Genomic DNA, 57,297 nt, shown 5'->3' with positions numbered 1-57,297 from the left:
CTGGTGACCAACCTGGGCGTGCATTTCAAGCTTGGCCGCGAAAACGCCCTGGCCTGGGTGACCACGCTGGACAAGGGCCAGCCGGTGCAGGGCGCCACGGTGCGTGTGAGCGACTGCAAGGGCAATGAGCTGGCCAACGCGCTGACCGATGCCCAGGGCGTGGCCCGCATCGAAGGCCTGTCGTCCGACCCCACCCGCTGCGGCGATGGCGGCGACTACGGCGACGGCGGCAACGCCTACTTCGTGAGCGCGCGCCACAAGGACGAGGGCGGCGTGGAGGACATGGCTTTCACCTGGAGTGACTGGCAGCGCGGCATCGAACCCTGGCGCTTCAACGTGCCCACCAGCAGCGACCCGCGCCCCAGCGAACGCGCCCACACCATTTTTGACCGCACCTTGTTCCGCGCGGGCGAGACCGTGTCGATGAAACACGTGCTGCGCTCGGAAACCCGCCAGGGTTTTGCGCTGCCCAAGGAACGGCCCGAAACCCTGGTCATCACCCATGTGGGTAGTGGCCAGCAGTTCACCCAGCCCGTCGCCTGGCGCGACACGGCCACGGGTGGCCTCAGTGCGCTGAACAGCTTCGCCATCCCGCCCGCCGCCAAGCTGGGGGTGTACCAGGTGGAGCTGCGCAAGGATTCCGGTGATGAACGCAGCTTCGGCTCCGGCGAGTTCCGGGTGGAGGAGTTCCGCCTGCCCGTGCTGGAAGGGCGCATCACCCCGGTCGAGAAGAAGGCCCTGGTGCGCGTGCGCTCGGTGCCCACCGATGTGCAGATCAACTACGTGGCGGGCGGCGGGGCCGCCAACCTGCCGGTGCGCGTGTCGGCCATGGTGCGCGGCAAGGCGCTGCAGTACAGCGACTACGATGCCTTCCGCTTCACACCGCCCCGCAAGCGAGAGCAGGAAAGTGCGAACAGCGACGACGAAGAAGCTGCGGCCCGCCAGGATGCACGCGTGATTGCCGACAAGCTGCCGCTCACGCTGAACAAGGACGGTGCGGGCAAGGTCACCATCGACAACGTGCCCCAGGCCCGCCAACCGCAGGAGTTGCTGCTGGAAGCCACCTACGCCGACCCCAATGGCGAGGTGCAGACCATCCGCAGCACGCAAGCGCTGTGGCCCGCCGGTGTGGTGGCGGGCATCAAGACCGAGGGCTGGGTGTCTGCCCGACAGAAGATCCGCTACCAGGCGCTGGCCTTGCAGCACAACGGCAAACCCGCCGCCGACACCTCGCTGCAGGTGCAGGCCATTGCCCGCATCACCACCAGCACGCGCAAGCGCATGGTGGGCGGCTTCTACAGCTACGACAACCAGACCGAAACCAAAGACCTGGGCACGCTGTGCAGCGGCAAAAGCGATGCACGCGGCCTGCTGCTGTGCGAGTCCAAGCTCGACGAGCCCGGCGAGGTGGAGCTGGTGGTGACGGCCACCGACAAGGACGGCAACACCAGCGTGGCCGCATCCTCCGTATGGGTCACGCGCCAGGGCGAGCTGTGGTTTGGTGGCGAAGACCACGACCGCATCGACCTGCTGCCCGAAAAGAAAAGCTACCAGCCCGGCGAGATCGCCAAGTTCCAGGTGCGCATGCCGTTCCGTTTTGCCACGGCTCTGGTGGCCGTGGAGCGCGAAGGCATCATCGACACCCAGGTGGTGCAGCTCAACGGACAAGACCCGACCGTGAGCCTGAAGGTGCAGCCCGACTGGGGCCCCAATGTGTACGTGAGCGTGCTGGCCCTGCGTGGCCGCCTGCGCGAGGTGCCGTGGTACAGCTTCTTCACCTGGGGCTTCAAGGCGCCGCGCGAGTGGTGGACCTCGTTCTGGTACGAAGGCAAGGAGTACCAGGCGCCCACGGCGCTGGTGGACTTGTCCAAACCCGCGTTCCGTCTGGGCATGGCCGAGATTCGCGTGGGCACAGCGGCCCACCAGATCGACGTGAAAGTGACCACGGACAAGGAAAGCTACGCCGTGCGCGGCAAGGCCCAGGTCACCATCACCGCGACCCTGCCGGGCGGCAAGCCCGCTGCCAATGCAGAGGTGGCTTTGGCCGCCGTGGACCAGGCGCTGCTGGAGCTGATGCCCAACACCAGCTGGAACCTCCTCGAAGCCATGCTGCAGCGGCGCAGCTGGGGCGTGGAGACATCGACCGCGCAGATGGAAATCATCGGCCGCCGCCACTACGGCAAAAAGGCCGTGCCTGCAGGCGGTGGCGGGGGGCGCGCGCAGACGCGTGAGCTGCTCGACACGCTGCTGCTGTGGGAGCCCTCCATCCAGCTGGACGCCAACGGCCAGGCCAAGGTGACGGTGCCGCTGAACGACGCACTCACCACCTTCAAGATCGTGGCTGTGGCCGATGCCGCCACGGGCCTCTTCGGCACCGGCAGCACCAGCATCCGCGCCACGCAGGATTTGCAGATCATCAGCGGCCTGCCGCCACTGGTGCGCGAGGACGACCAGTTCCGCGCCCAGATCACGCTGCGCAACACCACCAAGACGGCGATGAAGGTGGAGGTGGCGCCGCGCGCCACGCTGCTCGACCTGAAGCCGCAGACCATCGACATCCCGCCGGAGGAAGCGCGTGAGGTCGCCTGGAACGTGACGGCGCCAGCGCAACTGGCGCAGACCCGCGCCGAGTCCATACTGTGGGAGATCGAGGCGAAGGACACCGTGGGCGGCGCCCGCGATGCGCTCAAGGCGCGCCAGCGCATCATCCCGGCTGTGCCACTCACGGTGCAGCAGGCCACGCTGGTGCAGGTGGACGGCAGTTTCAACCTGGACGTGAACCCGCCTGCGGATGCCATCCCTGGCCGGGGTGGCCTCAAGATGTCGCTGCAGCCCAAGCTGGCCGAAGGCCTGCCGGGCGTGCGCGACTGGTGGGCCCGCTACCCGTTTGCCTGCCTCGAGCAAAAGACCAGCAAGGCCGTGGGCCTGCGCGACGGCGCGCTGTGGCAGACCGTGGTGGCGCAGCTGCCCACCTACCTCGACAGCGACGGCCTGGCCAACTACTTCCCGCCGCGCGACGGCGATGGCAACCGGGGGAGCGACACGCTGACGGCCTACGTGCTGGCCGCTACGCACGAGGCCGCCAGCATCAACCCCGCGTTTGCATTGCCCGACGCCGCCCGCGCGCCCATGGAGCGTGGCCTGATCGCGTTTGTGGAAGGCCGCATCCAGCGCAGCTTCTGGAGCCCGCGCAAGGACCTGGACATGCGTAAGGTGGCCGCGCTCGAAGCGCTGTCGCGCTACGGTAAGGCCCAGGGCCGCATGGTCAGCAGCATCACCATCGCGCCCAACCAGTGGCCCACACACACGGTGATCGACTGGGTCAACGTCTTGAAGCGCGTGGCCGATGTGCCCCAGCGCGACCAGCGCCTGGCCGAGGCCATGCAGATCCTGCGCAGCCGACTGTCGTTCCAGGGCACCAAGCTCATCTTCAGCACCGAGCAGGACGACTACTGGTGGTGGCTGATGCAAAACGGCGACGTGAACACCGCGCGCCTGATGCTCGCGGTGATGGACGACCCGGCATGGAAGGACGACATGGGCCGCCTGGCCAATGGCTTCATCAGCCGCCAGCAGGCGGGCGCTTGGCACACCACCACCGCCAATCTGTGGGGCGGGCTGGCGCTGGAGAAATTCAGCGCCAAGTTCGAGGCCGTGCCAGTCTCGGGGACCACCAAAGCCGCGATGTCTGGCAACACCGCCAGCGTGGACTGGAGCAAGGTCGAACGCTTGAAGGCCAGTGACGCCACGGGCGCCGCGCACCAGACCACCTGGTTCGGCGCGCCCGCATCGCCCGGCAACCTCAAGAACAACGACATGTTCCTGGCCTGGGGCAAGGCCGGTGGCAAGGAGAACCTGGCGGTGACCCACCAAGGGCCCGGCAAGCCGTGGCTCACCCTGCAATCCGTCGCTGCCATCCAGCTCAAGGCGCCCTTTGCTGCGGGATATGCCATCACCAAGACCGTGACACCCGTGGAGCAGGCCAACAAGTCGCTGCCCGCAGGCCAGTACACGCGCGGCGACGTGCTGCGTGTGACGCTGGAGGTGAACGCCAGCGCCGACATGACCTGGGTGGCCATCACCGACCCGATTCCGGGCGGTGCCACCATCCTGGGCAGCGGCCTGGGCCGGGATTCGCAGATCGCCACCCAAGGCGAGAAGCGCAGCGGCGCGGGCTGGCCCGCGTTCGAGGAGCGCAGCTTCGAGGCCTTCCGCAGCTACTACGAGTACCTGCCCAAGGGCACGGTCAAGATGGAATACACCGTGCGCCTGAACAACGTGGGCGACTTTGCCTTGCCGCCCAGCCGGGTGGAGGCCATGTACGCCCCCGAGATGTTTGGCGAGGTGCCCAACGCGCGGGTAAAGGTGGAGGCGGCTCGGTAAACCGCAGCGCCATGCAGCCTTCCGTTTTGAGCCTGCCCTTCAGAACAACGCCATGAGCCTCAGTGTTTTTGTGGAACTGCGGTTCTGGGTGCTGGTGGCGTTTTCGCTGGTACTGCCTGCGGGCATTTACGGGTTGCTGCTGGCGACCCGGTCCATCTCCCGCGTGGCCGTACTCGGCTTTGGTGTGGCGCTGGTGCTGATAGCTGGGGTGGACGTGTACCTGCTGCAGTCGCTCGCGTCCCTGGCCAAAACCACGCCGTCGCTGGCCGACGACGCGGTGTTCATCTCCGAGCTGTCCATCGCGCTCTATGTATTGCCCGTGGTGTTTGGTGGCATTGGCGTCAATCTGATTTCGCACGTGCTGCTGCGCCACCTGAGCGAGGCCGAAACCCGGTTTGACCGGGAGCATCCCAATGGCTGAGCGCCGGGGGGGCGGCGTTCGCCGCTGGTACGCTGGCTGGACTCTCTGGATGGTCAGCGCATCGGCCGCCTGGGCTATTCCGGCGTTTGACGAGGTGCGAGCCGACTTCAAGCCCTCCGACACCCTCATCCTCTCCCGCGAAGGCGAGGTACTGCAGCGCCTGCGCACCGATGCCACCGTGCGGCGCGGCCAGTGGGTGCCTTTGGCGGAGGTGTCGCCCGCCCTGCGCACGGCCCTGGTGCTCAGCGAGGACAAGCGTTTTTTTGAGCACAGCGGCGTGGACTGGCGCGCCGCATCGGCCGCTGCCTGGGGCAACCTGTGGAACCAGCGCACGCGCGGGGCCAGCACCATCACCATGCAGCTGGCGGGTTTGCTGGACGGTGACTGGCGCCAGGGCCCTGGCGGGCGCACCGTGGTGCAAAAGCTGGGGCAGACGGTGGCCGCACAGGTGCTGGACCGGCGCTGGCGCAAAGACCAGATCCTGGAGGCCTACCTCAACCTCGTGCCGTTTCGCAGCGAGCTGGTGGGCATTGATGCCCTGAGCCGCACGCTGTTTGGCAAGGCCGCGCACGGGCTGGACGACCGCGAGGCGGCGGTGGCTGCTGCGCTGGTGCGCGCACCCAATGCCCGGCCCGCGCTGGTGGCGCAACGGGCGTGCGGGGTGCTGCGCGATATGCAGGCCACCAGCGGCGCGCGCCCCGCGCAGCGCGCCACCCCAGCCCTGGCCCGTGTGGATTGCGATGCGCTGGACCTCTTCACCACCGCCGCCCTGCAGCGCCGCGCATTTGATGCGAGCGAAGGCGTGGCGCCGCACTTCGCCCGCTACCTGCTTCGCCAGCGCTCTGGCAAAGACGGCGCAGTTCCCGAGCGTGTGCCCAGCACCCTGCGCGCGCCGCTGCAGCGTTTTGCCGTGCAGAGCCTGCAGCAGCACCTGCGCGAGCTGCGCGGGCGCAATGTGGAAGACGGCGCCGTGCTGGTGCTCGACAACGCCACGGGCGCGGTGCTGGCCTGGGTGGGATCTTCAGGGCAACTGAGCCAGGCCAGCGAGGTCGATGGTGTACTGGCGCTGCGCCAGCCGGGCTCCACGCTCAAGCCGTTTTTGTACGCGCAGGCGATTGCCGAGCGGCGCCTCACGGCGGCTTCGCTGGTAGAGGATTCGCCCGCGCAGATCACCACTGCCAGTGGCCTGTACATCCCGCAGAACTATGACCGGCAGTTCAAGGGCTGGGTGTCGGTGCGCACGGCGCTGGCCGCGTCGCTCAATGTGCCGGCCGTGCGCACGCTGGTGATGGTCACGCCCGACGCATTCCACCGCCAGCTTGGCGCCGTGGGCTTGCCGCTGCGCGAAAGCGGCGATTATTTTGGCTACAGCCTGGCGCTGGGCAGCCCCGAGGTGCCGTTGCTGCACCTGACCAACGCCTTTCGCACGCTCGCCAATGGCGGGCGGGCCAGTCCTGTTGCGGGCACGCTCGCCAACGGCGGGCGCGCAAGTCCTGTTTCGGGCACCCTGGCCAACGGCGGACGGTCGAGTGCTGTAGCGCTCTCGGATGTTGCAAAGCCGCGCTTTGCCCCTGCGCTGGACGCCCGTGCCGCCTTCATCGTGGGCGACATCCTCTCGGACGGCAACGCACGCGCCCGCACCTTTGGCACCGACAGCGTGCTGGCCACCCGCTTCTGGACGGCCGTGAAAACCGGCACCAGCAAGGACATGCGCGACAACTGGGCCGTGGGCTGGTCAGAGCGCTACACCGTGGGTGTGTGGGTGGGCAACGCCAGCGGCGCCGCCATGCACGATGTGAGCGGCACCAGCGGCGCGGCCCCCATCTGGTCGGCGGTGATGGGGTTTTTGCATGCCCGCGAGCCCAGCCGCGCCCCCAAGGCCCCCCTAGGCCTGGCCCGCACAGCGGTGCGATTTGGGCCCGTGGCGCCGCAGCCTGGCAGCCCGGACCCACGCGGCGGCGGCCAGCCGCTGGAGGCCGCGCGGGACGAATGGTTTGTGCAGGGCACCCAGCAGGCGTTTTTTGCTATTGATTCGGTAGCTATTAGCGCTTACCCATCAAGCGCTAGTGGCCAAAATGATGCTAAAAAATCTGCGCCCGATGCGGCCGTATCTCCTGCGGGTCTGCCCCCGCGCATCACCGCCCCCGCCCCGGGCACCATCATTGCGCTGGACCCGGACATCCCCCCGGCGCGCCAGCGCCTGCAGTTCACCGCCACGGGCAATGCGGTGCAGTGGCGGCTGGATGGCAAAACCCTGGGCCGAGGCCCTCGGGTGGCCTGGTTGCCCTGGCCCGGGCGCCATGTGGTGCAGCTCACCGACGCGCAGGGCAAGGTGCTGGACGAGGTCCGTTTGGAGGTGCGCGGCGCAGGTGTGGTGGCCCAGCCTCTCCGGGCAGGTGCGCATTGACGCTGACAAGTCCGAGGAATACGGTGTGACTTGGGGCCAAGTCCCTGTCAAGGCGGCTGTTTAAAATAGTTACAAACTATCCCTATGCCCTCCCTTCGCCAGTTTTTCTCTCACCGCCTCATATGGCTGGCTTTGCTGGTGGCTCTGGGCATTGGTGCCTTGTTTGCCCGCACCATCTGGACCATTCGCAACGACGAATGGAGCTACGCGGTGCAGACCAACTCCAACCTGGCCCGCACCATGGAGCAGGGCCTGGCCTGGTCGCTGGACTCGTTCGACAAATCCCTGGAGGGCGTGGCCCGCGAGGTGGCACGGCCCGAGGTATGGGCGCTGCCCCCCGACCTGCGTGCGCGGGTGGTGTTTGACAACTCGCTGCGCGCGCGCGGCGCGGGCGATGTGCTGGTGCTGGACGCTCAGGGCAACGTCATTCTGGACTCGGGCTCCCTGACCCCTCGCCGCACCAACTTGGGCGACCGCGACTACTTTCTGGCATTCAGTGAGCGGGGCGAGCGGGAGCTGTTCTTCGGCAAGCCCGTGCCTTCACGGGTGACGGGTCTGAACATCCTTCCCATTTCTCGTCCGTACTTCCATGCAGACGGCAGCTTTGCCGGGGTGGTGGTCGGCGCTATCCGCCTGAGCTATTTCAACGAACTGTTTGGTTCGCTGGACCTGGGCTCCAACAGCGGGGTCAACATGTTTCGGCGGGACGGGGTGGTGATCTCCCGCTTTCCGTATGGTGATGCTGATGTCGGCAAAACCATCGCTGGTACGCCTAACCTGCTGCGTTTTCAGGCCGAGGGCACAGGCTCTTTTGTCGGTAAGGCCGCGCTCGACGGCGTGGAGCGTCTGTACTCCTTCCGGCCTGTGGGCAACTACCCCCTGATTCTGAACGTGGCCCAGTCCACCGACACCATCTTGGCCAAGTGGAGGAGCAGTGCCTGGGTCCTGGGTGGTTTTGCTGCGCTCTTGATGGCTGGCTGCCTTGGGTTGGCGCTGCTGTTCGTGCGTGAGCTGGTGCTGCGCCAGCAGGTTTCGGCGCGTTTGGCCGAGGCTGAGCATGACCTGCGCACCATCCTCGACAACGTGCCTTCGATGATTGCCTACTGGGATGCCAGTATGCACAACCGCTTTGCCAACCGGGCGGCGCTCGAGGAGTTCGGCACCTACCCGGTGCCTGTGCGCGGCCGGCATATCAGCGAGCTGCTCAGCGAATCCCGCTACGCGGCCAGCAAGCCCTACTACGACCTGGCGTTGGCGGGTGCACCGCAGCGCTTTGAACGTACTGACCAGAACCCGAAAGGCCAGCCGCGGCACAGTATCGTCTCCTACCTGCCCGACGCAGACGCGCGCGGCGTGGTCACCGGGCTCTTCGTGCAAGTGACGGATATTACCGAGCGCAAGCACATGGAGAACGAGCTGTTCGACGAGAAAGAGCGCGTGCGCCTGATGCTGCAAGCCATTGGCGACGCAGTGGTCTGCTCGGACGCGAAGGGCATGGTGACCTACCTCAACCCCGTGGCAGAACGCCTGACGGGCTGGCAGGCGTTTGATGCGGCAGGCCACACCGTGGACGAGGTGGTGAGCCTGCGCAGCCCTGACAACGATGAGCCTTTGACCAACACGCTGCGTGCGGCCATCCAGTGCGGCATGGCGACTCCCCCCGTGCGGGGCGTGCTGTTGCACCGCACCAATGGTCAGCGCTTTCAGGTGGAGGAAACCGCCAGCCCCATCACCGACCGCCATGGCACGGTGACCGGCGCCGTGGCCGTACTGCGCGACGTGACCGAATCGGTGGTCATGGCCGAGCGCATGGCCCACCTGGCCCAGTACGACGCACTGACCGACCTGCCCAACCGCGTGCTGCTGCAAGACCGCGCCCAGCTGGCCATCTCGCAGGCCCGCCGCGAAGGCAAGTGCCTGGCCGTGATGTACCTGGACCTGGACGGCTTCAAGGACGTGAACGATACCCTGGGCCACGATGTGGGCGACCTGCTGCTGGTGCAGTTTGCGCAGCGCCTGAAGGCTGCCGTGCGCGCGTCCGACACCGTGTGCCGCCAGGGCGGGGATGAGTTTGTGGTGCTGCTGCCGGGGCTGGACGGCGCCGAGGCCGCCTGCCACGTGGCGCGCAAGATCCTTGCGTCGTGCGACGCGCCCTTCGCGCTGGCGGGGCGTTTTCTGCAGGTGGGGCTGAGCGGCGGCATCGCACTCTTCCCTCAGCACGGCGATACGTTCGATGCGCTCTCGCGCCATGCCGACAGCGCCATGTACGCCGCCAAACGCGGCGGGCGCATGCGCTTCATGCTCTACCGGGGCCCGGACGCCGAGCCCGAGGTGGTGCTGGCCGCTGTGGAGGCTGGGCAGGATCCATAAGTCGCCAGAGTTCTGGTGTGGTATTTTGCTATAACTTTTATAGCCATTAGCGCTTTCCAAATAAGCGCTAGCAGCCAATTTCTTTGAAATTCTTGCCCCTCCAAGGCCCCCGCTCTCCCACCGCCTTGGAAATTTGTTGCAGCCCGCACAAATAATTTTGATGGCCCACCCGCAGGCAAGTGCCTACCATTCGGCGCAGTCCTGTCTGCCCCCTGTGCAGCCCCCTGTGCAACCCCTTTCTGGAGTGTCCGCGTGCCCGATCTGTCCAAAATCACCTGCATTGAAGACCTGCGTGTCATTGCCCAGCGCCGTGTGCCGCGCATGTTTTATGACTACGCCGATTCGGGTTCGTACACCGAGGGCACCTACCGCGCCAACGAAAGCGACTTTCAGCGCATCAAGCTGCGCCAGCGCGTGGCCGTGAACATGGAGGGCCGCAGCACCCGCACCACCATGGTCGGCCAGGACGTGGCCATGCCCGTGGCCATTGCGCCCACGGGTCTCACCGGCATGCAGCATGCCGACGGCGAGATCCTGGGTGCCAAGGCGGCCAAGGCGTTTGGCATCCCGTTCACGCTCTCGACCATGAGCATCTGCTCCATCGAAGACGTTGCCCAGCACACGGGCAACCACCCGTTCTGGTTCCAGGTGTACGTGATGCGTGACCGCGACTTCATCGAGCGCCTGATCGACCGCGCCAAAGCCGCCAACTGCTCAGCGCTGCAGCTCACGCTGGACCTGCAGATCCTGGGCCAGCGCCACAAGGACATCAAGAACGGCCTCTCGGCCCCGCCCCGCCCCACCGTCGCCAACCTCATCAACCTGGCCACCAAGCCGCGCTGGTGCCTCGGCATGCTGGGCACCCCGCGCCGCTCATTTGGCAACATCGTGGGCCATGCCAAGGGCGTGGGCGATTTGTCGTCGCTGTCGTCGTGGACGGCCGAACAGTTCGATCCGCAGCTCAACTGGGGCGATGTGGAGTGGATCAAGAAGCGCTGGGGCGGCAAGCTGATCTTGAAGGGCATCATGGACGCCGAAGACGCGCGCCTGGCCGTCAACAGCGGCGCCGATGCGCTCATCGTCAGCAACCACGGCGGCCGCCAGCTCGATGGCGCCCCATCCTCCATCGCCGCGCTGCCCGGCATTGCCGCTGCGGCGGGCAAGGACATCGAGGTGTGGATGGACGGCGGCATCCGCTGCGGGCAGGACGTGCTCAAGGCCCGTGCGCTGGGCGCGCAGGGCACGCTGATCGGCCGCAGCTTCCTGTATGGCCTGGGGGCCTTTGGTGAGGCAGGCGTGACCCGCGCGCTGCAGATCATCCAGAAGGAGCTGGACATCACCATGGCGTTCTGCGGCCACACCAACATCAACACAGTGGACCGCTCCATTCTGTTGCCAGGCACCTATCCGACCTGAGTCTTGCCGACTCGCCCTTGCAAAGGCCGCGCTGCGGCCTTTGTTGTTTCTGGCTTCCCGGTGAATCCATCCTCCCTTTTGTGGCGTATTCAGCTACAGCAAAGCCCCGCAAGTCCTTGAAACCCGATCCATCCCAGAGAATGGGCGCATGAGCACCCCCCAACCAGACCGTGAACTGATGGAACTCCTTGACCGCATCGCCGCGCAGGAAGACTCTGCGCTCAAAAGGCTGTACGAGCGCACCTCGTCGCCGCTTTTTGGCCTGGCCTTGCGCATTGTGCGCAACCGCGATGTGGCCGAGGACGTGCTGCAGGAGGCCTTCCTGAGCATCTGGCGCGGCGCCGGCAACTACCGCGCATCACTCAGCCCGCCCATGGCGTGGATGGGGCTTATCGTACGCAGCCGGGCGCTGGATGCGCTGCGCAAGCGCAGCAGCGACCGGGCCGACCTGATGAACGAGCTGGACGACGAGCTGGCCCAGACGCTGGAGGGCGATTCGCCCAACCCCATGGACACGGCCGATGCCAGCGAGCAGTCGTTTGCGCTGCACCACTGCCTGGGCAAGCTCGACCACAAACAACGCGAGGTGGTCAGCCTGGCCTATCTGCGTGGCCAGAGTCACGGCGAACTGGCCGAGCAGCTCAAGTTGCCGCTGGGCACTGTGAAGACCTGGATCCGCCGGGGGCTGGAGCAACTGCGCACCTGCATGGCGCGTTACGCCTGAGCACGGAAGGTCCACCATGAACATCACCCAACACCCCGACCTGCTCGACCGCCTGGCCGCCAGCTATGCCCTGGGCACGCTGCGCGGCGGCGCCCGCCGCCGCTTTGAAACACTGGCACGCGAACACGCCACCGTGCGCGCCGCCGCCCTGGTGTGGCAGACCCGCTGGTCGGGCCTGACCGAGCTGCAACCTGCCATCGACCCCGCCCCCGCCGTGTGGACCCGCATCGACAACCTCGTGCAGGCCGACAAGGCTGCGGCGGCCATGCAGGCTGCGCGTGTGCCCCCGGCGGCTGCGGCCCCCGGTGGCTGGTGGCGCAACCTGCTGGTGTGGCGCGGTGCTGCCGCTGCGGGGGCCATCGCCACACTGGCTGCCGTGGTGGTCGGCGTGCAGGTCAATGGTGGCCTGCGTGCCACCACCGGCGCGCAGATTGCCACGCTGCAGCAGCAACTGCAGGCCACACCCCAGATCCAGTACGTGGCCGTGCTGGCCGACGACAAGGCGGACGCGTCGATGCTGGTCACCTTCGACCCCAAGAACAACCAGCTGGTGCTGCAGCGCGTGGGCGGCTTTCAGGAGGGGGCGGACAAGTCGCTGCAACTGTGGGCGCTGCCACCCGGCCAGGGCCCACGCTCGCTCGGTGTGCTGGGGCACGACAAGCTGCTCAAGCTGGTGGCCCAGGAAGGTGATGTGAAGGAAGTGCCCACACTGGCCATCAGCCTGGAGCCGCTGGGCGGCGTACCCAGCGCCACAGGCCCGACCGGGCCGGTGCTGTTCAAGGGTGCACTGATCCGCAAGGCCACTTGAACGGCACGCAGCGGGCTGCTGCATGGGATTGCCGCGTGGGGCGGCGGGACGCCTCCCACAAAGAATCGTCGCAGCCGCTGAATCCAGAGGGTTCTCTTCGCCGTATAGGTGGTGGGGTGCTTGTCACCTCTCTATCCACCTACGAGGAGATCTCCATGCCATTGAGAAGAATCAGTCTGGCCGTGCTGGCTGCCCTGGCGGCCAGCGCAGCGGGCGTCAGCCTGGCGTCCAGCCACCGCGAAGCACCGTTCATCACGACCCAGCCCAAGGTTGACGGCGCCGATTTCTACCTGTTCAACAGCTACGAACCGGGCCGCGCGGGCTTTGTCACCATGATCGCCAACTACCTGCCGCTGCAGGATGCCTATGGCGGCCCCAACTACTTCAGCCTGGACCCGAATGCGCTGTATGAGATCCACATCGACAACAACGGCGACGCGGCGGAGGACATCACCTTCCAGTTCCGCTTCAAAAACACGCTGAACAACGGTGGCAACGGCATCACCCTCGACATCGGCCCTGACGGTGCCCGCAAGAAGGTAGCGATCCCGCTGCGCAACGCCGGTGGCATCAGCGGCGCGGCGGCCGACCCGCTGGCCTACCGCGAAGAGTACGAGATGTTCATCGTGCGCGGTGACCGCCGCACCGGCAAGCGCGAGCAGATCAGCATGGCTGGCGGGGGCACCACCTTCACCAAGCCCATCGATTACATCGGAGAAAAATCCCTGGGCAATGCCGCTGCCTACGACGCCTATGCCGGCAAATATGTGTATGGCATCAACATCCCCGGCTGCTCCACGCCCGGCAAGGTGTTTGTGGGCCAGCGGCAGGACCCGTTCCCCGTGTCGCTGGGCACCATCTTTGACCTGGTGAATGCGCCCGCTGCGGTCATCACCAGCGAGTCGAATGCAGCGGCCTTCGGTGCCGGCCAGATTGCCGACAAGAACGTGACCTCGCTGTCCGTGGAAGTGCCCACCAGTTGCCTCACGGCTGCATCGGGCGAGAAGGTCATTGGCGGCTGGACCACTGCCAGCCTGCGCCAGGCCCGCCTGCTCAACGGCAAGCCGGACTCGGGCCTGCAGGCCAGCGAGAAGGCCGGTGGCGCATGGACGCAGGTCTCGCGCCTGGGCATGCCGCTGGTCAATGAGGTGGTGATCGGCCTGAAAGACAAGGACAAGTTCAACGCGTCCAAGCCCAAGGACGATGCCGCCAACTTTGCGGACTATGTGACACACCCCACGCTGCCCGCGCTGGTAGAGACGCTGTTTGGCGCCAAGGCCCCCACCAACTTCCCGCGCACGGATTTGATGACGGCCTTCCTCACGGGCCTGCCCACGGTGAACCGCCCCGGAAACATCACCGGCCTGGGCGCAGGCGGGCCCCTGGCCGAAATGCTGCGCCTGAACACCAGCATTGCAGCCACGCCAGTGGCTGCACAAAGCTCCCTGGGCGTGGTCGCCGGCGATGCGGCAGGCTTCCCCAACGGGCGCCGCCTGGGCGACGATGTGGTGGACGTCTCCCTGCGTGTGGCCATGGGTGCGCTGTGCACGGTGACCGGTGCCTCGGACGCACTCAAGGTGGGCTGCAAGCCCGGTGACGCCCCGGCAGGAGGCGTTGCATTTGTCGATGGCTCGCGCACGAAAGCCACCGACTACCGCACAGCCTTCCCCTACGTGAACCCACCGCTGCCCGGTGCCAAGAACTTCTGATCCGAAGGAGCCACACCATGCAAAAGAACCTTCGGATTCAGCACCTGGCGCTCACCTCGGTGGCGGCATTGGCCATCACCGGTTGCGGCGGGGGCGGAGGCGGTGACAACACGGCAGACCCTGGCAATGGGGGCCCCGTGATGGTGAACGCGTTCGCATACGTGCAGCCGATTGTGGCCAGCGGCGCATCGGACAACACCGAGCCTCAGGCGGTGGACCAGTTGGTGCTGTCCAGCACCGAGACCGAAGAGCCCGATTCGCGGCTCTGACCTTCCGCGATGCCCCTGGCTGCGCCCTGAATGGGCGTAGCCAGGAGCGTCCGTGGGTGAGTTTGCCTCCTCCCATACCCCTTGTTATCACGAGCCCATGAAGAAACCTTCTCACCTTGTGTGCGCGGCCCTGCACCTGATGTTCTGGGCTGGCACGGCCCTGGCTGCCTTGCCGCAGGACTTGCCCCCCGGCCTGGATGCCGATGTGGTCGAGCGCCTGCCCGAGCGTGTGAGTGCAGCTCCCGCCACCCCCCAGGCCGCCGCCGCCATCGCCCGGCGCTGGATCAGCTTGTCACGCGAGACGGCGGACCCGCGTTACCTGGGCCGGGCTCAAGCGGCCCTGGCACGCTGGTGGGGCCAGGCCGATGCCCCCGCCGATCTGCTGGTGTTGCAGGCCACCGTGGAACAAGGGCGCCATGAATTTGCAGCAGCGCGCGCCACGCTGGAGCGTGCCTTGCAGGCCAACCCCGCGCAGGTGCAGGGCTGGCTCACGCTGGCCACGCTGGAGCGTGTGGCCGCGCGCTATGAGGCCGCCGAGGCCGCCTGTCGCAACGTGGCGCGCTACGGCGCCACGCTGTATGCCACCGCCTGCCTGCTTGAAACCCGTTCACTTCAAGGTCAGCACGATGCTGCGCGCAGCGGTCTCACCGCCCTGTGGCAGCAGGCTGCGGGGGATGCCTCCCAGCGGGCCTGGATCGGGTCGCTGCTGGCCGAAAGCGAAGAGCGCGCAGGGCGCGATGATGCCGCCGACGCTGCCTACCGCCGCAGCCTGGCCGATGCCCCCGACGGCTACACCGCGCTGGCCTATGCCGACCAGCTGCTGCGCCGCAACCGTGCGAGCGCCGCGCTGGAGGTACTCAGGCACCAGCCCGACAGCGATGCCGTGCTGCTGCGGCGCGCACAGGCCCTGCGGCTGATGGGGGACGCCGCGTGGCAGCCCCTGGCGCGCGACCTGGAAGCGCGGTTTGCCGCCATCGCGGCGCGCGGTGAGGGGCTGGATGCCCATGCCCGTGAGCGCGCCCTGTTGGCGTTGTGGTTGCACGGGCAACCCGCCGCCGCATGGATGGCGGCCCGCACCAACCTTGCCCTGCAAAAAGAGCCACTCGACTGGTGGCTTGCACTGCAGACCTCTGAACAATCGGGCGACGCTGCCGCCCACCAGGCGGTGCGGCAGGCCCTCCTGCAAACCGGGCTGCAGGACGTGCGCCTGGCGCGCTGGCAACCCCGGGGAGGCCAATGATGCGCTGCGAACACTGGATAACGGCCCCCCTGCGGGCCATGGTGGCGGTCGTGTTGCTTGCCGCGGCGCTGGTGCCCAGCGCACGGGCCCACAAGGCCAGCGACGCCTACCTGCGGGTGGCGGATGCCCCGGCGCCCGAGGGCGCTGCAGGGGCGGGCGTATCGGTGGGCCTGGTGCTGTCGGTGGCGTTGAAGGATGTGGACGCCGCGCTGGAGCAGCTCGATGCCGATGGCGACCGCCAGCTCACCTGGGGGGAGGTGCGGCAGTCCCTGCCCGCCATGGCCCAGTGGGTGGGCCAGGGCATGTTGTGGCAGTGCGATGGAACGGCGACGGCCCCCGCCTGGCGCTTTGAAGCACTGGAGCAGCGCACCGATGGCCGTTACGCGCAACTGGCTGCCACGCTCCCCTGTGCGCCCGCCCAGGCGGTCACCCTGCGCTACGGGCTGATGCAGGGCATCGACCCCACGCACCGCCTGCTGGTGGGCGGTGTGCTCAGCGGCCAGCCGCTGGCGGCCGTGCTGGCCCCCGATGGGCGCGCCAGCACCGACCTGCGGTCCGCAGGCAGCGGTGTCGCATCCCAAGGGGAGCCAGGTGCGCAAGGGGCTGGAGGTGCAGACGCCGAAGAGCTCGCATCCCCACGCAGTGGTATGGCAACACTGCTGCAATTTGTGGCCGAAGGGGTGCACCACATTCTGCAAGGCTATGACCACCTGGCCTTTTTGCTGGCGCTGTTGTTGCCCATTTCGCTGGTGCGACAGCCTCTGCTTCGCAGCCCGCAACCGATGACAAAGCAGCTGCCTGCGTCCCGCAAGACTGACGCTCTGGATCCCCGTACCGGGCTGAAGACGCTTTTGCTCACCGTCACGCTCTTTACCTTGGGCCACTCGGTCACGCTGGCACTGGCGGGCCTGGGCTGGGTGACGGTGTCGGGCAATTGGGTGGAACCTGCCATTGCGATCAGCATTGGTATCTCGGCGCTGCTGAATCTGTTCCCCGTCCGGGGCCTGCGGGGCCACTGGCTGGCGCTGGGCTTTGGCCTGATCCACGGCCTCGGCTTCTCGGGGGTGCTGGTGGAGGCAGGGATTTCAGGCAGCTCGCTGGTGTGGGCGTTGGCGGGGTTCAACCTGGGGGTCGAGGCGGGGCAACTCCTGGTGGTGGCCCTGTGGTGTGCCGCATCCTTGGTGCTGGCGCGTTGGGCGCTTTACCGCACGGTGGTGGTGCGGGGGGGCTCGGCGGCGCTGCTGGTGTTGTCGCTGTACTGGACGGTGCAGCGGATCGCTTTTTCGGGCTGAGCCACCGCGCCAGCGGCGGCGTGGTTCAAAGACCCTCGGCAGCGCTCTGGAATATGCATCCGCTGGAGGCGCCCTGACGTACCTCCATCGGTGTAGCATTTATTTACAACCCAGGAGCGACCCCATGAAGAATCCACGCTGGCTTGCGGTGTCCGCCACGCTTGCCTTGGCCGCCACCGTGGCCCATGCCGACACCGGCAAACTGCTGCTCACAGGGGGCGTCAGCACCATCGCCGGGTCGGCCGGTGGCGGGCTCACCCCCTGGGCGGTGATCGGCAGCAACGCCACCGAAGGCGAGGTGGGCTTTTCCGGCTACGCCACGCGCGCCGCCACGCAGGACTTCGGCCTCAATGGCTACGGTGTTGCGGTCGGTTTGCATGACCGGGTGGAGCTGTCGCTGGCGCGGCAGGACTTTGACGCATCACCCGCCATCGCGCTCAATGGCATTGCGCCGTTTGGCGTGACCCCCGGGCAGCACATCCAGATGGATATCGTGGGCATCAAGGTCAAGGTGGCAGGCGATGCTGTGCTGAACGCCGACAGCTGGATGCCGCAGATCGCCGTGGGGCTGGAGCACAAGCGCGTGCGCCCTGGCTCCATCGGGTCGGTGCTCGACTTTCTGGGCACCCAAACCAGCGGCACCGACGTGTATGTAAGCGCCACCAAGCTGCTGCTGGCGCAGAGCCTGCTGGTCAACGGCACGCTGCGCTCCACCAACGCCAACCAGAACGGCCTGCTGGGCTTTGGCGCTGCCGCACCCGGCAAGAACCGCCGCAGCCTGCAGCCCGAGTTCTCGGTGGCGTACCTCATCAACAAGAACCTGGCGGTGGGCGCCGAAGTCCGCTTCAAACCCAACAACCTGCAGGCGCTGGGCGCCGCCGCCGGCCTGGGCGCCGCGTTGCGCGAGGACGACTGGAAAGACATCTTCATCGCCTGGGCGCCCAGCAAGAACCTGTCACTGACGCTGGCCTATGTAGACCTAGGCCGCATCGTGCCGGGCATCACCAACCACCGCCGCCAGACGGGCTACTACCTGTCGGCCCAGGTCGCTTTCTGAAGAGACTTTTCCATGACCCACCCCAAAACCCTCATTGCCCTTGCACTCGCCCTGGCCGGCCTGCTGGCCCAGCCAGCGTTGGCCCAGACCGGCGCCGCCAAGGCCACGGCCCCGGCAGGCCTCTACCAGGCCCTGGGTGAAAAGCCCGGCATCACGCGCCTGATGGACGATTTTGTGAACCGTCTGGTGGTGGACCCACGCATCGGCGGCCACTTCAAGGACACCAAACCCGCCGCGCTCAAGGAAAGCCTGACCGACCAGATCTGCCAGCTCAGCGGTGGCCCTTGCAAATATGAAGGCGCTGACATGAAATCAGCCCATGCCGACATGGACATCACCAAGGGCCACTTCAACGCCCTGGTGGAGGTGCTGCAAAGCGCCATGGATGCCCAGGGCATACCGTTCGCACAGCAAAACCGCCTGCTGGCCTTGCTGGCGCCCATGCACCGCGATGTGATCACCATCCGCTGAGAATGTACCTATGAAAAATACTATGATTTTTGTAGCTGCTAGCGCTTTGTGGGCAAGCGCTAGCGCCGGAAATGTTCAGATCCAGGTGCTGGACCGCGACGGCAAGCCCGTGCCCGAAGCCGTGGTGGTGGTGTACCCCGGTGGCACGGGCGGCACATCGCCCAGCCTGCTGCAGGCCAACCCCACCATCGAGCAGGAAAAGATGCGTTTTGTGCCCGCCGTCACGGTGGTCGAGCCCGGTGCCACGGTGCGCTTTACCAACCAGGACCGCTGGGACCACCACGTGCGCGGTGCGGCGGCGGGCCTGGCGGCTGCGGCGGGCACAGCCAACAGCGGTTTTGAACTGCGCCTGGCGGGCAAGGCCGACGGCAAGCCTGCAAACTCCTTTGAGGTCAAGCTCGATACGCCGGGGGTGGTGCTGTTGTCATGCCACCTGCACGGCTCCATGCGCGGCCATGTGTTTGTGACGGATTCGGGCTGGACGCTGAAGACCGATGCCGATGGCATTGCCCGCTTTGCGGGCGTGCCGGATGGTGCCGCGCAGGTGCGGGTGTGGCATGCCGAGCAGTTGATTGATTTGCCGCGCAAGGCACTGAACGTGGTGCCGGGGCCGGTGCTGGACACCGTGCAGTTGAGCGTGGTGCCGCGCGTGCGGCGGGCGCCACCGGCTGCGCCTCCCACTGCGCCTGGAGGGCCGATGGGGGGATACAGCCAGGGGCCTGCCGGGCATCTGCAGCAGGTGGCGCATCGGCATTGATGGGCCGGTGGATCAGGCTCCGACCAGCTCAGCCCAACCGATAGAAATTAGCAATGCGATTTCGAAAATTGCTACCAATTTAATAGCTGCTTGCGCCTACTCAATAAGCGCCAGCACCAAATTTACCCACAACAGTCCTCACCCCAGGCCACGCAGCGCCGCACTCCCCGGCGCCAGCTGCTTCAGCTGCGGTCCCAAAGCAGCCGCCTGCTCGCGCCGCCCCGCATGGCACAAGGCCGACACCAGCATGCCCAGCGTGTCGCCCAGCTCGGGGTGCGTGGGGGCGGTTTTGTGCAAGGCGTTGAACAGCTTTTCGGCATCGCCCCATTGCTGCGCACGCGCAAAGCGGCGTGAGAGGCGGGCCATGTCGTCCGGCTGCAAACGAGCACCGGGCTTGGCCTTTTCAAAATACGTGCGGTAGCTGGCGTGCTGAAACTGCAGCGTCTGCTCGTCGTGGGCGTGCAAGCGAAAGATGCGGCGCGCGGCGCGGTGGAAGTCTTCGCCGTCGGGCCACAGCGATGCCGTTTTGAACCAGGCGCTGAGCACCGCCTGGTCTTGCGGGCGCAGCTTGGCCGCAGCGCGCCACTGGGCCAGGGCCTGTTCGAACTTCATGCCCTGCGCCAGGCGCTGGGCGTTGGCCACATGGGCGTCAAAGCCGTCGTCGGGCGCGGCGTCCTGCGTCACCGGCACTTCCATCGGTTTCTTGCGCAGCAGCATGGCCAGCGCCATCAGCGATGCGCCGGTCACCAGCCCGCCCAGGTGGGCCATGTAGGCCACGCCCTTTCCGCTCAGCCAGTGCTGCAGCAACTCGTTGGCAATCCACGCGGGCAACAGCAGCAACGCCGGTGCGGTCACGTAGTTGAAGTAGAAAAACAGCTGGTAGAAAAACCGCACGCGCCGCAGCCGGTACAGCACCGCGTACATGCCCATCAGGGCCGACACGGCGCCCGAAGCGCCCAGGCCGTAGCTGCCCATGCCCGCATAGGCCCAGCCCGCCAGCAGCGAGCCGCCCAGGCCACCCAGCAGGTAAAACGCCAGGTACCAGCCCCGGCCCAGTGCCAGCTCCACCGAAAAGCCGAACAGAAACAAAAACACCATGTTGCCGATGAGGTGCCCGGTGCTGCCGTGCAAGAAGGTGGCCGTGAGCCAGGTGACGGGGCGCAACTCCGCGTCTTTTTCAAAGTTCTGCGCCCACTTGCGGGTGAAGGGGGCTGGCATCCGGGCTTCGTACTGAGTGCGCGCGGCCTTCCAGTCGGTGTACTGCGGGTCTTCGGGTGGCACAAAGCGCGGGCTTTTCAGCCGCTGCTGAAAGCCGTCTTCCTGCTCCATCCAGCGCAACAGCATGCGATGGTCGCCCGCCTTTTGCAGGGCGCGGGCCTCTTTGAGGTGCTTGTCGCCGGTCTCTTCCAGCCAGGCCACAAAACGCGGGACTTCGATGGCGGGCAACGGGCTGGCCACGTAGAAGGCGGCCGCCCGGTCCTGCGCCTTTTCTTCCGAGCGCTGCGGGCCCCAGAACACGAGCATATTCACCAGGATCAGCAGCACCGTCATCCAGGGCGGGTTGCGCCAGGTGGGCCGGTTTTCGAGGGGGATGGCGTAGAACATGGATCAGTCTGGCAAGGGCAAAGGAGAGGGTCGCGCCACAAGGCAATGGGCCCTGCAGGATGGGCGCAAGCGTAGCAAACACCGAGAGGCTTTAGCGCACAGGCAACGGGCCATTGCCTGACGACGACGACGCCCGGATGGGGCGGCGTCCTACTCCTCGAAAAGCACGGGGGTCCAACGATGTTGGTTGGTCTTGTTTCATTACCCAGAACCCCCAGGAGCGCCCATGGCCCAAACCCCCACTTCGCGCGGCGCGGCAAAAAAATCGCCGTCTGCCCTGCCCTCTTCCACCCAGTCAGACACCTTTCGCGGCAACGCAGGCGAGTTGCAGCAGCAAGCCGGGGGCAAGCACCCGGTGCTGACCACGCAGCAGGGCATCCCGGTGGCAGACAACCAGAATTCCCTGCGCCCGTCGCCACGCGGCCCCACGCTGCTCGAAGACTTCATCCTGCGCGAGAAGATCACGCACTTTGACCACGAGCGCATCCCCGAGCGCATCGTGCATGCGCGCGGCTCGGCAGCCCACGGTTTCTTTGAACTCACGCATTCGCTCAAGCAATACACCACCGCCAAGGTGCTGACGGAAGTGGGCGTGCAGACGCCCGTGTTCACGCGCTTCTCGACCGTGGCAGGCGGCGCGGGATCTGTGGACACACCGCGTGACGTGCGCGGCTTTGCCGTCAAGTTCTACACGCCCGAAGGCAACTGGGACCTGGTAGGCAACAACATCCCCGTGTTCTTCATCCAGGATGCGATGAAGTTCCCGGACCTGGTGCACGCGGTGAAGATGGAACCCGACCGCGCGTTCCCCCAGGCGGCCAGTGCGCACGACACCTTCTGGGACTTTGTCTCGCTGATGCCCGAAACCATGCACATGATCATGTGGGCCATGAGCGACCGCACCATCCCGCGCAGCCTGCGCATGATGGAGGGGTTTGGCGTGCACAGCTTCCGGCTCGTCAATGCTGCGGGCGACAGCACGTTCGTGAAGTTCCACTGGCGTCCCAAGCTGGGCATCCAGTCCACGGTGTGGGACGAAGCCGTCAAGCTGCAATCGGCCGACAACGACTTCCACCGGCGCGACCTGTTCGAAGCCATCGAGGCGGGCGACTTCCCGGAATGGGAGCTGTCGGTGCAGCTCTTCACCGAAGAAGACGCCGAGCGCTTCCCGTTCGACCACCTGGACCCCACCAAGCTCATCCCCGAAGAACTGGTGCCCCTGCAGCCTGTTGGCCGCATGGTGCTCAACCGCTGGCCCGACAACTTCTTTGCAGAAACCGAGCAGGTGGCGTTTTGCCCCGCCAACGTGCCGCCTGGCATCGACTTCAGCAACGACCCGCTGCTGCAGGGCCGCCTGTTCTCGTACCTGGACACGCAGCTGTCCCGCCTGGGCGGGCCCAACTTCACGCAGATCCCCATCAATGCGCCCAAGTGCCCGTTCCACAACATGCAGCGCGACGGTCACATGCAGATGCAGGTGCCCAAGGGCCGCGTTGCCTACGAACCCAGCAGCCTGCAGGGTGACACGCCACGCGCCTCACTGGCACAAGGCTTCCGCCACTTCGCTCAGGCCGACGACGGCGATGGCCGAGGAAAAGGCCGTATCCGCCCCGAGAGTTTTGCCGACCACTACAGCCAGGCGCGCATGTTCTTTCGCAGCCAGAGCCCGCTGGAGCAGGCCCACATGGCGTCGGCCTTGGTATTCGAGCTGTCCAAGGTAGCCACCGTGCATGTGCGTGAAGCCGTGGTGGGCCACCTGCAGCATGTAGACACCGACCTCGCCCAGCGTGTAGCCGACGGCCTGGGCATGCAGGCGCTGCCCCCCGCCCCGACTGCCGCCGAGCCAGTGCAGGACCTGCCCCCTTCACCCGCGCTGCGCATCATCGACCGCATGAAGCCCACGCTGCAGGGGCGCTGCATCGGCATCCTGGTGGCCGACGGCTCCAACGGCAACACGGTGGCCAACCTGCGCAAGGCGCTGGAGAAGGTGGGCGCCACCGTCAAGATCGTGTCGCCCAAGGTGGGCGGAGCCGTGCTGAAAGACGGCACGCTGTTGCCCGCCGACGGACAGCTGCAAGGCACGCCATCGGTTGTGTTTGACGCTGTGGCCTCCATCCTGTCGCCCGACATGGGCGCACTGCTGGCCAAAGAGGCCGCCGCCGTGGACTGGTTCCGCGACGCGTTCGGCCACCTCAAGGCGATTGCCGCCTGCAAGGGCACCCAGGCCATCCTGCAAGCCGGTGGCATCGAGCCCGACGCAGGCGTGGTGGACCCCGCCGACGCGCAGGGCTTCATCGCCGCCGCACAGACCCGCCAGTGGGAGCGCGAACCCAAGGTCCGCACCCTCGCATGACGCATCCATCCCGTTCCCAACCCCACCACCCAAGGAGAAACCATGCCCAAAGCCCACTATGACAGCCACCAGCTTGATGATCTTGTGCTCCAGATGATGGAAACCGAACTCGGCGGCGAGCAGGTGTACCGCACCGCGCTCACCTGTGCCGTGAACCCCGATCTCAAGAAGGAATGGGAAAGCTATCTGGAAGAAACCTTGACCCACCAGGATGTGGTGCGCAGCCTGTGCGACACCCTGGGGCTGGACCCCGATGCGCAGTCGCCCAGTCGGGCGGTGGTCAAACACATCGGCGAATCCCTGGTCAAGGCCATGCTGCTGGCCAAACAGGGGGGCAACCCCGCCGCCGCCCAGTTGGTGGCCTGTGAATGCGTAGTGCACGCCGAGACGAAAGACCACGCCAATTGGGAGCTGCTGGGCAAGGTGGCCGAGGTGGCCACGGGCGACGTGGGCCAGACGTTGAAATCGGCCCACAAGGCGGTGGAAAAAGACGAGGACCACCACCTGTACCACACCAAGGGCTGGTGCCGCGAGCTGGCCCTGGAGGCGCTGGGCCTGCCTGCCGTGCTGCCCCCTCCCGAAGAGGTCAAGAACGTGGAAACCGCCATTGGCGCATCGCGCGCCGAGCAACAGCGCGAAACCATGCTCTGACCTCGGCGATGCCGCAAGGCGGTGGCACACCGCCCGGCATTCGCTATTAAAGATATAGCTGCTTGCGCTTTACTGATAAGCGCTGGCAGCTATTTTTCTTTGGCACTTGCCCCCCATTCCCTATTCCTGTTTGCCTCAACGGATCGTGGCTGGGGGCGCCGACGCCAGTTGGCCCAGTGCAGCCACCCCCACCGGCGGCGTAGCCAGCCAGGGCAGCACATAAGTGCGCTGCGCCAGGCCGTTGGCAATGCGCGCGGCCTGCTGTTGCTCGCCCACCAGGCGGGCCTGCAGCAGCGGGTCGCTGGTGCCCGTGGCCGCCACGCTTTTGTTGATGACCCAGGCCCAGGGCTCGATGTGGGCGCGGCGCAGGTCGTCCTGCAGCGCTGCCGCCTGGCTCACGGGGGTGACTTCGGGCAGCGTGACGATGACCACATGGGTCATGTCAGCGTCCTGCAGGCGCATGAGCGGGGTGATGATGTGTTTGGAGTTTGCGCTGCCTTCGTACTGCTGCGTCATCTGCCGGTGGTAGGCGCCGGTGGCATCCATCAGCAGCAGGCTGTGGCCGGTGGGCGCCGTGTCCAGCACCACAAAGGCGCTGCGCGCTTCGTTGACCACTCGGCTGAAGGCATGGAACACGGCCACCTCTTCGGTGCAGGGCGATTGCAGGTCTTCCAGCAGCAGGGCGCGGCCCGCGTCGTCCAGGGCCTTGCCGCGCGTGGCCATGATCTTGTCGATGTACGCCTGGGTTTCGGCCTGCGGGTCGATACGCCCCACTTTCAGACCCGGCAGGCTGCCGTCGAGCTGGCTTTGCACATGGGCTGCCGGGTCGGTGGTGGTGAGGTGGACGCTGTGCCCGCGCTGCACCAGGCCCACGGCCAGCGCGGCAGCGATGGTGGTCTTGCCCACGCCGCCCTTGCCCATCACCATGATGAGGCCGTGGCCCTTGGCGGCCAGTGCATCGGCCAGGGACGAGAGGGGTTCGGCCTGCAACGACGCGCCGACAACGGCAGAGGGCGCGCTCAATGGCACCGCGCCACCCGCCAGCAAGGCCCTCAGCGCAGGCAAACCCACGGTGTCGAAGGCGCGCAGCGGCACCTCGTCGCGGGGCAGGTGCGCCAGCGCATCCGGCATCTGGTCCATGGCCTGACGGCCCAGGGCCTCGATGGCATCGGCCACGGTGTCATGCCCCGGCTGGCTGGCATGGAAGACGCCGTTGATGGCCAGGCGCTGGTTGGCCAGGCCCAGGGCGCGCAGCTCCAGCGCGGTGCGCGCGGCCTCCTGCATGGGACGGGGGTCGGGGCGGGTGACGAGCACCACGGTGGTCAGGGCCGGGTCGCTCAGCGCGGCCAGGGCGGCGTTGAAGCGCGCCTCCTGCATCTTCAGGCCCGAGTGCGGCCCCAGGCAAGAGGCGCCCCGGTCATTGCCCGCCAGGAATCCGGTCCAGGCCTTGGGCAAGCTCAGCAGGCGCAGCGTGTGGCCGGTGGGGGCCGTGTCGAACACCACATGGTCGAACACGTGGCCGATGGCGCTGCCCTCGCTGGCCAGCAGCGCTGCAAATTCGTCGAACGCCGCGATCTCGGTGGTGCAGGCGCCCGAGAGTTGCTCGCGCACCGTCGCGCGTTCGTCGCTGGTGGCCGTCGACTCCAGCTGCGCCAGCACACGCTGGCGGTAGGCCTCGGCGGCCGTGTCGGGGTCGATGTTGAGCATGTGCAGCCCCGGCACCCCGGGCACGGCCACCGGCTGGTTGGACAGCGGCACGCCCAGCATTTCATCGAGGTTGGAGGCTGCATCGGTGCTGACCAGCAGCACCTGCCGACCAGCATCCGCCAGGGCAATGGCCGCAGCCGTGGACAGCGAGGTCTTGCCCACACCGCCCTTGCCCGTAAAAAACAGAAAACGCGTGGGCTGGGCGAGCAGGCCCAGGGTGGCGGGGGCGGCGTGTGTGGAGGTCATCTCACCAGAATGGCACAACCACCTGGCGCGGCCTTGAGCCAGGTCAAGGGCGTCAGTGTGCGTGCGCCGCCCCGCTCACCAGCGTCACGATCACCATGCCCGCAATCAGCCAGGCGATCTGCGCAATGGTTTCGCGCGCCGTGAGGCGCTTTTGCAGCTGGGGAATCAGGTCGGCCAGCGCCACATACACAAAACTGCTCGACGCCACGGCCAGGAAGTAGGGCAAGAAGTCCTGCAGCTGCCCCACCAGGAAGTAGCCCACCACGCCGCCCAGCGCCGTCACGGCGCCCGCCAGCGACACCTTGACCAGCGCCATGCGGCGGTTGGGGCTGGTCTGGCGCAGCACCACCAGGTCGCCCATGTGGTGCGGCACCTCGTGCGCCAACACGGACACGGCGGCAATCACGCCCAGGCGGATGTCGGCCATGAAGGCCGAGGCGATCAGGATGCCGTCGCCAAAACAATGCACGCTGTCGCCCGTGAGCACCGCCCATCCGCCAGAGCGCGGCCCGTGGTGATGGTGGTGCACATGGCCGTGGTCATGGGCGTGATCGTGGTCTGCATGGACGTGGCCGTGGGTGGAGGGCTGTGCGTGGCTGTGCTCATGCCCGTGGTGCCACAGCTCGGCCTTGTCCAGCAAGAAGAAAAACACCACGCCCACCAGCAAGGTGGCAAACAGGTCGTGAGCGCCCGCCTGGCTCTCGAACGCCTCGGGCAGCAGATGCATGAAGGCCGTGGCCAGCAGGGCGCCCGCCGCCAGGCTCAGCAGGTGCTGGGGGCCCACGCTGTCGGTGCGCCCGCCCAGGCCCAGCCGCATCAGCAGTGCGGCCAGCCACACGCTGCCAATGCCCGCAGCCAGCGTGGCCAAGATGATTGCTACTAAAGTCATAGCTTCTTACGCTTTATAGATAAGCCACAGAGCTTATTTTCGTTCAAATCCCACGCCCCGGACGCGAGATTAAAAAAGCCGCCCCGGTGAGGGGGCGGCTGCGGGCGGATTGCAGGGTACCGGCTCAGAGGCTGAGAGTTTTTTGCCCGAGCCCGAAAGGTGCGTCAAAACGCAGCTGATCGAGGCGCAAAGCGCAGCCATAGCTCGGGCTATGGCGAGCATTTGCAACGACGAGCAGCGGTGCTTTGGCGCGCAAGGCGGGCATAGGCAAAAGACTCTCAGCCTCTCAGACTACGCCGTGCGTCTTGAACCAGGCCAGCGCCCGCTTCCAGCCGTCTTCGGCGGCTTCCTTGCGGTAGCTCGCGCGGTAGTCGGCATGGAAGGCGTGGGGCGCGTCGGGGTACACCACAAATTCCGATGCCTTGGCCTGCGGCGAGCCACTGGCCAGGGCAGCTTTCATCTTATCAACCGTGTCAAGGGGTATTCCGGTATCTTTTTCGCCATACAGGCCCAGCACGGGGGCCTTGAGGATGGGGGCGATTTCCACAGGGTGCTTGGGCGTGAGCTCGCTGGCCTGGCCCACCAGCCTGCCGTACCAGGCCACGCCCGCTTTCACGGGGCCATGGGCTGCGTACAGCCAGGTGATGCGGCCGCCCCAGCAAAAGCCGGTGATGCCCATGCGCGCGGCATCGCCGCCGTTGGCAGTGGCCCATTGCACCGCACCATCGAGGTCGGCCATCACCTGGGCGTCAGGCACCTTGGAGACCACTTCGGCCATGAGCTTGGCAATGTCGGTGTACTGCGACGGGTCGCCCTGGCGCGCATACAGCTGGGGCGCAATGGCCAGGTAGCCTGCCTTGGCAAAGCGGCGGCAGGTGTCTGCGATGTACTCGTGCACGCCAAAAATCTCCTGGATCACCAGCACCACGGGCAGGCCCGTCTTGCCGGCCGGTGCCGCGCGGTAGGCGGGCACCTTGAAGCCGTTGACGGTAAAACTCACCTCCCCGGCCGTCAGGCCGTCGCTGGGCGTGGCGATGGCCGTCTGCGCCATGATGGGTGCGGCTGCCGCTGCATAGCCCAGGCCAAGGGCGGTCTGTAGCGCCGTGCGTCGGGTGGCGCCCGCCTCGGTGGTGCGGCCAGGCAAAAGCGCGCGTGCGTCGGAGTGGAGGTCTTCAGTGAGCATCGGTTTCTCCAGGGTGAAAGAAGAGGGGGCCAACAAGGGCGGTAACGGGCGGAAGCCGCAGTCTAGGCGGTTTGGAGCCTTGCCGCATTTGCCGGTACCGCAAACAGGGGCGCACTGCTAGACTTTCTGCGAACCTGGGACCTACCAACCATGCCCCCTGCTCCACCGCCAGCGCGCGAAGAACCTCCGGCTCTGCTGACGGCGGTCGTGTGTGGGGTCTGCGGCATCGGTGGGCTGGGGCTGCTGGCCTGGGCGCTGGCCAGCCATGTGCTGGAGGCGCCAGTGCGCGCGGCGCTGGTGGCTGCCGGGCTGGCGCTGTGGGCCATGGCCGGCCTGCACTGGCAGCTTGCACGGCGTGCGCAGCGCTGCCAGGTGGCGGCAGAGGCTGCGCAGCAGGCAGCCCAGCAGGCCAGCGCACAGCTGTCGGCCACGCTCGACATCCTGCCCGACGGCCTGGCCATCTACGACGCGGACGACCGCCTGGTGCTGTGCAACACACGCTACCGCGAGGTGGCCCCGGGCATCACGATGGCGGTGGACTATGGGACACGGTTTGAAGACGTACTGCGCCGGGCCGCCGCTTCGGGCGAGATCCGGGACGCGCGACCAGACCTGGAAACCTGGCTGGCGGGCCGCATGGAACGCCACCGATCACCGTGCGGCCCCGAAGTGCAGGAGGTTCGGGGCGACCGCTGGATGCAGCTGACCGAGCGCACGCTCGACGGTGGCGGCGTGGTGGTGCTGCGCACCGACATCACCGACACCGTGCACAAGGAACGCGCGCTGAAACAGGCGCTGGCCGACGCCGAACGCGCAGAGCGCCGCCTGCACGAGGCGGTGGACGCCATGCCCGCCGGCCTCGATATCTATGACGAGAACGACCGGCTGGTGCTGTGCAACAACTTCATGGCCAACCTGCGCCCGCACCTGCCCGTGCAGACATCGCTGGGCAAGACCTATGAAGAACTGCTGCGTGAAGGCCTCCAGCACGGCATTCCCGAAGAAGCGCGCGGCCAGGAAGAGCTGTGGCTGGCCCACGAACTGGCCCTGCGCGGCCACCGCCCTGGCCCCGAGGTGCGCCACTACCCCAATGGTGCATGGATGCACATGCACGAAAGCCGCACCCCCTCGGGCATGACCGTGGTGGTGCGGCTGGACATCAGCGACCTGATCGAGCAGCGCCAAAAGGCAGAGGAAGCCCGCCAGGAAAGCCAGCGCATGCGCCAGTTGCTGGAGCGCGCGGTGGAGGCCCTGCCCGTCAGCATCGAGATCTTTGACGAGCAGGACCGGCTGGTGCTATTTAACCAGCAGCTCTCGCGCATGTACCCCCACATGAACTACGCAGAGCATCTGGGCAAAAGCTTTGCCGACATCCTGCGGTATTCGGTGCAGCGGGGGCTGGTCCCCTCTGCCAACGGCCGCGAGGAAACCTGGATTGCCGAGCGCCTGTCAGAGCACGGCAGCCGCACGTCCAACCTGGTGCAGCGGCTGGCCGATGGGCGCTGGATCAACATTTACGAAACCCGCACCCCTGAAAACTATGTGGTGGCGGTGCGCCTGGACATCACCGACCTTATCGAGCAGCGCCAGGCACTCGAAGCGGCGCAGGACGAAGCCCAGCAGGCGCGGCAACTGCTGCAGGACGCCATCGAATCGCTGCCCGAGGGGTTTGCGCTGTTCGATGCCGACGACCGGCTGGTGGTGTGCAACGCGCAGTACCGACGGCTGTACCCCATCTCGGCACCCATGATCTTGCCCGGTAGCACCTTTGAGCAAATTGCCCGCTACGGCGTTGAGCGCGGGCAGTACCTGGACGCAGTGGGCAACGAAGAGGCCTGGCTGGCCCAACGTGTGGCCGACCACCAGGCCGCCATCCAGTCCGTTTTGCAGCACCTGACCGACGGCCGGTGGGTACAGGCCGACGAACGCCGCACCCCCCAGGGCGGCATTGCCGGTGTGCGCACCGACGTGACCCAGCTGGTGCGCAAGGAGCAGGAGCTGGCCGCCGCCAACGCCAAGCTGGCGCTGCTGTCCACCACCGACGGTGTCACCGGCATCGGCAACCGGCGCCGTTTTGACGACCGGCTGGCCACGGAATGGATGCGCTGCGGCAGGCACGGCCTGCCGCTGACCGTCATCCTGATCGACATCGACCACTTCAAGCTCTACAACGACCACTACGGCCACCTGGCCGGCGACGAATGCCTGCGCCGCGTGGCCCAGCTGCTGCAAGCCACCATCCGCCGTGCAGACGAAGTGGCCGCACGCTATGGCGGCGAAGAGTTTGTGCTGCTGCTGCCCGACGTGCCGTTGCCCGAGGCCGTGACCGTGGCACAGCGCTGCATGGACAGCCTGCGGGAGGCCGCCCTGGCCCACCCCCGCTCCCCCACGGCGCCCATCATCACGTTCAGCATGGGCATTGCGAGTGTGGTCCCACGCCCGGAGGCCGGGTCTGACACACTGGTGCAGGCGGCCGATGCAGCCCTGTACCGCGCCAAGTATGGGGGCCGCAACCGCTTTGAGGTGTTTGACCCGGGCGCATGAACAGGCCCGGCGCCGCTGGCAGCAGCGGAGCACTCAGCGTTTTTTTTCGTGCACCGCTCCAAGAACCCGCACCCGCCGATGACCTTCTTTTCCTTTCAAAGGCACTGTTGATGCACATCCTGCTGACCGGCTCCACCGGATTCATTGGCCACACCGTGGCAGCGGCACTGACCCGCGCAGGGCACACGGTGCACGGCGGGGTTTCGCCCCGCCAGCGCACCGCGCAGCCGCTGCAGATCCCCATAGACTTTGCCCGCGACACCACGCCCGATGCGTGGCTGCCACGCCTGGCGGGGATCGACGCCGTCGTCAACGCTGTGGGCGTGCTGCGCGACAGCAGCGCACGCCCTATCGACGCCGTCCACCAGCACACCCCCGTGGCCTTGTTCAACGCCTGTGCTCAGGCGGGTGTGAGGCGGGTGGTGCACATCTCGGCGCTGGGCATTGAGGGCAGCACCACGCGCTACGCCAGCACCAAGCGCGCGGCCGACGTGCATTTGCAGGCCCTGGCCGCGCGGGGCGCCCTGAACCCCGCCATCCTGCGGCCCAGCGTGGTGTTTGGCAAAGGCGGCGACAGCAGCGCCCTGTTCATGAATCTGGCCCGCCTGCCCGTGGCGCTGTTCCCCGGCCCGATGCTCACGGCGCGCGTGCAGCCCGTGTCGGTGCACGACCTGGCCGCTGCCATCGTTGCCCTGCTGGGCCCAGCCATGGCCACCCAGGGCCTCATTGAATGTCCGGGGCCGGAAGCGCTGACCATGGGAGATTTCGTCGCCAGCCTGCGGCAACAACAGGGCCACGGCCCCGCCCGCGTGCTGCGCCTGCCCGACGCGCTGACGCAGCTCAGCGCCCGCATGGGCGATGCGGTGCCCAGCGTGCCCTGGTGCACCGAAACCCTGAGCATGCTGGGCAGCGACAACGTGGGCAATCCGGCCGTGTTCGAGCAGTTGCTGGGGCGCAAAGGCGTGCATTACAGCCAGCTGGTGGCTACGGCCTGGCGTTGAAGGCCCACCCCGCGCGCCACCGTGCCTACTGCGGCACGTAGTCCGACGGGTACTTGAGCGAATCCACCAGCAGGTGCGGCATGCGCATGCCCAGGTTGATGCCTTGGGGGGGAATCGGCTGAGTGAACCACTTGTCATACAGGCGGTGCAGCTCGCGGGTCTGGATCAAACGGCGCAGCTCGGCATCCACCACGGCCTTGAGTTCGGGGTTGTTGCGCTCAAACGCCACGGCATAAGGCTCGATGGTCATGGGCTTGCCGATGACCTTCAGGTCCTGCGGCTTGGTGTGGCTGGCGCGCAGGCCGTAGAGCAGCACGTCGTCCATCGCAAAGCCTTCGACCTTGCCGCTCACCACCCAGCCGAAGCCTTCGGCGTGGTCCTTGGCGGGCTCGATGCGCACGCGCACCGACTTGGTGGCAGCCTCGCGCGCCAGCGAATCAATGTTGGTGGTGCCCGCTGTGGATGCGAGTGTCTTGCCATCCAGGTCTTCGATGCGGGAATAAGGCTTGTCGCTTTGCACCACGATGCGCGACGAGGCAATGAAATGCGCAATGGTGAATGCCACGCGCTCACGGCGCGCTGCCGTGTTGGTGGTGGAGCCACATTCCAGGTCCACCTCGCCTTTTTCGATGGCATCGAAGCGGCTGCTGGAAGTGACCAGGCGGTAGGCCACCTTGGTCTCGCGCAGCTTGAGATGGCGCCCCAGCGCCTGCGCAACTTGCAGACAAACATCCACGCTGTAACCCATGGGTGTTCCGTGGGCCACATAGGACATCGGCATGGACGATTCGCGGTGGCCGATGACCACCACGCCGCTGGACTGGATGCGTTGCAGCGTCTTCCCCAGGGATGGTGACGACGGCGCCGCCTGCGATGGTGCCGCCGCCTGTGCCAGCACCTTGCCGCCACCCGCCATGCCGAACGCAAGCGCAAGCACGGCCGCGCTCATGCTCCCGCCCAGCCTTTTTCCGACCGTCGCAACTGTCATGGTGTTCACCTTCAATCAAGAAGTCGCCACCCCAGGCAGACTGAGGACATGGCAAGAAAAAGGATTCGGCCGCTCACCAAGCCGACGGCAGTGCGCTGGGCTCAGCCCGCAGGATGGATGTGCCAGTAGGCATGCCGGGCCAGGGCCGAGGCCAGCACCACCGAGGGATTCACCAGCGAGAGCCCTTCGAGCCGGGGGTGCTCCGCCAGCGCCAGGGGAATCTCGGTGCAGCCCATGATCAGCGTGGACACGCCGTAGCGCTCCTGCAGCGCAATCGACACGGCCTCAAAGCGCTGTCGCGCCAGCGGATAGTTGCCCGCCTTCACGCCGTCGTAGATTCCCTGCATCAACTGCTCGCGCTCATGGTCGTCGGGTACAAAGCAGGCGATGCGCGCACGCTCCAGCTCACGCTGGTACAGGCCGGCGTCGTAGGCGCCGCGTGTGGCCAGTAGCCCCACGCCCTGCACCTTGCGCGCCGACAGCTCGGCTACCACCTCCTGCACGCCGTGCAAGACCACCATCTGTGGAAACCGCTGCTGCAGGATGCCGTGCCAGGCATGGGCCGTGTTGCAGGCAATCGCCACCACTCGCGCGCCCAGCGCAGCCAGCCGCCCGGTGGCCTGCAGCATGGGGTCTGCGGGCTGGTGCGCGCCGGGGCGCGTGTCGTTCAGCGCGGCCGTGCGGTCCGGTATGGGCACCTGCGCCAGCCAGTGCTCGGGGTAGGCCTGGTCGTGCACCGGAATGCCCAGCACCTCCATGCGGTCGGTGCAGGCCTGCACGAACAGGCGCACAAAGTCAGCCCCGGCGGCCGGGCCCATCCCGCCCAGAATCCCCACCACCTGCGGGGCGTGGGGGTGGCTTGCAGACACTAAAGACATGCGCGCTCCGGCTTACTGTGCGGGCTTGTCGCTTTGGGCCACCAGGTTCTCGCGCAGCTCCTTGCTCATGGCCAGGTTCAGGTTCTGGTTGCGCGGTGGCACGGGCGACATGAACCACTTGGTGTAGAGCTTTTCGAATTCGCCCGACTTCATCATCCCGCCGATCACGCCGTTGACCAGCGCCTGGAACTGCGGGTCATCCTTGCGCAGCATGCAGGCATAGGGCTCCACCTGCAGCGAATCACCCACCACCGTCCAATCGGCCGGGTTGCGCTGGTTGCCCATCAGGCCGAACAGCAGGATGTCATCCATCGCAAACGCTTCCGCCCGTCCCGTTTCCACCAGCAACACGGAGTCGTCATGGTCCTTGCCCAGCACGATGTCCATGTCGAGGTTGTTGTCGCGGTTGTACTTGCGAATCACCTGTGCATTGGTGGTGCCCGAGGTGCTGGCCACCTTCTTCTTGGCCAGGTCTGCGTAGTTCTTGACGCCCGATGTCTTCTTGGTCAGCAGGCGCGTGCCGGTGTAGAAGTAGTTGATGGCAAATTGCACATCCTTGCCCCGCGCCGTGTTGTTGGTGGTCGATCCGCACTCGAGGTCGATGGTGCCGTTGGTCAGCAGCGGAATACGGTTCTGCGATGTCACCGCCTGCAGTTCCACCTTGAGGGCGGGGTTGTTCACACGCTTCTTCACGGCATCGACCACCGCGTTCGAGATGTCCACCGCAAAGCCCACCGGGGCACCGGGGCCCGAGAGGTAGCTGAAGGGCACCGATGACTCGCGGTAGGCCAGCGTGATCTTGCCCGACTCGGCAACCTTCTTGAGGGTGTCGGCACTGGCCATGGTGCTGGCCAGCAGGCCGGTGAGCACGATGGCGGCGGAGGTGACGGCGGAGAGCTTCATGGGAATCCCTTTGCGAAAAATCAGGTGGACGGTTGAAAAATCGAAACGCAGGGGCACTGTAAAAATTCGCGCCACACTTGAACAATTCATTTGCACGGGTACGTCATGACCAAAAGTTATGCCGCCGATCTGGTGCACACCGCCGCACCATCCAAGTGCCATTTTTCCCATTCCGCGCGGCTGTTCCGTGATGTGTGCCTTCCATCGGTGCACACGCATAACTTCCCGGCATGGCTGCGCATGGCATTGGCATTGTTCAAAGGCCCGCCCTCACCCTACATTGACTTTCAGTCAACCAACAACATAGAACACACAAGATGCAGGTATGTGTCCTCGGCGCGGGCATCGTGGGCCTGGCCACCGCCTATGAGCTCCACCAGCGCGGCATGCAGGTGACCGTGATCGACCAGGCCCAGCCCGGTGCTGGCGCCAGCGGCGGCAATGGCGCGCAATTGAGCTACAGCTATGTGCAGCCCCTGGCCAATGCCGGCCTGTGGCACCAGTTGCCCGAACTGCTGCTGTCGCCCCGCTCGCCGCTCAAGATGCGCCCGCAGTGGGACGTGCACCAGTGGCGCTGGGGCCTGGAGTTTTTGCGGGCCTGCAACCGGCGCACGTCCGAGCGCAGCACCCAACACCTGCTGGCCCTGGCCGCACTCAGCCGCCAAGGTTTTGAAGCCATGCTGCAGGCCGAGCAGCTGGACTGCAATTTCTCCAACACTGGCAAGCTCGTGCTGTACAGCACCCCTGCGGGCCTCGCCGCAGCGCAGCAGCAGATGGAACTGCAGCGCGCCTGGGGCAGCGAGCAGGAAGCCGTCTCGCCCCAGCGCTGTGTGGAGATCGAGCCCGCGCTGCAGCACTACCACCGCAGCATTGCAGGCGCCATCTACACCCCCAGCGAATGCGCGGCCGATTGCCTGGCGGTGTGCCAGGGACTGCAGCGGCTGCTGGCGGCACGCGGGGTGCGCTTTGTGCTGGGCACGCGCGTGGAGGGCTTTGTGCACCATGCGCGGCGCATTGCAGCCGTCCAGACCAGCGCGGGCGCCATCGAGGCGCAGCAATTTGTGCTGGCTCTGGGGAGCGCCAGCCACCAGGCGGCAAAGACCATGGGCTTTCGCCTGCCCATCTACCCGCTCAAGGGCTACAGCGTCACACTGGATACAACGGACGCTGCCGGAGCAGCGCCCCGCGTGAACGTGACCGATGCTGCGCGCAAGGTGGTCTTTGCACGCATCGGCCAGCGCCTGCGCGTGGCCGGCATGGCCGAGCTTGTGGGGCACGACGACCACATCCCCCCCGCGCGCATCCAGAGCCTGTGCGAGGCCACCCGCGCGCTGTTCCCCGGCTGCAGCGACTTTAGCGAACTGCGCCCCTGGACCGGCATGCGCCCTGCCACCCCCACGGGCGTGCCGCTGGTGGGAAGGCACACCCACGCCCCAGACAACTTGCTGCTGAACACAGGCCACGGTGCACTGGGCTTTACGCTGGCGTTTGGGACGGCAGCGCAGGTGGCCGAGCTGGTGGTGCCGACAGCCTGAGCACCAGCGAGAGGGCGACAGCCCTCCCCACACGGCGCTATTCGGCCTCCCGCAGACCCACGGACTCCAGCGTCTCGGCCACCGCTTGGCGCATGCACTGCGTCATGGCGCTGGCCAGCAGCGAACTGGGCCGGTTCACAGTGCGCAATGACTTGATGGGCACGGCAATGTGCGGCGCCAGCGCCAGCACATCCACCTTGCTGCGGTCGGCCGAAGCAGCCGTGCAGGTGTCCACCACCGCCACCGCATGGCCGTGGTGCGCCAGGGCCAGCGCGGCGTGGTAGGTCTGCACCGTGATCGCCGTTTGCAGGCCTACACCAGCCTCACGGCAGGCATGGCTGACCACCGTGCCGATAGGGTCGCGCACATCCAGCCGCACCACGGGCGTGTCGGCCAGATCGGCCAGGTGCGCCACGCCCGCATCCACCAGCGCTGCACCCAGCATGCCCTTGGGCGCCACACACACCATGCGGCCATCGGCCAGGTGCTCCTGCGTGAGCGCAGGGTGGGCGATGGCGCTGAACACAAAGCCCACATCGGCCTCCTGCAGCACCAAGGCCGACACGATCTGCGGAGAATGGAGCGCGTCGATGGTGACCTTCACATCCGGATGCTTCTGCCGAAAGAACCGCAGCGCGCGCGGTAGCACCTCGTAGCTCAGTGCCAGCACGCTCAGGATGTGCAACTCGCCCTCGCGCTGGTCGCCCTTCAAGCTGTTGGCCAGGCGCTGCACATCATCGAGCTGGGTGAACAAACGCTCGATGTGCGGGTACAGCGTCTGCGCCTCGGTGGTGGGCACCAACTTGCCCTTGAGGCGATGGAACAGCGGAAAGCCCAGCTGCAGCTCGGCATGCGCCAGGATGCGGCTGACCGCTGGCTGGGTGACATTGATGAGGCGGGCCGCCGCACTCACGCTGCCGGTGAGCATGACGGCGTTGAAAACTTCTATGTGGCGAAGGCGCATGGGCTAACAATGCAAGGAACAGGCCCGATGCGCAATCCTTGCATCCACCCATTGCGACTCAAACGGGGACTGGAGCAGCGCGATAGTTAGAGCGACATCGACAGCCGCTGCGCCATGGCCGCACGCCAACGCAGCAAGTGCGGGTGCTGCTCGCCCGGCTTGTGCTTGACCACACGCGCAAAGTCCACCGCCACCACCGCCGTGATGTCGGCCACGCTGAAGCGGTCGGTGGCAATGAAGTCGCGGTCCGCCAAGCGCTCGTTGAGCAGGTTGAAGAACTGCCCCACGCGCACCAGCCCCCGCTCGGCCAGCGCCGGTATTTGCGGGTAGTCCACCGCGCCGGGCAATGCCCGGTTGGCCATGGCGGGCGCGCTGTTGCGCAGCGCCTCGGCAATGGCCAACAGGCCCTCGAACTCCATGCGCCAGTTCCAGCTGGCAATCTCGGCCTTTTCTGCAGGCGTTTCGCCCAGCAATGCAGGCTGCGGGTAGCGCGCCTCGACATACGCGGTGATGGCCGCGTTGTCGGTCAGCAGCAAACCCTCTTCGGTGCGCAGCGCGGGCACCGTGCACTGCGGGTTGATCTGGCGGTAGGCATCGCCCAGTTGCTCGCCATTGCGCAGGTCCACCTGCACGGTGTCGTGGGCCACACCCTTTTCTGCCAGCAGGATGCGCGCGCGGCGCGGGCTGGGCGCGGTGGCGCAGTCGTACAAAGTGATCATGGTGACGCCTTGCAAAAACACTCAGCGTGCGGGTGAAGAAGCTGCTGCCGCCGCCTCGATCTTGTCCTGCGTCTTGGTGTCAAAGTCGCTGGCCTCATGCCGCTCGCGCAACTGGCTGGCCAGGTCGCCCTGCACGCGGTTCACCTTGCGCCCACGCTGCACCGCCGGGCGCTTGGCAATCTGCTCGGCCCAGCGCACCACATGCGTGTATTCGTGCACCTGCAAAAACTCGCCCGCGTTATAGGCCTGCCCTTTCACCAGCAAGCCATACCAGGGCCAGATTGCAATATCCGCCACCGTGTACTCATTGCCCGCCACGTACTCGGTCACGGCCAGGCGCTGGTTCAGCACATCGAGCTGGCGCTTGGCCTCCATCGCATAGCGGTCGATCGCGTACTCGATCTTGACCGGCGCGTAAGCATAAAAATGCCCAAACCCGCCGCCCACAAATGGCGCACTTCCCATCTGCCAGAACAGCCACGACAGGCACTCCGCCCGCGCCGCGCCGTCTTTGGGCAAAAAGGCACTACCGAACTTTTCAGCCAGGTACATCAGGATGGCGCCGGACTCGAACACCCGCACCGGGTTGGCGGGGTCGGTGCGGTCCAGCAGGGCCGGGATCTTGGAGTTGGGGTTCACAGACACGAACCCGCTGCCAAACTGCTCGCCCTCGTTGATGCGGATCAGCCACGCATCGTACTCCGCCCCGCTGTGGCCAAGCGCCAGTAGCTCTTCGAGCATGACCGTGACTTTCACGCCATTGGGCGTGCCCAGCGAGTACAGCTGCAGTGGGTGCCGCCCCACGGGCAGCACCTTGTCGTGCGTCGCCCCGGCAATGGGCCGGTTGATGCTGGCGAACTGGCCGCCGTTTTCCTTGTTCCAATGCCAGATGGCGGGGGGGGTGTAGGGAGTGGGGTTGGACATGTGGTGACTCGTGGCAAATGGGAAATTGGCGGAATTGTCAAATGTTGCTGAATGAGTTTAGCCACTAGATGGATTCGCCGCTAGGAGTGCGAATGTTCGGTGAAACATTCTGACCCGGTACTTGGCCGGACCAGTCTCCATGTCACTTCCAAAAATGTGAAGTTGATTATCCGCTATAGCTTCATCTGGTACTGATCAATGTCCAGTGCAACTTGATCGGGAGACAAAGAGAATACATACTGCATACTCGTCATACGGTCTGCATTAGAGGAAGGCAACACAACTTCTATTCGACCCTTACCTTCGTTCTCGATCAGTGCCACCCTGTTTCCCACGAGTGTATTTAGGAGTTGACAAATACCCTTACCAATCGTCACTAGTTCATCAATATCGACAGAGTAAAGGGCCTCCAAATGAAGTAGATTGCGTTCATCAAACAATGTGCGGAAATTTTTCCGAATTGACTCCACCGAGATATCTGGCAGCATTAAACTACCTTTATCTGCCGCATCCATGGTTGTCCGGTTTTGCAGCATAAAAACTGAACCAGACGTTTCACTCTTTCGCCGCTGAAGCTCTTTTTCACTAAGCTTTCCACCCATGCCATTCAGACAAAGCTTCAAGCCATGCTTATATTGTGAATGAGCATCACGATACTGCTCATAGAAGCGCACAGCAGATTGATGTTTGGAAATCAGCCTCTCCACACCTTGTGAATACTGTTGTATTGATGAGTACGCAGTGTCAGAATCTTGATGATTAAAACCAGCTTCTACAACTGCCATGGATGGCAGAAAAAAAAGACGCTCAGTCTGTTCACGAGAGAGGCTTCGAAGACGACTCGCAATATTCACGACAGAGCCGGCAGAATAAGAAACAGTGTTTTTGACGAAGTAAAGCTTCTCTCTAATAAACTTCAAGAGTCCAAGATAGTCCTCGCAATACATGACAACTTCGGACAAGGCATCCGCCAATATTCCGTTCGTCACATTTTTGTAAATCACCGTTTCGTAGTCGAAGTAGTCCTCACCATACGAGTCACGCAGCACAGCCTTAAGTCGTTCGCGCTCTCGCAATGCCTCCCTCAATGTGAACAACTTGTGAAGGCGCCAGAAACGATCGTAGTAGGTAAAGTAGAGTCGTATCTGGTGATCATTGGCAATGCGCCTCTCCTCGATTTTCATGTCAAGCAATACTCCAATTGATCAAGGAATCGCGTGAGCGGTCATTGCTGGGCTCGGCAGACACAGCTTCCCGCGTTTTGGGCGCACTCAATGCGCCTTATCCCAATTCGCCCCCACCCCCACCTCCGCCAATAACGGCACCTTCAGCGCCGCCACCTCGGCCATCAGGCGCGGGATATGGGTCTTGAGCCAGTCCACCTCGCTCTCGGGCAGCTCGAACACCAGTTCGTCGTGCACCTGCATGATCATTTGGATGTCCGGCTTGTGGGCATCCAGTTCCTTCTGCACGGCCACCATGGCCAGCTTGATGAGGTCTGCCGCAGTGCCCTGCATGGGGGCGTTGATGGCGGCGCGTTCGGCCCCAGCGCGGCGGGGGCCGTTGGGGGAATTGATTTCGGGCAGGTACAGGCGGCGGCCAAACACGGTTTCGACATAGCCCATGGATTTGGCGGCGGCCTTGGTGTCGTCCATGTACTGCTTCACGCCGGGGTAGCGCTGGAAGTATTTGTCGATGTAGGCCGCAGCGGCCTTGGTCTCTATCCCTAAGTTCTTGGCCAGGCCAAAGCTGCTCATGCCGTAGATGAGTCCGAAGTTGATGACCTTGGCGTAGCGGCGTTGCTCGCTGGTGACCTGATCGACCTCCACACCAAACACTTCGGCAGCGGTGGCGCGGTGCACGTCCAGCCCGGCGTGGAAGGCGTGCAGCAGCGAGTGATCGCCGCTCAGGTGGCCCATGATGCGCAGCTCGATCTGGGAGTAGTCGGCGCTGGCAATCACCCGGCCTGCGGGCGCAACAAAGGCCTCGCGCACGCGGCGGCCTTCGGGGGTGCGGATGGGGATGTTCTGCAGGTTGGGGTCGTTGCTGGACAAGCGGCCTGTCACAGCCACGGCCTGCGCGTAGTGCGTGTGCACGCGGCCTGTGCGTGGCAGCGCCAGCTGGGCCAGCTTGTCGGTGTATGTGCCTTTGAGCTTGACGAGGCTGCGGTGCTCCAGCAGCTTGGCGGGCAGGGGGTAGTCCTCGGCCAGCTTTTCCAGCACTTCTTCGTCGGTGCTGCGGGCGCCAGTGGCCGTCTTTTTCACCACCGGCATGCCCAGCTTGTCGAAGAAGATTTCGCCCAGTTGCTTGGGGCTGCTCAAGTTGAAGGGCTGGCCTGCAATTTCATACGCCTCGGTTTCGAGCTGCAGGATGCGCTGGCCCAGCTCGTGGCTTTGGGCGGCCAGCGTAGGCGCGTCGATGAGCACGCCGTTGCGTTCGATGCGGTACAGGGCCTCGCTGCTGGCAATTTCCAGCTCGTAGATGAAGCGCAGTTTGTCGTCGGCCTGCAGCAGCGGCCACAGGGCGTTGTGCACGTCCAGGGTCTGGTCGGAGTCTTCGCACGAGTAGGCGGCGGCCTTGTCCACCGGCACCTGGGCAAACGGGATCTGGTGCGCGCCTTTGCCGCACAGGTCTTCGTAGGTGATGCCTTTGCGGCCGATGTGGCGCTCGGCCAGGCTGGTCAGGTTGTGGGGCTTGTGCACTTCCAGCACGTAGCTTTGCAGCATGGTGTCGTGCGCGTAGCCCTGTACCTCGATGCCGTGGTTGGCGAACACATGGCGGTCGTATTTGATGTGCTGGCCCAGCTTGTGGTGCTTGGCGTTCTCCAGCCAGGGTTTGAGGCGTGCGAGCACGTCGTCCAGCGGCAGTTGCGCTGGGGCGTCGGGGCCTTCGTGGCGCAGGGGGATGTAGGCGGCCTCGCCTGCTTGCACGCTGAAAGAGATGCCGACGATTTGCGCACGCATTTCGTCGAGGGAGTCGGTCTCGGTGTCGATGGCCGTGAGCGGGGCTTTGTGCAGGCGCTCCAGCCACTGGTCAAAGTCGGCCCAGTTCAGGATGGTGTCGTACACCACCGTGCGGTGCTGGGCCTCTTCGGCCACGGTGCTGGCGGAGTGGTCGGCAAACAGGTCGCCGCTTTGGCCGGGCATGGCGACGGTGGGGGCGGTGGCGGCAGAAGCAGTAGCACCCTTGATGGCAGCAGCCAGGCCCTTGAAGCCGTATTGTTCGTAAAACGGCAGCAAGCCAGCGTTGTCTGGCGCGTCCAGCGTGATGTCGTCAAACGCGGGCAGGCCGGGGATGTAGTCGGCCAGCGCGCAGTCGGTCTTCATTGTGACGAGCTGGCGGCTCAGGGCCAGCTGGCCGCTGGCGATCGCCTCGCGCAGGTTGTTGCCTGCCACGCCCTTGATGGCGTCGGCATTGGCAATCAGGTTGTCGAGCGAGCCGTATTCTTCCAGCCACTTGGCGGCCGTCTTGGGCCCCACCTTGGTCACACCGGGCACGTTGTCCACGGTGTCACCCACCAGGGCCTGGTAGTCCACCATCAGCGCAGGCGGCACGCCAAACTCGGCCGTCACGCCTGCCACGTCGCGGCGCTTTCCGCTCATGGTGTCGATGATGGTGATGTGCTCGTTGACCAGCTGGCTCAAGTCTTTGTCGCCGCTGGACACAATGACCTCAATGCCCTGTGCGGCCGCCACGTGGGCCAAGGTGGCGATCACGTCGTCGGCCTCCACGCCGGGCACGGCCACTACCTTCCAGCCCAGCAGGTCCACCACCTGGTGGATGGGCTCGATCTGGCTGCGCAGGTCGTCGGGCATGGGCGAGCGCGTGGCCTTGTATTCGGTGTACAGGGCGTCGCGGAAGGTGGGGCCCGAGGCGTCGAACACGCACACGGCGTAGTCGGCCACCACCTCTTTGCGCAGGGCCTGCATCATGTTGATCATGCCGCGAATGGCACCGGTGGCAGGGCTTGTGGGGTCGCCCGGCACCGCCCGCAGGTCGGGCATGGCGTGGAAGGCGCGGTAGAGGTAGCTGGAGCCGTCCACCAGCACCAGGGTCTTTTTGTCAGTCATGCACGGATTGTGCACGGCCGGACTCCACCCAGGCAGCGCTCTACAATCGCCCGATGCGCGCTCTCTACCTCCTTTTGCTGCTGGGCATTGCCTCCGGCACCGCCCTGGCCCAAAATCCAAGCCAAAATGCCCCTCAGGGCACGACGGACAAGCGCGAAGCGCTCTCAAATCAAGAGCAATCTGCAGGCCGCACCAACCAGCGTACCGAGCGCATCCAGGTGGAAGACGCGGGCAGCCGCGTTGATGAGCTGCGTGTGGGCGGGCAAACACAGACGATTTCGGTGCAGCCCAAGACCGGCAACATGCCCGGCTATGAAGTGCAGTCGCCCGATGGCGCACGCAGCCGCGCAGGCAGCAACAGCGGCGCCGAGACCACCACCGCCCCGCGTGTCTGGAACGTGCTGAAGTTCTGAGGCCCCTGCGGCGACTGCGGTATTTGGCAGCGCCACCGCGCGGCCCCCATGAAGCCGCTGCACGCCCTGCCCTTCTTCTGCCAGTTTTTCATTTCTTTGTAACCCCCCTGAGCGATGGCCGTTTTTACCGAAGTCTCCAACACCGAGGCGCGCGAGCTGCTGCGCCGTTTGCAACTGGGTGAGCTGGTAGAGCTGCGCGGCATTGAGGGTGGCATCGAGAACACCAACTACTTTCTGACCAGCGACCAGGGCGAGTTCGTGCTCACGCTGTTCGAGCGCCTCACGGCGGCACAACTGCCGTTCTACCTGTACCTGATGAAACACCTGGCGCACGGCGGCGTGCCCGTGCCAGACCCGCGTGCTGACAAGAACGGCGACATCCTGCACACCGTGTGTGGCAAACCCGCTGCGGTGGTGAACAAGCTGCGCGGCAAAAGCCAGCTCGCACCCCAGGGCGTGCACTGCGCGGCCGTGGGCACCATGCTGGCCCGCATGCACCTGGCGGGGCGTGGGTTTGACCGGCACCAGCCCAACTTGCGCGGCCTGCCCTGGTGGAACGAAACCGTGCCCGTGGTGCTACCCCACATCGATTCGGCCCAGGCCGCCCTGCTGCGGTCCGAGCTGGCCTACCAGAACCATGTGGCGGCCAGCGCCGCGTATGCCGCACTGCCCAGGGGCCCCGTGCACGCCGACCTGTTCCGCGACAACGTGATGTTCGATGGCGAGGAGCTCACGGGTTTCTTCGACTTCTACTTTGCGGGCGTGGACACCTGGCTGTTTGACCTGGCGGTGTGCCTGAACGACTGGTGCATCGACCTGGCCACCGGCGCGCACGACGCCGAGCGCGCCACCCGCATGCTGGACGCCTACCAAGCAGTGCGCCCGCTCAACGCGGCCGAACGCGAACTGCTGCCTGCCATGCTGCGCGCCGGTGCCTTGCGGTTCTGGATCTCGCGCCTGTGGGACTTTTACCTGCCGCGCGAAGCCTCGATGCTCACGCCGCACGACCCCACCCATTTCGAGCGCGTCTTGCGTGCTCGCCTTGCACACCCAGTGCACGCCTGAGCCCTTGTGCAGTGGCCGGAATGGGCCGCTGGGGTAAATTCCAAGCTATTGCACTGCCATGGGCGGCCTTCTGGCTGCCGGCAATGCCCGGGCGCAGGCCCCACCTTTCTTCAGCAGCACCTTCATGAAACTCCACATCGTCCCCGCCCGCACTGGCATGACCTGGGTCAAGCTTGGTATACGGACGTTCTGGAAGCAGCCCATGGCATTGGCAGCGCTGTTTTTCATGACCATGGCGTCCATGTCGCTGGCCTCCATGATTCCGCTGGTCGGCCCTGCGGTGGCGCTGATGCTGTTGCCATCGGCCACCCTGGCCATGATGGTGGCGGCGGCGCAAGCCTCGCAGGGGCGGTTTCCCACACCGGCCGTGCTGCTGGTGGCGTTTCGCACCGGGCAGCAGCGGCTGCGTGACATGCTGGTGCTGGGCGCCCTGTATGCGGCTTGCTTTCTGGCGGTAATGGGCCTGTCGGCCCTGATCGACGGCGGGCAGTTCGCCAAGGTGTACCTGGGCGGTGCCCAGCTCAGCAAGGAAGTGGCCGAAGACCCGGCGTTCCAGAGCGCGATGTGGCTCTCCATGGTGCTGTACCTGCCGCTGTCGCTGCTGTTCTGGCATGCCCCGGGGCTGGTGCACTGGCATGGCGTGCCGCCGGTCAAGGCGCTGTTCTTCAGCATCGTGGCCTGTGTGCGCAACTTCAGCGCATTCCTGGTCTATGGGCTGGGCTGGCTGGGCGTGTTTCTGCTGGGGGGGCTGGTGGTGGCGCTGGTGTCGGCACTGCTGGCCACGGCGGGGCTTGCGGCATCGGCGGCTGGCGGCATCATGGTGGGTGCCGCGTTGATGATGGCGGCGATGTTCTTCACGTCGGTGGTGTTCACCTTCCGTGACAGCTACGAGCCCCCTTCAACCCCAGAACCCGAGCCGCCCCATGACACACCACCACCCGACTCCCCTGCTCCTGGGCCGGACTGACAACGAGCTTCTCTGGCACCGGCGGCGCAGCCTGTTGCAGGCAGCCGCCGCGTGGGTGGCCGCTGGCGGGTGGATGGCCGCACAGGCGCAATCGGGCAGCAACATCGTCGAAGTGCGCGGGGATGTGCTGCGCAATGGGCAGGCGCTGACGGCACAGGGCAGCATCGCCGCCGGTGACCGCATCGAAACGGGGCCGGGCTCCACCGCCATCTTTGCCGTGGGCAACAGCGCTTTCATGGTGCGGCAGAACACACGCCTTGCGCTGGAGGGCGACACGCCGACCGCCGTCAAGGTGCTGCGGGTGCTGACCGGCGCGGTGGCCAGCGTGTGGGGGCAAGGCACCGACCGGCAGGTGATTTTGCCCACCGCCACGGCGGGTATCCGGGGCACGGGTGTGTATGCCGAGGTGTTCCCCGAGCTGGACCACCGGGGCTACTTCTGCAACTGCTATGGAACGGTGGACCTGGCCGCTGGCAACGAAAGCGTGGTCAGCCAGTCGGTCTACCACCAGTCGTTCTGGGCCGAGCCTGCGCCGCGCGACGGCCGCCTTCTGACCCCTGCAGGTGCCATCAACCACACCGACGAAGAGCTGGAGTTTCTGGCCGGCCTCATCGGCCAGCGCACGGCCTGGCAGATTGCCGGGCGCAAGGGCACCAAAGACGGCAGCGGGCAGATGAACTACCCCGCGCCCGGCGGCACAACGCCAGGAACCACACCGCCGGCACCCACGGCCCCCACCCGCGCCGTTCCACCGCCCCCCGGCGACACCAGCACCTACTGACCCAGCTACGGCGCCCCTGGCAACGCGCCCACCGCAACGCACAAGGCCCACTGGCCAGGGGGTTGCCCTGTTGGTGGCAACCCCCTGGCCAGCGGGCCGGGTCGGTCAAAAAACGAACTAGCGGGGGATCAGGTCCCGATCACGCCGCCGTCGTTCTTGGTGATCACGATGGTGGCAGAGCGGGGGCGCTTGCCTGCGCCGTAACCTGCGTTGGCGGGCCACTGGCTCTGGTACTTGGTGGCGTCGCCCACATTGGCCAAGGCGGTGCCTTCACCGGGGTGCTGAATGTTCACGAAGATGGCCTTGCCGTCGGGCGTTTCAGCCACGCCGGTGATTTCGCTGCCCTTGGGGCCGACCAGGAAACGCTTGAGCGTGCTTTCGGTGGCAGCCTTGCCCACGGGGGTCACGATGTCCAGCTTGGTGCCGTCGGTCTTGGTGTAGCTCAGCGTCTTCTTGCCGCCGTCACCCACCTGGCCGGGCACAGCGGCCAGCATCATGCAGTTGGTCACGTCGGTGTAGGCACCGTCGTCGGTCTGGATCCAGCAGATGCCGGTGGCCTTGCTGAAGGCCAGGCCGTCGGGGCTGGAGAAGTCCTGGTCAGCAGTCAGCGACGAGATGTTGACCAGCGCCTTGTCGGCCCCGGCTTCGGCGCCGAACAGGTACACGTCCCAGGTAAAAGCCGAGACCGAGGCGCCTTCCTTCATGCGCACCAGGTGGCCATTGGGGTTGCCGGTCTGTGCCGAGGTGCCCTTCATGTCGGTGTAGGCACGCGGGTTGGCGGCGTCTGGCAGGTACTGGCTACCCGTGGGGTTCACACTGCGGTTGCTGTTGTTGGTCAGCGTGAAATAGATCTCGCCGTTGGCGGGGTTCACGGCGTTCCATTCGGGGCGGTCCATCTTGGTGGCGCCCACGGCATCCGCCGCCAGGCGGGTGTTGATGGCGATGTCGGCTGCGTCGGCAAACTTGTAGGCTGCATAGCCGCTGATGGCGGTGTTGGCCAGCGCCAGCTCGACCCAGGTGCCCGTGCCATCGGCATTGAACTTGGCCACATACAGCTTGCCGCTGTCCAGGTACTTGTCGCCCACGGCCATGCGGTCGGCGGCATTGGCATCGGCGGCATTCCACAGCGCGGTGGACACAAACTTGTAGATGTATTCGCCGCGCGAATCGTCACCCATGTACACCGACAGCGGCTTGCCTGCCTCAACCTTGCCAAACGCCGCGCTTTCGTGCGCAAAGCGGCCCAGGCCCGTGCGCTTCTTGGCCATGCGGGTCTTGTCGTAGGCATCGATCTCGACGATGTAGCCCATGCCATTCATCTCGTTGCGGTAGTCATCGCTGCCGTCCACCGAGGTGCCAGTCTTGCTGTTGTTCCAGCGCTGGTACTGGTCGGCGGCACCGCCGCTCTCCCAGCCGTGGCGCGATGCAGCACCCTGGTTGCGGCCATAGCGCTTGAGGGCCGTGACGCTCTTGTCGTTGCCGCGTGCGGCATCGTCGGCAGCGCTACGCGTGAAGTAACCAAACCAGTTTTCCTCACCGGTGAGGAACGTGCCCCAGGGCGTCTTGCCCGTGCCGCAGTTGTTCAGCGTGCCGCGTGTGGTGGTGCCCGTGGGGGAGAACTTGGTGATCATCTGCGCATTGCCACGCGCAGGGCCCGAGATCTCGATGGGGCTCAGTGCCGTGAGGCGGAAGTTGAGCGCAGAGTTCTGCACGTAGGCCCACTTGCCACCCGACTTGGCGACTTCGATCACGGCAATGCCGTGGATCGCCGTTTCCTTGTCGATTTCGGCCGCAGGGCGTGGCAAGGTGGTCGTGCCACCGTTGGCATGCAGGAAGTGGGACGACAGCTTTTCGTCGGTGGTGGCTTCGTGGTTGATGGCCAGCAGCCCGCGCTCGATGGCGTTGTCGTTGCGCTTGCCGTCAGCACCCAGGCCAAACCATTCCATGCCGTCGTGGTGGTCACCACCGCGCTTGTCGAAGTCACCATCGGTGCCATCGTTCTTGTAGGCAGCCACGCCTGCTGCAATGGGGTCGCCCAGCGCAAACAGCACGCTGGCGGTGTAGCCCGCAGGCACGGCCACCACGTCGGCCAGGCTCTTGGGCACCGCGCCAAAGCCCAGCAGCTTGGGGCCGGCAGGGGGTGGAGTCACTGCAGGGTCGTCGCTGCCGCCGCAGGCCGACACGCCAAAGCCCGCCAGCAGCGTGGTGCCCACCGTGCCCACGCTGCCCCGCAGAAGGCCACGGCGCGACAGGCGAGCGCCCAGCACCGCATCAAAGCTGGGGTTGGCAGAGGTGTTGGAGTTCTCGTTGTTGAAGTCAATCGCCTGCTCTGGCGCAGCCACACGGTGGTTCATGGGGTTCCTCGGGTTGTTGGTTACAAAACCCATGGAGCGTAGAAACCGTGGGTGACATCGCCGTGAAGCTTTTGCGGCGGTTTGATGACAGCCGGTCCCTGCAAGCTGGTGGTCGCACCAGAGGTGGAAATACACAAATACGAATCACTACTATTTGTATAATCAAAACCTGCCCTCGCCCACCCAGCCACGCCCTCGCACCTTGTGGTGCACAGGCTCCCTCAGCCAGTGCGGCCCCTTCGTTGACCACCGCAGCGCCCTTGCAGGCCCACCCGCCTTCCATGCCATGGCCTGCGCGCCCCTTTGCCCCGGAGACCTCTGCATGCCCCATTCCTTTCTGAAGACCTCGGTCCTGGTAGCCGCTTTGGCCCTGTGCACCTATGGCACTCACGCAGCAGCGCAGACAGGTGGGGCGCCGGCCCCGTCGGCCAACGCACAGGCGGTGAACACCAACATGGTGGCCGCGCACTACGGCCACCTGGTACATGCCAACTACACCGACACGCTGAATGCCGCCAAGGCCCTGCAGACGGCTGTGCTGGCATTCACCGCCAAGCCCTCTGCAGAAACGCTGGCCGAAGCCCGCAAGACCTGGCTGGCCGCACGCGAGTTCTACGGGCAGACCGAAGCCTTCCGCTTCTACGGCGGCCCCATTGACAACGACAACGGCCCGGAAGGCCGCATCAACGCCTGGCCCATGGACGAATCGTTTGTGGACAGCGTGCAAGGCAAGGCCAACGCCGGGCTGGTGAACAACCGTAAGTTCACCATCAACAAGAAGAACCTGTCGGCCCAGAACGAGCGCGGCGGCGAAGAAAACATTGCCACGGGATGGCACGCCATCGAGTTCTTCCTGTGGGGCCAGGACCTGTCAGACACCGGCCCGGGCAACCGCAGCTTTGAAGACTTTGTGGATGGCAAAGCCCCCAATGCCGACCGCCGCCGCCAATACCTGAACGTGGTGACAGAGCTGCTCATTGACGACCTCACCACGCTGGTGAAGGCCTGGGCGCCAGATGCCAAGAACAACTACCGCGCCCGCTTCGTCAAAGGCGGCCAGGAATCGGTGCGCAAGATGCTGGTGGGCCTGGGCTCGCTGTCGCGCGGCGAACTGGCCGGCGAACGGCTGGAAGTGGCGCTGAACAGCCAGGACCAGGAAGACGAGCACTCGTGCTTTTCGGACAACACCCACCGCGATGCGGTGACCAACGCACTGGGCATCCAGAACGTGTGGCTGGGCCAGTACAAGCAGGCCAACGGCACGGTGCTGCAAGGCCCTTCGCTGCGTGACCTGGTGGCCGCCAGGGACGCCGCGCTGGCCGACAAGACCACGCAGCAGATCGCCGCATCGGTGGTCGCCGCAGAAGGCATTCAGGCCCCGTTCGATCGCGAAATCATCGGCGGCAAGGACGCCCCGGGCCGCCAGCGCATCCAGAAGACCATCGACAGCCTCACACAACAAAGCAAAGACCTGGTCGCTGCCGCCAACGCCATTGGCATCACCAAGTTGACGCTGGTCCAGCCTTGAACATGCAGATCTCGCGAGCCAAACGCCGCCAGCGCGCTGTGCGCCTGGCGGCTGCCAGCACCGCCATCGTCGCACTCGCCGGCTTCGGCAGCCTGGGCATTCCATCGCTGACGGCAGCCCCCCAGCCCGACGCGCAGGGCGAAAAAACCGGCGGCGAGGCCACCGTATTCGCCACCGGGCGCAATGCCTTCTCGTTCCCAGCCGCCAACCTGACCGATGAGGAACGCACGCGCTTTGTCATCGGCAACTCGTTCTTTCGCCGCAACTGGGTCGAGGCCCCTGCATCCACCAAGGCCCGGGATGGCCTGGGCCCGCACTTCATCGCGCGCTCGTGCGGTGGCTGCCATGTGCAGGACGGCCGGGGCGAGCCACCAGCGATCTTCAACCGCCTGGGCGAGACCAAGGACCCGACCGTGGCCCTGCTGATCCGCCTGTCCATCCCCGGCAAAGACGCGCATGGCGGGCCCAAGCCCGAGCCGGTGTATGGAGACCAGTTCAACAACGCGGCCATCCAGGGCGTCAGCCCTGAAGGGCGCGTCACGCTGCGCTACGAAACGATCAAAGGCCAGTTTGCCGACGGCACGCCCTACACGCTGCAAAAGCCCGTGTATGGCTTCGCCGACCTGGGCTACGGCCCCATGCACCCGGACGTGATGAGCAGCCCGCGCATTGCGCCGCAGATCATCGGCGTGGGCCTGCTCGAAGCGATTGCCGAGGCCGACATCCTGGCCAACGCAGCCGACCAGGCTGCGGCGCCTGGCCCCATCAAAGGCCAAGCCAACAAAGTGTGGGACGCGCCCTCGGGCAGCACGATGACAGGGCGATTTGGCTGGAAGGCCAATGTGGCCACCATCGCGCACCAGACGGGTGGCGCCTTCCTGGGCGACATGGGCATCACGTCCCGCCACTTCGCGCACGAGACCTGCACCCCCGCACAAAAGGACTGCTTGGCTGCACCCAGCGGCAAAAGTGGCAAGGAAGGCGCCAGCATGCAAGGCCAGCCGGCTGTGGAGATCGACGACAAGACCCTCGCCGACGTGATCTTCTACCAGGCCACGCTGGCACCGCCCGCGCGCCGTAACGTCAACGACGTGCAGGTACAACGCGGTCAGGCCTTGTTTGCCCAGGCCCAGTGCGCCACCTGCCACCGGCCCAGCTACGTGACCAAAGAGGGCCCCTTCCCCACGCTGACCAGCAAAGCCCTGAACGGCCAGCGCATCTGGCCCTACACCGACCTGCTGCTGCACGACATGGGCGAACGCCTGGCCGACAACCGGCCCGACTTTGGCGCCAACGGCCGCCAGTGGAAGACGCCCGCATTGTGGGGCACCGGCCTGATCAAGGACGTGAACGGCCACACGCGCCTGCTGCACGACGGCCGCGCGCGCGGCGTGCTGGAGGCGGTGCTGTGGCACGGCGGCGAGGCCGAAGCAGCCAAGGACCAGGTGCTGAACATGAAGAAGGCCGACCGCGATGCGCTGGTGAAATTTGTGGAGTCGCTATGAGTATTGACCCCCACGCTCCGCCGCTTCGCGGGTCGCTGCCCCCCGAGGGGACCGCGTTTTCATCTTGGGGCGGCCCGGCGATGAAAACCAGCCCCCACGCTCCGCCGCTGCGCGGGTCGCTGCCCCCCGAGGGGGGCGCGTTTTCATCTTGGGGCGGCCCGGCGATGAAAACCAGCCCCCACGCTCCGCCGCTGCGCGGGTCGCTGCCCCCCGAGGGGGCGCGTTTTCATCTTGGGGCGGCCCGGCGATGAAAACATACCTCCTTGCTACCGCCCTGCTGTTGACCGCACTGCCCCCCATAGCGACGCCGGCCCAGACAGCGGCTACCGCCCCCGCCTGGCAGCGCGAGGCCGTGCCGTTCTACGACACCATACACGCGCTGCAGGGCATCTACGGGCATTGGGCCCTGCCCCGCGCCAAAGACTTTGACCAGAGCGCCCGCGCCCTGGCGCCCGCCGTGGCCGCACTGTGCCAGGCCCAGGCCAGTGACAGCAAGACGGCTCTGGCCGCCGCGCGCACAGCTTGGCAGGCCACAGCGCGCGCATGGGAGCAGCTGACCGCTGTGTCGATAGGCCCCGTCATCGCCCGCCGCAGCCAGCGCGCCATCGACTTCACACCCACCCGCCCCGCGTTGATAGAAAAAGCCATCGTCACCCAGCCCCAGGGCGCCAAGGCCTTCGAGCGCATCGGCACCCCCGCCAAGGGCCTGCCCGCGCTGGAATGGCTGCTGTGGACCCGCCCCGTGCAGCCCGGCAGCCCTGCCTGCAGCTACGCACACGAAGTGGCGCAGGACGTGGCCGGCGAATCCGCCGCCTTGCAAGCAGCCTTCACCACCGCCGCAGGCACCGACTGGGGCGCCGAGGACGAACAGGAGCAGTCCACCCAGGCCATCAGCGAGTTTGTGAACCAATGGGTGGGCGGCATCGAACGCCTGCGCTGGGCGCAGATGGAAAAGCCCTTGCGCGCCGCTGGATCGGGATCTGGCAGCCGCACCCCCGACTACCCCCGTTCTGCCAGCGGCGACACCCTGGCCGCCTGGGCCGCCACCTGGGCAGGCCTGCGCAGCGTGACCGCCCTGCCTGCGAACGCCGCCACACCCGCGCCCGGCGAGGCGCTGGTGCCGCTGGAGATGTATTTGCGCGGCAAGGGCCTGAACCCGCTGGCCGACAAACTGCACCAGGCCACCGGCAAGGTGGATGCATCGATGGCGCAGGTGCAAAAAGCGGGCGTGCAGAACAAGGCCGCCATCCAGCAGACCGCGAAGGATCTGGCCGCACTCAAGTATCTGGCCGAATCCGAAGTGGCACCGGCGCTGCAGGTGAGCATTGGATTCTCGGACGCCGATGGCGACTGACCCTCACCGCCGCACAATGCTGGCGGGGCTGGCAGGCCTGGGCGCGTGGGCGTTCGCTCCGGCCTCTGCGTTCGCCAGAAACAACAGCACCGTGCAATTGGCTGCCGCCTGGGAGCGCGAGGGCAGCTTTCACATCGGGCTGCTATCTACCCAGCTCGGCGCCGGGCAGCCGTTGCAGATCCACGCATCGCTCGAAGTCCCCACCCGCGCCCACGGCCTCTTTTTACTGCCCGATGGCTCGGTGCTGGCCACCGCCCGCCGCCCCGGCGACTGGCTGGTGCGCTGGTGGCCCGGCCAACGCGCGGAGCCTCAATGGCTGTGGCAGGACGGTGAGCGCAGCTTCAACGGCCATGTCATCGCCAGCGCAGACGGGGCACGTTTGTTCACCACCGAAACGGATGCAGAAACCGGCGCCAGCTGGGTCGGCGTGCGCGACACCCGCACCCTGCAAAAAGCCGCCGAATGGCCCACCCACGGCATCGACGCGCACGAGCTGACCTGGGACATGCGCACCACCCACCACGGCGCGCCCACCCTCATCGTTGCCAACGGCGGCGTACCCACCGCACCCGAAACCGGCCGGGTCAAGCGTGACCTGCAAACGATGGATTCGTCCATCGTGCGGCTGGACGGCCACACCGGCCGCCTGCTGGGCCAATGGCGCCTGCAAGACCAGCGCCTGAGCCTGCGCCATCTGGCCTGGAGCCCCGATGCTCGGACCCTGGGCATCGCCCTGCAGGCCGAACACGACGACACCACCGCCAAAGACGCCGCCCCCGTGCTAGCCCTGTTCGACGGCACGGCCTTGCGCGTAGTGCCCACGCCCGAGCGCATTGCACAAAGCATCCACGGCTACGGCGGCAGCATGGCCGCCACACCTGCGGGTTGGGCCGTCAGCTGCCCGCGCGCCAATGGCATTGCCACGTACACGCCACAGGGCGAATGGCGGGGGCTTGTGCCGCTGCCCGACGTCTGCCCGCTGGCCGTGCACGGCGGCGCGCTGTGGGCGGGCGGTTTGGGCGCCAGCCTGCAGAACGCGCAGGCCGCAGCGCCTGTGAGCCACACGCATGGCCGCAGCCTGCGAGGCGTGCGGCTGGACAACCACTGGGTGTTGGCAGCGCAAGAAATTTAGGTCAAAAGTGCCTCTAGCGCTTTATTGACAAGCGCCAAAAGCTATACAAAATATAGCAATCACCTCGCACACATCACCCTGATCGCTTGCGCACATAGCGCCCGGGCGCTTGCCCCCCATGGCGACTGCATGCGGTGCTGAAGGCGCTGGCCGCATGGCGCATACCGCACGGATAGCTGCGGATCGTTGATTTCAAAAATAATAGCTTCCAGCGCTTTACCAAAAAGCGCTAGCGGCCAATTTGACTCATTTTTGGGGCACCACGCTGCGTCGGCGAGGTGACGGCGGCGCACGGAGCGCGCCTGTCATCAACGCCCGGTGAACATGAAATACGCCAGCACACACACCGCCAGCGCCACGATCAGCCTGGCGATCCACGGCGTGATCAGCCACGCGCCCAGCACCATGGCGACGCGGCCCCACAGGTGGGGCGACTGCAGGGCGTGCGGGGCGTCGGCAGGCGGTGGCGCAACCCTGGCCTGCAGCGGGTAGCCGCAGGCGGGGCACGCGGGCGCGTGGGACGACACCTCTTTCGCGCATTCGGGACATCGCATGAGTGCCATGGTTACCGTCCCTCCTTGTGGGGCAGGCCAATGAGAATCTGCACGCGCCGGTTCAGCTGGCGCCCCTGGGGGTCATCACGCCCCTCCGGCGTGGTGTTGGGCGCCACCGGTTGGCGCTTGCCCAGCCCCTGCACGCTGGCCTGCCGTCCGGTCTGCGAGTGCAGCGCGCGGGCCACGGCTTCGGCACGGCGCAGCGACAGTGCATCGTTGTAAGCGTCGGTGCCCTTGCCGTCGGTGTGGCCCAGCACCGTGAGCGGGGCTGTGGCGTAGCTCTTGATGAGCTCGCCTGCTTTGTGCAGCGGCGCCGCCGCATCAGCGCGCAGCTCGGACTTGTCAAAGTCAAACAGCACGTCGGCCGGGAGGTCGATGGAGATGGCCTGGTCGGGCGTGGACCGGGCCTTGAGCTCCACCAGCAGCGCGCGCGTTTGCGCCAGCCGCGCCTTGGGCACCTCGGCTTCGCGCAGGATGGTCTGCGGGCCACCGCTGCGCTGCAGCGTGGTGTCGCGCGTGCTGCTGACCGAGCCACCTGCGGCACCCTGCGCGGACAACGCGGTCGACGGCGCGCCCGGTGCCGAGGTCAGCTGCGTGGGCACGGCCGCGAGTGACCGGCCGCTGCGCACCACCTCCAGCGCGTGCACCGGCCACGCTGCGGCAGACACCAAGAGCGCTGCCATCGCGGCCACCACCGCCCATCGCTGGCGCACCATCAGCCGCCCTGCAGTGGCAGGTCGATCACCAACCCCGGCGCCACGATGTTGTCGCCCTGGTTGCCGTCATTGAACACGAGCTTGAGCTTGCGGGCCGTCGGTGCCACGGCGCCCATGAAGACCAGTTGGCCGTCCAGCGTCTCGCCCTCGCGGATGGTGATGTCGCGGTTGTTGTCGGGCCTCTTGATGTGCAGGCGGGCGCCGCTTTCATCCTGCAGGTAGGTGTCGGCCAGGGCCAGCATGGTGGTGTCGGTGATGCGGTTGGCGAACGAGATGCTGACATCCAGCACCGTGGCGTCCGCGCCGATCTCCACGGCTTTCACGCGCACCGTGACGCCTGCAGCGGCCACGCCCTGAATGGACAGCGGCAACTTCACGGGCGCAGCGCCGGCCGGTGCCGGGGCGGCTGCCGCCGGGCCTGGCGCGGGGCTGGCCGCTGGCGGTGGGCTGGCAACGGGGGCGGGCGCTGCGGCAACCGGCTCGGGTGCTCGTTCTTTGCACGCGGTGAGCAAAACGGCGGTGGTCAGCATGGCAAGGGCGATACCTCGGTGCCAAGGCGCCCGGGCGGCAGGTGATGAGGTCATGGTGTCTGATGCTCCTGGTACAAGTTTTGGGGGGCACGAGCGTGCCGGGCGGGGGTGGCGCTCAGCGAATGCGAACGCTGTTGGTCTGGCCTGCGGCGCCCTGGCCCGGTGGTGCGTGGGGCGAGCAATCGCGCGTGCGCACGTCGTTCGCGTTGTGCCCCTGCACGATCAACGTGCGGCCTTCCAGGCGGGCGCCTGCAATGTCCACACTGTTGACAGATGCGCCGCCATCCGCAGCGCAGCCCGTGCCCGTCGCGGTGTTGCCTGACACCTCGATGCGGTTGCCAGCGCCCGCAGCGCGGGCCCGGGGCTGCGCAGGCTCTACGCGCGGTGGCTGGGCGTTCGGGCGGCTAGGGTGGGGGGTGTCCGCCGCAGCGCCTCCTGCGGGGCCGACAGGCCCGATGGCCCCGGTCGGGCCCACGGGCCCCACCGGTCCAATCGGCCCCGCCGCCTGCGCTGCGGCACTGGCAAGAAGCAGTGCAAACAGCACGGCGCCGCGGCGGCGGAGCATGCGCCGTATCGGCCCCGTCGGGCCCATGATTGAAAAGATCAACATCGTCGCACCCCCATGGTTTGGCGGCAGTCCATCAGGGCGGGGCCTTGCCGGGCATGCCGGGCAAGGTGCTGCCGGGCGCGGCGGCAGGCGCGGAACCACCGGGTGAATCCGCCGGTGCAGCGCGTGGCACTGCCGACATTCCGGGCAACCCCGATCCCGGCCGGACGGGGCCTGTTGCGGCGGGCCTTGCGTCCCCACCCTGGCCCGTGCCATCGGCGGCGGCCTGGCGATGAATGCGGGCTTCCAGCTCGGAGGCAAAACGCTCGGCCAGCGCCACCTCTTCCACCGCCATTTCAGCGCCCAGCTCGTTGATGACCGACAGCACGTTGCGCTGCGTGGCGGCATCGGGCTGCGCCATGCGCTCCACCAGGCGTGCATAGCCCAGCGCCTTCACGTTGTCTTTGGGCACGCCCTGGCCTTTGCGATTCATCTCGGTCAGGCGCTGCATGGCGCGGGGGTCGCCGCGCACGGCAGCCAGCAGATACCAGCGGTAGGCCTGACCCATATCGCCCAGGCCGGAACGCGGGTTCTGGTACGCATCGCCCACAAACGAGAGCAGCTGCGGGTTCTGGGTGCTGAGCGCCTCGCGCTTCAAGCGCTCGAGCTCGTTGCGGTAAATCGGCCCCTGGCAGCCCAGCTCCGACACGCCACGCTCCAGCGCTTCGTTGCAGGACTCGATGAAGCGCGCGCCGGCAGTGGCCCCCGGGGCCGTGGGCTGCTGGGCTGGCGCCGCCGGAGCGGCTGGCGGCAGCTGCGCAAGGGCGGGAGCCTGCAAGGCGGCGCCCACGATCCAGCAGCCCAACCCGTAACGCATCCATGTGCCACGCATCATGAGCCAGCCTTTGCACCCACTGGCGTGGTGCCCGCTGCCGGGGCCGCACCCGCCGATGCCGGAGCCTGCGCCGTGTCCCAGGCCATGGGCACGCCGAAGAACAGGGGCTCAAAGCCCTGCCAGGTCATCACGTCCACCGCGCCCAGCGATGCATAGCGCTCTGCATACACCTTCTCCAGCGCCTGCCGGGTTTCCACGTCGTATTTCTGCGTGACCTGCACCGGCTCGCCGTATTTGCGCAGCGTGACCTGGATCAGCCCCAGCTTGAGCTCAGGCGACAGCCCGTTGTAGGCGGCACGCATGTTCTCCACCACCACCGGGTCGGGCGTGCCGTTGGGGATGCAGCGCCAGTACGGCGTGTTGGTGGCCTTGCCCACCAGTTCCAGCACGCTCAGATCCACCAGCGTGCGAATGGCCGAGTGGCGCCCCTGCAGGTACTTGCCTTCGAGCTTGAAGCCAAAGGCGTCGCCAT

General features: G+C 66.2%; 46 protein-coding genes (2 of these 46 cut by a window edge). 27 read left to right on the top strand and 19 right to left on the bottom strand.

Annotated features, from left to right (window positions below; all coding sequences use genetic code 11):
• The 14 genes from ACQ4MJ_RS03055 to ACQ4MJ_RS02990 all read left to right on the top strand — a co-directional run.
• On the top strand, positions 1–4,383 hold the 3' portion of the coding sequence (locus ACQ4MJ_RS03055; RefSeq protein WP_431150131.1) for an MG2 domain-containing protein. Its footprint begins 1,587 nt before the window's first position; only the last 4,383 of its 5,970 coding nucleotides appear in the window; its start codon lies off the left edge, out of view; its stop codon occupies positions 4,381–4,383.
• A 52-nt stretch (positions 4,384–4,435) separates the two neighbouring features.
• A complete protein-coding gene (locus ACQ4MJ_RS03050) occupies positions 4,436–4,804 on the top strand; it encodes a hypothetical protein (RefSeq protein ID WP_055400618.1) in 369 nt (122 codons plus the stop codon).
• Positions 4,797–7,211: a penicillin-binding protein 1C gene (pbpC, locus tag ACQ4MJ_RS03045; RefSeq protein WP_431150135.1), complete on the top strand. Its 2,415-nt coding sequence runs from the start codon at positions 4,797–4,799 to the stop codon at positions 7,209–7,211. The genes ACQ4MJ_RS03050 and pbpC overlap by 8 nt, the downstream gene beginning before the upstream one ends.
• An 84-nt stretch (positions 7,212–7,295) precedes the next feature.
• On the top strand, positions 7,296–9,581 hold the full coding sequence (locus ACQ4MJ_RS03040) for a diguanylate cyclase domain-containing protein (protein WP_431150137.1): 2,286 nt from the start codon (positions 7,296–7,298) through the stop codon (positions 9,579–9,581).
• 252 nt (positions 9,582–9,833) lie between these two features.
• On the top strand, positions 9,834–10,997 hold the full coding sequence (locus ACQ4MJ_RS03035; RefSeq protein ID WP_431150139.1) for an alpha-hydroxy acid oxidase: 1,164 nt from the start codon (positions 9,834–9,836) through the stop codon (positions 10,995–10,997).
• A gap of 148 nt (positions 10,998–11,145) precedes the next feature.
• Positions 11,146–11,721: an RNA polymerase sigma factor gene (locus ACQ4MJ_RS03030; protein ID WP_431150141.1), complete on the top strand. Its 576-nt coding sequence runs from the start codon at positions 11,146–11,148 to the stop codon at positions 11,719–11,721.
• Positions 11,722–11,737: 16 nt separating this feature from the next.
• Complete coding sequence (locus ACQ4MJ_RS03025; RefSeq protein WP_121420811.1) at positions 11,738–12,529, top strand: anti-sigma factor; 792 nt, start codon at positions 11,738–11,740, stop codon at positions 12,527–12,529.
• A 155-nt stretch (positions 12,530–12,684) separates the two neighbouring features.
• Positions 12,685–14,238 carry a DUF4331 domain-containing protein gene (locus tag ACQ4MJ_RS03020; RefSeq protein WP_431150144.1) on the top strand — a complete coding sequence of 518 codons (1,554 nt, stop codon included), beginning with the start codon at positions 12,685–12,687 and terminating at the stop codon, positions 14,236–14,238.
• Between the two features lie 17 nt (positions 14,239–14,255).
• The gene (locus ACQ4MJ_RS03015) at positions 14,256–14,507 is read left to right on the top strand and encodes a hypothetical protein (RefSeq protein ID WP_121505711.1); all 252 of its coding nucleotides are present in this window, start codon (positions 14,256–14,258) and stop codon (positions 14,505–14,507) included.
• Between the two features lie 97 nt (positions 14,508–14,604).
• Positions 14,605–15,747 (top strand): hypothetical protein, encoded by a 1,143-nt coding sequence (locus tag ACQ4MJ_RS03010; RefSeq protein ID WP_431150147.1) that lies wholly within the window; start codon positions 14,605–14,607, stop codon positions 15,745–15,747.
• Positions 15,747–17,039 (top strand): HupE/UreJ family protein, encoded by a 1,293-nt coding sequence (locus ACQ4MJ_RS03005; protein ID WP_431150149.1) that lies wholly within the window; start codon positions 15,747–15,749, stop codon positions 17,037–17,039. Before ACQ4MJ_RS03010 ends, ACQ4MJ_RS03005 begins: the two co-directional genes overlap by 1 nt.
• A gap of 124 nt (positions 17,040–17,163) precedes the next feature.
• Positions 17,164–18,096 carry a DUF3034 family protein gene (locus ACQ4MJ_RS03000; protein WP_431150151.1) on the top strand — a complete coding sequence of 311 codons (933 nt, stop codon included), beginning with the start codon at positions 17,164–17,166 and terminating at the stop codon, positions 18,094–18,096.
• A gap of 12 nt (positions 18,097–18,108) precedes the next feature.
• A complete protein-coding gene (locus ACQ4MJ_RS02995; RefSeq protein ID WP_431150152.1) occupies positions 18,109–18,567 on the top strand; it encodes a group I truncated hemoglobin in 459 nt (152 codons plus the stop codon).
• Positions 18,568–18,577: 10 nt separating this feature from the next.
• Positions 18,578–19,324 (top strand): cupredoxin domain-containing protein, encoded by a 747-nt coding sequence (locus tag ACQ4MJ_RS02990; protein WP_199726968.1) that lies wholly within the window; start codon positions 18,578–18,580, stop codon positions 19,322–19,324.
• 138 nt (positions 19,325–19,462) lie between these two features.
• Here ACQ4MJ_RS02990 and ACQ4MJ_RS02985 read toward each other — a convergent pair whose 3' ends face one another.
• Positions 19,463–20,929 carry a rhomboid family intramembrane serine protease gene (locus tag ACQ4MJ_RS02985; protein WP_431150153.1) on the bottom strand — a complete coding sequence of 489 codons (1,467 nt, stop codon included), beginning with the start codon at positions 20,927–20,929 and terminating at the stop codon, positions 19,463–19,465.
• Between the two features lie 226 nt (positions 20,930–21,155).
• Between ACQ4MJ_RS02985 and ACQ4MJ_RS02980 the strand changes: the two genes are divergently transcribed.
• Together ACQ4MJ_RS02980 and ACQ4MJ_RS02975 are read left to right on the top strand one after the other, a co-directional pair.
• The gene (locus ACQ4MJ_RS02980; protein ID WP_431150156.1) at positions 21,156–23,282 is read left to right on the top strand and encodes a catalase; all 2,127 of its coding nucleotides are present in this window, start codon (positions 21,156–21,158) and stop codon (positions 23,280–23,282) included.
• A 42-nt stretch (positions 23,283–23,324) separates the two neighbouring features.
• Positions 23,325–23,933 (top strand): hypothetical protein, encoded by a 609-nt coding sequence (locus ACQ4MJ_RS02975; RefSeq protein ID WP_055400597.1) that lies wholly within the window; start codon positions 23,325–23,327, stop codon positions 23,931–23,933.
• Between the two features lie 135 nt (positions 23,934–24,068).
• Here the strand turns inward: ACQ4MJ_RS02975 and arsA are convergent, their stop codons facing one another.
• From arsA to ACQ4MJ_RS02960, 3 genes are all read right to left on the bottom strand, one after another.
• On the bottom strand, positions 24,069–25,886 hold the full coding sequence (gene arsA / locus ACQ4MJ_RS02970; RefSeq protein WP_431150158.1) for an arsenical pump-driving ATPase: 1,818 nt from the start codon (positions 25,884–25,886) through the stop codon (positions 24,069–24,071).
• 52 nt (positions 25,887–25,938) lie between these two features.
• Positions 25,939–26,775: a ZIP family metal transporter gene (locus ACQ4MJ_RS02965; protein ID WP_431150159.1), complete on the bottom strand. Its 837-nt coding sequence runs from the start codon at positions 26,773–26,775 to the stop codon at positions 25,939–25,941.
• A 286-nt stretch (positions 26,776–27,061) separates the two neighbouring features.
• Positions 27,062–27,958, bottom strand: coding sequence for a dienelactone hydrolase family protein (locus ACQ4MJ_RS02960; protein WP_228896651.1), 897 nt, complete (start codon positions 27,956–27,958; stop codon positions 27,062–27,064).
• Between the two features lie 150 nt (positions 27,959–28,108).
• Between ACQ4MJ_RS02960 and ACQ4MJ_RS02955 the strand changes: the two genes are divergently transcribed.
• On the top strand, positions 28,109–30,502 hold the full coding sequence (locus ACQ4MJ_RS02955; protein WP_431150162.1) for a PAS-domain containing protein: 2,394 nt from the start codon (positions 28,109–28,111) through the stop codon (positions 30,500–30,502).
• Between the two features lie 110 nt (positions 30,503–30,612).
• Positions 30,613–31,503 (top strand): NAD-dependent epimerase/dehydratase family protein, encoded by an 891-nt coding sequence (locus ACQ4MJ_RS02950; protein ID WP_121422815.1) that lies wholly within the window; start codon positions 30,613–30,615, stop codon positions 31,501–31,503.
• 25 nt (positions 31,504–31,528) lie between these two features.
• On the opposite strand, the gene ACQ4MJ_RS02945 is transcribed toward ACQ4MJ_RS02950, so the two are convergent.
• The 3 genes from ACQ4MJ_RS02945 to ACQ4MJ_RS02935 all read right to left on the bottom strand — a co-directional run bounded on the left by ACQ4MJ_RS02945 (position 31,529) and on the right by ACQ4MJ_RS02935 (position 34,272).
• A complete protein-coding gene (locus tag ACQ4MJ_RS02945) occupies positions 31,529–32,491 on the bottom strand; it encodes an amino acid ABC transporter substrate-binding protein (RefSeq protein WP_431150164.1) in 963 nt (320 codons plus the stop codon).
• A gap of 101 nt (positions 32,492–32,592) precedes the next feature.
• Positions 32,593–33,369: an aspartate/glutamate racemase family protein gene (locus ACQ4MJ_RS02940; protein WP_055401531.1), complete on the bottom strand. Its 777-nt coding sequence runs from the start codon at positions 33,367–33,369 to the stop codon at positions 32,593–32,595.
• Between the two features lie 12 nt (positions 33,370–33,381).
• Positions 33,382–34,272, bottom strand: coding sequence for an amino acid ABC transporter substrate-binding protein (locus ACQ4MJ_RS02935; RefSeq protein WP_121420826.1), 891 nt, complete (start codon positions 34,270–34,272; stop codon positions 33,382–33,384).
• A gap of 317 nt (positions 34,273–34,589) precedes the next feature.
• Here ACQ4MJ_RS02935 and ACQ4MJ_RS02930 point away from each other — a divergent pair, with 317 nt between their 5' ends.
• A complete protein-coding gene (locus ACQ4MJ_RS02930; protein WP_431150166.1) occupies positions 34,590–35,807 on the top strand; it encodes a D-amino acid dehydrogenase in 1,218 nt (405 codons plus the stop codon).
• A 37-nt stretch (positions 35,808–35,844) separates the two neighbouring features.
• Here the strand turns inward: ACQ4MJ_RS02930 and ACQ4MJ_RS02925 are convergent, their stop codons facing one another.
• The 5 genes from ACQ4MJ_RS02925 to polA all read right to left on the bottom strand — a co-directional run bounded on the left by ACQ4MJ_RS02925 (position 35,845) and on the right by polA (position 42,484).
• On the bottom strand, positions 35,845–36,771 hold the full coding sequence (locus tag ACQ4MJ_RS02925; protein WP_121420828.1) for a LysR family transcriptional regulator: 927 nt from the start codon (positions 36,769–36,771) through the stop codon (positions 35,845–35,847).
• 86 nt (positions 36,772–36,857) lie between these two features.
• Positions 36,858–37,490 carry a glutathione S-transferase family protein gene (locus ACQ4MJ_RS02920; RefSeq protein ID WP_431150169.1) on the bottom strand — a complete coding sequence of 211 codons (633 nt, stop codon included), beginning with the start codon at positions 37,488–37,490 and terminating at the stop codon, positions 36,858–36,860.
• 21 nt (positions 37,491–37,511) lie between these two features.
• Entirely contained in the window at positions 37,512–38,414 is a 903-nt protein-coding gene (yghU, locus tag ACQ4MJ_RS02915; protein ID WP_431150171.1) for a glutathione-dependent disulfide-bond oxidoreductase, read from the bottom strand.
• Between the two features lie 173 nt (positions 38,415–38,587).
• A complete protein-coding gene (locus tag ACQ4MJ_RS02910) occupies positions 38,588–39,598 on the bottom strand; it encodes a hypothetical protein (RefSeq protein WP_431150174.1) in 1,011 nt (336 codons plus the stop codon).
• An 87-nt stretch (positions 39,599–39,685) separates the two neighbouring features.
• A complete protein-coding gene (polA, locus tag ACQ4MJ_RS02905) occupies positions 39,686–42,484 on the bottom strand; it encodes a DNA polymerase I (RefSeq protein ID WP_431150175.1) in 2,799 nt (932 codons plus the stop codon).
• A 53-nt stretch (positions 42,485–42,537) separates the two neighbouring features.
• Here polA and ACQ4MJ_RS02900 point away from each other — a divergent pair, with 53 nt between their 5' ends.
• The 4 genes from ACQ4MJ_RS02900 to ACQ4MJ_RS02885 all read left to right on the top strand — a co-directional run bounded on the left by ACQ4MJ_RS02900 (position 42,538) and on the right by ACQ4MJ_RS02885 (position 45,710).
• Positions 42,538–42,897: a hypothetical protein gene (locus ACQ4MJ_RS02900; RefSeq protein WP_055401044.1), complete on the top strand. Its 360-nt coding sequence runs from the start codon at positions 42,538–42,540 to the stop codon at positions 42,895–42,897.
• Between the two features lie 114 nt (positions 42,898–43,011).
• Positions 43,012–43,962, top strand: a complete 951-nt coding sequence (locus ACQ4MJ_RS02895) for a homoserine kinase (protein WP_121420833.1) — start codon at positions 43,012–43,014, stop codon at positions 43,960–43,962.
• A 124-nt stretch (positions 43,963–44,086) separates the two neighbouring features.
• Complete coding sequence (locus tag ACQ4MJ_RS02890) at positions 44,087–44,929, top strand: BPSS1780 family membrane protein (RefSeq protein ID WP_121422818.1); 843 nt, start codon at positions 44,087–44,089, stop codon at positions 44,927–44,929.
• Entirely contained in the window at positions 44,886–45,710 is an 825-nt protein-coding gene (locus tag ACQ4MJ_RS02885) for an iron dicitrate transport regulator FecR (protein WP_431150177.1), read from the top strand. The genes ACQ4MJ_RS02890 and ACQ4MJ_RS02885 overlap by 44 nt, the downstream gene beginning before the upstream one ends.
• Before the next feature lie 128 nt (positions 45,711–45,838).
• Here ACQ4MJ_RS02885 and ACQ4MJ_RS02880 read toward each other — a convergent pair whose 3' ends face one another.
• Positions 45,839–48,064, bottom strand: coding sequence for a PhoX family protein (locus ACQ4MJ_RS02880; protein ID WP_431150179.1), 2,226 nt, complete (start codon positions 48,062–48,064; stop codon positions 45,839–45,841).
• Between the two features lie 322 nt (positions 48,065–48,386).
• On the opposite strand from ACQ4MJ_RS02880, the gene ACQ4MJ_RS02875 reads away from it, so the two are divergent.
• The 4 genes from ACQ4MJ_RS02875 to ACQ4MJ_RS02860 all read left to right on the top strand — a co-directional run bounded on the left by ACQ4MJ_RS02875 (position 48,387) and on the right by ACQ4MJ_RS02860 (position 53,583).
• Positions 48,387–49,592 carry an imelysin family protein gene (locus tag ACQ4MJ_RS02875; RefSeq protein WP_228896623.1) on the top strand — a complete coding sequence of 402 codons (1,206 nt, stop codon included), beginning with the start codon at positions 48,387–48,389 and terminating at the stop codon, positions 49,590–49,592.
• A 2-nt stretch (positions 49,593–49,594) separates the two neighbouring features.
• Entirely contained in the window at positions 49,595–51,097 is a 1,503-nt protein-coding gene (locus ACQ4MJ_RS02870; protein WP_228896621.1) for a di-heme oxidoredictase family protein, read from the top strand.
• A gap of 247 nt (positions 51,098–51,344) precedes the next feature.
• Positions 51,345–52,451, top strand: coding sequence for an imelysin family protein (locus ACQ4MJ_RS02865; protein ID WP_431150180.1), 1,107 nt, complete (start codon positions 51,345–51,347; stop codon positions 52,449–52,451).
• Entirely contained in the window at positions 52,441–53,583 is a 1,143-nt protein-coding gene (locus tag ACQ4MJ_RS02860; RefSeq protein ID WP_431150181.1) for a DUF1513 domain-containing protein, read from the top strand. Before ACQ4MJ_RS02865 ends, ACQ4MJ_RS02860 begins: the two co-directional genes overlap by 11 nt.
• 308 nt (positions 53,584–53,891) lie before the next feature.
• Here the strand turns inward: ACQ4MJ_RS02860 and ACQ4MJ_RS02855 are convergent, their stop codons facing one another.
• From ACQ4MJ_RS02855 to ACQ4MJ_RS02830, 6 genes are all read right to left on the bottom strand, one after another.
• Positions 53,892–54,146, bottom strand: a complete 255-nt coding sequence (locus tag ACQ4MJ_RS02855; RefSeq protein WP_431150183.1) for a zinc ribbon domain-containing protein — start codon at positions 54,144–54,146, stop codon at positions 53,892–53,894.
• 2 nt (positions 54,147–54,148) lie between these two features.
• Positions 54,149–54,820, bottom strand: a complete 672-nt coding sequence (locus ACQ4MJ_RS02850) for an OmpA family protein (protein WP_431173690.1) — start codon at positions 54,818–54,820, stop codon at positions 54,149–54,151.
• A gap of 32 nt (positions 54,821–54,852) precedes the next feature.
• Positions 54,853–55,437 carry a hypothetical protein gene (locus ACQ4MJ_RS02845; RefSeq protein WP_431150187.1) on the bottom strand — a complete coding sequence of 195 codons (585 nt, stop codon included), beginning with the start codon at positions 55,435–55,437 and terminating at the stop codon, positions 54,853–54,855.
• A gap of 61 nt (positions 55,438–55,498) precedes the next feature.
• Positions 55,499–55,948, bottom strand: coding sequence for a hypothetical protein (locus ACQ4MJ_RS02840; RefSeq protein ID WP_431150188.1), 450 nt, complete (start codon positions 55,946–55,948; stop codon positions 55,499–55,501).
• A 76-nt stretch (positions 55,949–56,024) separates the two neighbouring features.
• Positions 56,025–56,825 carry a sel1 repeat family protein gene (locus ACQ4MJ_RS02835; RefSeq protein ID WP_431150190.1) on the bottom strand — a complete coding sequence of 267 codons (801 nt, stop codon included), beginning with the start codon at positions 56,823–56,825 and terminating at the stop codon, positions 56,025–56,027.
• Positions 56,822–57,297 carry the 3' portion of a hypothetical protein gene (locus tag ACQ4MJ_RS02830; protein WP_431150193.1) on the bottom strand. 679 nt of this gene lie beyond the right edge of the window, so the window shows 476 of its 1,155 coding nt (coding positions 680–1,155); its start codon lies off the right edge, out of view; the stop codon is at positions 56,822–56,824. The genes ACQ4MJ_RS02835 and ACQ4MJ_RS02830 overlap by 4 nt, the downstream gene beginning before the upstream one ends.

The organism is Acidovorax facilis (genome assembly GCF_050626955.1).
Taxonomy (GTDB): Bacteria; Pseudomonadota; Gammaproteobacteria; order Burkholderiales; family Burkholderiaceae_C; genus Acidovorax; species Acidovorax facilis.
The sequence above is the reverse complement of the archived record's forward strand: the minus strand, read 5'-3'. Positions and strand labels throughout refer to the sequence as shown.

Excerpts from the sequence above, each read along its gene's own strand:
- ACQ4MJ_RS03030 (WP_431150141.1), top strand. The coding sequence starts at position 11,146 with ATGAGCACCCCCCAACCAGACCGTGAACTGATGGAACTCCTTGACCGC.
- ACQ4MJ_RS02955 (WP_431150162.1), top strand. The coding sequence starts at position 28,109 with ATGCCCCCTGCTCCACCGCCAGCGCGCGAAGAACCTCCGGCTCTGCTG.
- ACQ4MJ_RS03005 (WP_431150149.1), top strand. The coding sequence starts at position 15,747 with ATGCGCTGCGAACACTGGATAACGGCCCCCCTGCGGGCCATGGTGGCG.
- yghU (WP_431150171.1), bottom strand. The coding sequence starts at position 38,414 with ATGTCCAACCCCACTCCCTACACCCCCCCCGCCATCTGGCATTGGAAC.
- ACQ4MJ_RS02855 (WP_431150183.1), bottom strand. The coding sequence starts at position 54,146 with ATGGCACTCATGCGATGTCCCGAATGCGCGAAAGAGGTGTCGTCCCAC.
- ACQ4MJ_RS02835 (WP_431150190.1), bottom strand. The coding sequence starts at position 56,825 with ATGATGCGTGGCACATGGATGCGTTACGGGTTGGGCTGCTGGATCGTG.
- ACQ4MJ_RS02875 (WP_228896623.1), top strand. The coding sequence starts at position 48,387 with ATGCCCCATTCCTTTCTGAAGACCTCGGTCCTGGTAGCCGCTTTGGCC.
- ACQ4MJ_RS02950 (WP_121422815.1), top strand. The coding sequence starts at position 30,613 with ATGCACATCCTGCTGACCGGCTCCACCGGATTCATTGGCCACACCGTG.
- ACQ4MJ_RS02910 (WP_431150174.1), bottom strand. The coding sequence starts at position 39,598 with ATGAAAATCGAGGAGAGGCGCATTGCCAATGATCACCAGATACGACTC.
- ACQ4MJ_RS02960 (WP_228896651.1), bottom strand. The coding sequence starts at position 27,958 with ATGCTCACTGAAGACCTCCACTCCGACGCACGCGCGCTTTTGCCTGGC.
- ACQ4MJ_RS02895 (WP_121420833.1), top strand. The coding sequence starts at position 43,012 with ATGGCCGTTTTTACCGAAGTCTCCAACACCGAGGCGCGCGAGCTGCTG.
- ACQ4MJ_RS02870 (WP_228896621.1), top strand. The coding sequence starts at position 49,595 with ATGCAGATCTCGCGAGCCAAACGCCGCCAGCGCGCTGTGCGCCTGGCG.
- ACQ4MJ_RS02845 (WP_431150187.1), bottom strand. The coding sequence starts at position 55,437 with ATGACCTCATCACCTGCCGCCCGGGCGCCTTGGCACCGAGGTATCGCC.
- ACQ4MJ_RS02935 (WP_121420826.1), bottom strand. The coding sequence starts at position 34,272 with ATGAAGCTCTCCGCCGTCACCTCCGCCGCCATCGTGCTCACCGGCCTG.
- ACQ4MJ_RS03015 (WP_121505711.1), top strand. The coding sequence starts at position 14,256 with ATGCAAAAGAACCTTCGGATTCAGCACCTGGCGCTCACCTCGGTGGCG.
- ACQ4MJ_RS02885 (WP_431150177.1), top strand. The coding sequence starts at position 44,886 with ATGACACACCACCACCCGACTCCCCTGCTCCTGGGCCGGACTGACAAC.
- ACQ4MJ_RS02940 (WP_055401531.1), bottom strand. The coding sequence starts at position 33,369 with ATGTCTTTAGTGTCTGCAAGCCACCCCCACGCCCCGCAGGTGGTGGGG.
- arsA (WP_431150158.1), bottom strand. The coding sequence starts at position 25,886 with ATGACCTCCACACACGCCGCCCCCGCCACCCTGGGCCTGCTCGCCCAG.
- ACQ4MJ_RS02930 (WP_431150166.1), top strand. The coding sequence starts at position 34,590 with ATGCAGGTATGTGTCCTCGGCGCGGGCATCGTGGGCCTGGCCACCGCC.
- ACQ4MJ_RS02880 (WP_431150179.1), bottom strand. The coding sequence starts at position 48,064 with ATGAACCACCGTGTGGCTGCGCCAGAGCAGGCGATTGACTTCAACAAC.
- ACQ4MJ_RS02890 (WP_121422818.1), top strand. The coding sequence starts at position 44,087 with ATGAAACTCCACATCGTCCCCGCCCGCACTGGCATGACCTGGGTCAAG.
- ACQ4MJ_RS03025 (WP_121420811.1), top strand. The coding sequence starts at position 11,738 with ATGAACATCACCCAACACCCCGACCTGCTCGACCGCCTGGCCGCCAGC.
- ACQ4MJ_RS02975 (WP_055400597.1), top strand. The coding sequence starts at position 23,325 with ATGCCCAAAGCCCACTATGACAGCCACCAGCTTGATGATCTTGTGCTC.
- ACQ4MJ_RS02965 (WP_431150159.1), bottom strand. The coding sequence starts at position 26,775 with ATGACTTTAGTAGCAATCATCTTGGCCACGCTGGCTGCGGGCATTGGC.
- ACQ4MJ_RS02980 (WP_431150156.1), top strand. The coding sequence starts at position 21,156 with ATGGCCCAAACCCCCACTTCGCGCGGCGCGGCAAAAAAATCGCCGTCT.
- ACQ4MJ_RS02900 (WP_055401044.1), top strand. The coding sequence starts at position 42,538 with ATGCGCGCTCTCTACCTCCTTTTGCTGCTGGGCATTGCCTCCGGCACC.
- ACQ4MJ_RS02850 (WP_431173690.1), bottom strand. The coding sequence starts at position 54,820 with ATGGCAGCGCTCTTGGTGTCTGCCGCAGCGTGGCCGGTGCACGCGCTG.
- ACQ4MJ_RS03040 (WP_431150137.1), top strand. The coding sequence starts at position 7,296 with ATGCCCTCCCTTCGCCAGTTTTTCTCTCACCGCCTCATATGGCTGGCT.
- pbpC (WP_431150135.1), top strand. The coding sequence starts at position 4,797 with ATGGCTGAGCGCCGGGGGGGCGGCGTTCGCCGCTGGTACGCTGGCTGG.
- ACQ4MJ_RS02865 (WP_431150180.1), top strand. The coding sequence starts at position 51,345 with ATGAAAACATACCTCCTTGCTACCGCCCTGCTGTTGACCGCACTGCCC.
- ACQ4MJ_RS02995 (WP_431150152.1), top strand. The coding sequence starts at position 18,109 with ATGACCCACCCCAAAACCCTCATTGCCCTTGCACTCGCCCTGGCCGGC.
- ACQ4MJ_RS03010 (WP_431150147.1), top strand. The coding sequence starts at position 14,605 with ATGAAGAAACCTTCTCACCTTGTGTGCGCGGCCCTGCACCTGATGTTC.
- ACQ4MJ_RS02990 (WP_199726968.1), top strand. The coding sequence starts at position 18,578 with ATGAAAAATACTATGATTTTTGTAGCTGCTAGCGCTTTGTGGGCAAGC.
- ACQ4MJ_RS02925 (WP_121420828.1), bottom strand. The coding sequence starts at position 36,771 with ATGCGCCTTCGCCACATAGAAGTTTTCAACGCCGTCATGCTCACCGGC.
- ACQ4MJ_RS02920 (WP_431150169.1), bottom strand. The coding sequence starts at position 37,490 with ATGATCACTTTGTACGACTGCGCCACCGCGCCCAGCCCGCGCCGCGCG.
- ACQ4MJ_RS03000 (WP_431150151.1), top strand. The coding sequence starts at position 17,164 with ATGAAGAATCCACGCTGGCTTGCGGTGTCCGCCACGCTTGCCTTGGCC.
- ACQ4MJ_RS03020 (WP_431150144.1), top strand. The coding sequence starts at position 12,685 with ATGCCATTGAGAAGAATCAGTCTGGCCGTGCTGGCTGCCCTGGCGGCC.
- ACQ4MJ_RS02860 (WP_431150181.1), top strand. The coding sequence starts at position 52,441 with ATGGCGACTGACCCTCACCGCCGCACAATGCTGGCGGGGCTGGCAGGC.
- ACQ4MJ_RS02945 (WP_431150164.1), bottom strand. The coding sequence starts at position 32,491 with ATGACAGTTGCGACGGTCGGAAAAAGGCTGGGCGGGAGCATGAGCGCG.
- ACQ4MJ_RS02985 (WP_431150153.1), bottom strand. The coding sequence starts at position 20,929 with ATGTTCTACGCCATCCCCCTCGAAAACCGGCCCACCTGGCGCAACCCG.
- polA (WP_431150175.1), bottom strand. The coding sequence starts at position 42,484 with ATGACTGACAAAAAGACCCTGGTGCTGGTGGACGGCTCCAGCTACCTC.
- ACQ4MJ_RS02840 (WP_431150188.1), bottom strand. The coding sequence starts at position 55,948 with ATGCTCCGCCGCCGCGGCGCCGTGCTGTTTGCACTGCTTCTTGCCAGT.
- ACQ4MJ_RS03050 (WP_055400618.1), top strand. The coding sequence starts at position 4,436 with ATGAGCCTCAGTGTTTTTGTGGAACTGCGGTTCTGGGTGCTGGTGGCG.